The organism is Anabaenopsis sp. FSS-46 (assembly GCF_029891665.1).
GTDB classification, from domain to species: domain Bacteria; phylum Cyanobacteriota; class Cyanobacteriia; order Cyanobacteriales; family Nostocaceae; genus Anabaenopsis; species Anabaenopsis arnoldii.
In genome coordinates this window covers 1-51,609 of record NZ_JANQDG010000156.1, presented here as the reverse complement: position 1 = coordinate 51,609, position 51,609 = coordinate 1, and the positions used below count along the sequence as shown (strand labels likewise).

The window sequence follows — 51,609 nt, the reverse complement described above, 5'->3', positions numbered from 1 at the left end:
TCAATGGACAGGGATTTAAACGCAGCAATTAACTTATCGAGGTTGGCTAAACCTTGAAAGCTTACTGAGGGATAACCGCTCCCATGCTCCCATTGAAGTAAGAAATAAATGTCTAGACTTGTCTAGGATTTATATAGCAGTTGAATTACCAGTAACCTCAATGGTTGCGGGAACTTAACCCAGAATGCAGCCAGTGCGTCCAGGAACAGTTAAGGAAAACTGCTCACCACGCCACTCAAATTCCGCCGCACCATATACAACCTGGTTGGGTTGAGTCGGTAACCTGGTAATATCTAATTTGGCTGTTGTCTTTGCTGTCCCAGCGTTAACAGCAATCATGAGTTTGTCTGTGTCTAAAGTCCGGGCAAAAATGTACAGTTCTCCCTGGGCGAAGATAACTTGGTAGTCCCCCGTGCGTAAGGCTGGGTGTTTGTGGCGTAAAGTAATTAATTGGCGGTGAATGTTGAGGATTTGTTGATTCCAATCAGCTTCTAAGGGAAAACCACGTCTTGAGTCAGGGTCAATACCTCCGGGTAAACCCACTTCGTCACCATAATAGATACTAGGCGCACCAGGAAAGGTGAGTAATAGTAAAGTTGCTAATTCCAGAGTAGCTTGGTCGCCGCCTGCAATGGTAATTAATCTGGCTGTATCATGACTACCTAATAAATTAAGTTGGGTGAGTTGAATTTCCCAAGGGTAAAGTTGGAGTAATTCCTGGATTTTGCTCCCGTATTCAGCAGCAAATAAGGGTGGGTAGGGTTGATAGTCGCGGCTTTGCACCTGTTCTAAAACTACGCGATCGCCCGCGGTAAAGGCAATGGTCGGGGCGGCGAATAGGTAATTCATCACGCCATCAAATTGGGTACCATCGAGCCATTCCCGGGAATCTCCCCAAACTTCCCCGACAATATAAGCTTGGGGATTAATGGCTTTGATGCGATGGCGGAATTCTTGCCAAAACCCTGGTGTTTTGATTTCAAATGGTACATCTAAACGCCAACCATCAATGCCGAATCTCAGCCAATATTCGCCAATTTCCATGATGTATTCCCGTACTTCAGGATTATCATGATTAAACTGGGGTAAAGCCCGATTACCTGCCCAACTCTCGTAATTTGCCGGTAAATCTCCTGTATAAGCAGCCAGGGGCCAATCTGTAATTTTGAACCAATCCACCCAAGGGGAATGAGGACCATTTTCTAAAATATCGTGGAAAAAGAAAAACCCCCGACTAGCATGGTTAAACACCCCATCCAGCACAACTTTAATATTCCGTTGATGAGCCGCCTCTAGTAGTTCCTTAAATGCTTGATTACCCCCCAACAATGGATCAACCTGATAATAATCGTGGGTATGATAGCGGTGATTACTGGCTGATTGAAAAATGGGAGTAAAATAAATAGCGTTAATTCCTAAATCCTGGATATAGTCTAACTGCTCAATAATCCCCCATAGGTCACCACCTTTGTAACCCTGGAGTGTGGGGATAGCTTCCCAAGCTTCCCAACGGGGATTATGCAACAGTCCTTTGTGAGACTGTTTGCTTCTGGCGAAGCGGTCTGGAAAGATTTGGTAAAAAACAGCGTGCTTAACCCAGTCTGGTGTTTGAATTTCCATGAATTATTTTTTTATACTTGACGTTTTCTCTCCAATGATAGGTAATGACCAGGCAAAAATTTGATAGTTTGATTGTAGGTTGGATCAAAAATTGCCAGCCCTTTTAAAACTTTGACCAAATACCATGAAACTGTTGTGGGAGCAACTATAGTTACTGGCTTTATTCTGTAATGTAAGATACTTGTATCGCCTCAGCATAAAGAATTTGAATAACTTATAACACTGAATTGAGTGTCAATTGAATGTGTCATAATTTATCAATATTTATCTACGCTGAGAGAAAATAAAACCTTGTTTTTAAGAGTTTTTGAGTATGCAATCAATCACAGCAATATTACCAGGATTAAGTAACAATAGTAATATTGCATACATATATACTAAGTAATTCATTCATTACCAAGAGAATTGTGTCAACTTAACTAATTATGAATCTGTGATCCCCCCTTACCAGCAGTCTCACACAGTCCTAAACTTAAGGTGATATTAAAAAGGCAGTCGGGAGAAACTCTGTGAAAAAAGTATTAGCAATCATTCTCGGTGGTGGTGCGGGGACTCGTCTTTATCCCCTAACGAAACTACGTGCCAAACCAGCAGTACCCGTGGCAGGAAAGTATCGTTTAATAGATATTCCTGTCAGTAATTGTATAAACTCAGAAATCTACAAAATCTATGTGCTGACACAATTTAACTCAACCTCCTTGAATCGCCATATAGCCCGTACCTATAATTTTACTGGCTTCAACGAGGGGTTTGTGGAAGTACTAGCGGCACAGCAAACCCCAGAAAACCCCAACTGGTTCCAAGGTACCGCTGATGCTGTGCGTCAGTACCTATGGCAATTGGAAGAATGGGATGCGGAAGATTATTTGATTCTCTCCGGAGACCATCTATACCGCATGGATTACCGCCAGTTTATCCAGCGCCATAAAGAAACCAATGCTGATATTACCCTTTCAGTTATCCCCATAGATAAAAGCCGGGCTTCGGACTTTGGTTTAATGAAAATCGACCAGTCCGGTAGGGTGATTGACTTTAGCGAAAAGCCCAAGGGCGAAGCATTAGATAAGATGCAGGTCGATACTACAGTGCTGGGATTATCACCAGACCAAGCCGAATTACAACCCTACATCGCCTCCATGGGGATTTATGTCTTTAAAAAAGATGTTCTGATCAAGTTGTTGAAAGAATCTTTGGAAAGGACTGATTTCGGCAAAGAAATTATTCCTGATGCCAGTAAAGATTACAATGTTCAAGCTTACTTATTTGATGATTACTGGGAAGATATTGGTACAATTGATGCTTTTTATCATGCCAATTTAGCATTAACTAAACAACCTTTACCACCGTTTAGCTTCTACGATGAAGAAGCACCAATTTACACTCGCGCTCGTTATTTACCCCCAAGTAAACTGTTAAATTGCACAGTCACAGAGTCGATTATTGGCGAGGGTTGTATTCTCAAAGATTGTCGGATTCAGCATTCAGTTTTAGGAGTGCGATCGCGCATTGAATCTGGCTGTGTAATCGAAGAATCTCTCCTCATGGGGGCAGACTTTTATCAACCTTTTGTAGAACGTCAATGTAACTTAGATAAAGGAAACATTCCCGTAGGTATTGGCACAGACACGATTATTCGCCGTGCTATCGTTGATAAGAATGCCCGTATCGGTCATGATGTAAAAATCATCAATAAAGATAACGTGCAAGAAGCAGAACGGGAAAATCAAGGCTTTTACATCCGCAGTGGCATTATTGTAGTGATGAAAAATGCTGTAATTCCCGACGGAACAATAATTTAGTGATTGGTCATTGGTCATTAGTCATGGGTCATAAATAATTACTCAATACTAATTGACCACTGACAACGGATGCAGAAAAAGTGACACAAATATTTGTACTAATTGGTCTTCCTGGTAGTGGAAAGTCAACTTTAGCGCAACAATTAATGGCACAAAGCCCCCAGATGCAGCTGATCTCAACGGATGCGATTCGGGGGCAACTTTTTGGTTCGGAAGCAACTCAGGGTCCGTGGCCGCTGATTTGGGGAGAAATAGAACGGCAATTCCAACAAGCAGTAACCGCCAATCAGACAACTATCTTCGATGCTACCAACGCTCGAAGACGCCAGCGCGGTGAAATCATCGCTTTAGCCCGGGGGGTCGGTTTTACCCACATTACAGGATTATGGGTGAGAACCCCTGTTTGGCTGTGTTTAGCACGCAATCAAAAGCGTCAGCGTCAAGTTCCCGAAGAAATCATTTTCAGAATGTATCGTCAAATCCGGGATGCGCCCCCTAGTCTAGAAGAAGGAATAGACCGGCTGATTTATTTTCTCTAAAAGCAGAGAGTACGGAAATTGCGCTGCTGGAGTGAGCGTGAACCACACTTGAATTGCCTTAATGTCTGTTAATTTAAAATCAGAGTTTTTTATCTTGGGGATTTTCCCGGGCAAAAAACCAATTTCACACTTTACGACAAAAACATAAAAAAAATACTTTATAGGAGGCTGGTAGATGGCTGCAACCGATTTCAAAGACTATTACGCAATTTTGGGAATCAGTAAAACCGCCAGTCCAGAAGACATTAAACAAGCTTTTCGGAAATTAGCTCGTAAATATCACCCCGATGTCAATCCAGGTAACAAACAAGCAGAGGCCAAGTTTAAAGAAGTCAATGAAGCCTACGAAGTTTTGTCAGATGTTGATAAGCGCAAGAAGTACGACCAATTTGGTCAATACTGGAAACAAGTGGGGGAAGGTTTCCCCAGCGGCGGTCCTGGTGTGGATATGGGTGGTGTTGACTTCAGTCAGTACGGGAGTTTTGATGAATTTGTCAACGAGTTATTAGGCCGTTTTGGTGGACCTAGCCCCCGTGGTGGAAGGCCTGGCTACTCTTATCGTACTTCCACGGGCAGACCCAGCGGTTATGGTGGCTTTAATGATTTTGGTTTTCAAGATGTTGGTAGGGGTGGAGGTCAAGATTCAGAAGCTGCAATTACTTTAACTTTTGCCGAGGCCTTCACTGGTGTGCAGAAACGCTTTAGTTTAGGTAACGAAACTATTGAAGTTCGCATCCCATCGGGTGCTAAAACTGGGACTCGCCTACGGGTGCGGGGTAAAGGTCAATTGAACCCCATGACTCAACAACGGGGCGATTTATATTTAAAGGTTGAACTTCAACCACATTCTTTCTTCCAATTTGAAGGTGATAATCTCCTGTGTGAAGTTCCCATCACCCCTGATGAAGCCACCTTGGGAGCCTCAATAGATGTCCCCACTCCCGATGGTTCTGTAAATGTCAAGTTACCTGCGGGAGTCCGTTCTGGTCAATCCCTGCGGTTGCGGGGGAAAGGTTGGCCTTTAGCTAAGGGGGGACGTGGTGATCAGTTGGTAAAAGTGGCGATTGTTCCTCCCAAGGATCTCAGTTCACAAGAACGAGAATACTATGAGAAAATTCGGGCTATACGTACCTATAATCCCCGGAGTCATCTACAGCAGTTTAAGTTTTGAGCTTTGATAGGTAGGGGCGTTCGGGCGGAACTTCTCCAAGATAGATAGACCCGTCTGAATTACCGAAACAAGACTGGAGCAACTAGTGGACGAATTAGGCATTATATTGGTGGGTAAGGGCGACCCATTCGTTTAATCGTTCACAGTCTATCACTTCAAAGCCGGCTGTATTTAAGGCTTTGGTAACATTTTCTTCATGATCTGTGGTGAACCCCGATGTAATTAGTAGCCCAGCTGGGGTTTCAGTCTGACGTAGCGATCGCCTAAAATCATCTGCAAGGGCAATATGTACCCGTGCGAAAATATTGGCAACTATTAGGTCAAATGTCTGTTTTACTGCAATTGGTGACCCATCATGTACAGTGTTTCCACCCATCCAATGGCCTAGTTGACAGCCACACCCTAGACTACCGGACACTACCTTGACTTGTTGCTCTACTTCATTGAGAATTACTGTTTCCTGAGTTGCTTGTACAGCTATGCTGTCATTGTCTAAAGCTAAGACATTAGCTCCCAGTTTCGCCATAGCTACGCTCAAAATCCCTGAACCTGACCCAAAGTCTAGCACCTGCATTTGAGGGGTTGTGTATCGTTCTAGCAGTCGGAGACTGAGAATGGTTGTGGGATGCAAACCGCTACCGAAGGCGAGGGTTTTCTGTATTTTCAGGGGAATTTTCTCTGGTATCTCAGACTGAGGGGGTGTGTTGGAAGTAACTATGATAAATTTATCGCCTATTTGATGTAGAGGTGCTTGTGGCCCATCTGTGATTTTTTTTTCAACCAAAGTAGTCTCAATGGCTGTGGTCATTCCAGTGCGATACAAAGGGTAAAGCAGATTCTCAATATTTTCTAAACCTACTCGCCCGCTGAAATCGTAGGGTAAATATAAGCGAATTGTCAATCTCCAATGGGAATTAGCCGCAGTTGCTTCGGTATATTCACTAATGTAAATATTATTAATATCAATACTTTCACTTATGAGAGTACAAAACCAATCTACGCCCTCATGGGTTGTATTCACTTTTAATTCTATCCAAGACATTATTTTGAGATGATTTTTTGTTTTCGACTGACCCAGGACGCAAACCCAATACCAGTGACAAACATCAGCAGACTATAAATAGCCGCGGGAATAGCCATTCTGGGGTTATTCAGTAATGTGGGGGAAGAGGCGATCGCGATCGCTAGAGTTCCGCTTTGAATCCCTACTTCCACTGTAATTGCTATAGCGCTTTTTTCACCTAATTGGGTTAAAGTAGCGATGGTAAAACCCAAAGCCATTGTTAGCACATTTAAAACCAGAGTCACCCAACCCACGTCAATCACATAGGAAATAAAATTATTTCTTTCCCGCAACAGCACCCCAGTAATCACCAGGGCCAGGAAAAATAAAGACAGCCACTTTACCGGTTTATCTGCTTTTGTAGCTATTCCGGGTGCATAGCGATTGATTAACATTCCCATTGATATAGGTAAAAGGGTAATGACTGCAATTTGCAAAACAGTATTGATAAAAGGTAACTGTAGCGTTGTCCCCGTTCCCAAAAATGCTTGCATTGAAAAATTCACTACCAGAGGAATAGTAAAAACCGTAATTAAACTACTCATGGCTGTGAGAGTAACGGACAAAGCAACATCTCCCCCGGCCAAGAGTGTAATCATGTTAGAAGTAGGTCCACCGGGGCAAGCTACTAAAATCATTATACCTACGGCTAATGCTGGCTCCAGGGGAAACAGTGAGGCGATGCCAAAACCGACAATTGGTAAAATAATTAACTGTGCAACTAAGCCAATTAGCACTGATTTAGGATAGATAACAACTCGCCGGAAGTCCTCTATGGTCAAAGATAATCCCATGCCCAACATAATAATAAATAAAGCTAGGGGCAGAAAAACAGCAGTGAGAAAATTTTCTTGCATCTGTATTGGTAAGGATCAAACTACGTCCAGATTATACATTGCCCACAGGTGCTTAGATGAGGAAACTTTTCTCGATCAGTTGGCTGGGTGAAGCAAGAATCCCACGTGCTTCTATCCGTGGGAGTGTCAAGAGATGTCTATTGAGTTGATATCGTTAATACCTGGGGCGGTGTAGCATCTGGGGGATAGATCAAGTCTACTTCTACCAATCTGCGATCGCCTGGTGACATATTCAATAATATCAAGGGTTCTCCAGGTTGACCCCGCCTTTGGACTAAATGGGTAAACTGAGTTTTGGCGTGACCTCGGTCATCTGTATAACGTAAACGTACTGACCCCCGGAAGAATACTTGGGGTGCTGTGGTTGTGAAGAAGCGTAAGCCCTGTTTTAGCAAATTCTCTTCTTTGATTGGCGTTTGTAGAGATACAGTAACTGTTTGATGATTTTCAGTATTATTATGCAGGGGAAAATGTAAACTATATTGAATACCATAGTTGCCATGAGCGCGATAGGCGGTATCAGGATAACGCACCAACATGGGGGCTGCTTGAATTTGAGTAGTTCCTAAAGTACCGCCGTGCAAACTACTTATAGGATAGGAAAATGCTTGCCCACTTTTGGGAATTGTCAAATATCTAGCTTCTGCATGATCTAAAACTAAAGATTTCCACTGAGAACCTTGAGCCACTCCGGCGACACGCCCATAAATTTGGGGTTGTTTAGTTGCTTCTAGGGGTGTGGGGACTCTATCCCGTGGGGTTGATAATTCTCCACTTTTTAGTAAATTTTCCCACTCCTTTAAACTAGGCTCACCCTCAGTACCATCCTCATTTTGACGCCCAAATAAAGCCATACTAGCCGCATAAACTGTACCACTACTGTGTAACCGCATTAAGGTAGAGCGGCCATTTAAAGGTGGTGTCAGTTCCTTGACGGGAATAGGGAGATTTAATAACATCTGATTTTTCCCTGGGGGAATGACAATTTGGGGTGGGAAAATTTCTTGCCGCCTTCCTCTTAAGATATCAGATACAGCGCGATCGCCAGGTCCGGCAAAAATATCACCCAATATATTCTGACTGACAGATGGTAACTGAATAAATGGTGCATCCGGTTGACTCAAATAACTTGCTGCTTGCAAAATATTGACTCTTACTGGTTCAGTTCCGGGGTTATGCAACATGATCCCCAGATAGAGCGATCGTAAATCCTCTGGTGGTTCAGCCTTAGCAACATGGTGGGCAAAAACATCAAATCGCCCTTGAAACGGATAATTTAAATGTGCTGCTGGCGTTTTCTTGTCATCTGCGGGAAAAGTAGAAAGTAAAATTCCTTCGTTTAATACCAATTCTGGACTATTGCTGTTAAATACAGGCACAGTATCCAGTTTTCCCGGTAAAGGACGCACTTCTTGAAGCTGTATTGCTTCTGGCGCGGGTGCGGTAGTAGGTGTTGATTGGGCGATTATAGAACTGAGTAAAAAATCAAACATAAAAACCAGAGGAATATTGACCTTAGAGACGCTAACGACTTGATAAAAGTGCCAAATTGTGAATAATTAATAAGAAATCAGCCAATATGACCGGCAAATTATCTGGATTTAACGCTGGAACATGGACAAAAATACATGGTGTTGCCAGTTTATTTTGGCACAAGTAATGTAAAACTGAATAGTAAAGACTCTCACAAACAAATTTACCGCAGTCGTGGCTAATCTCAACTACTGTTGTACCTGCTACTATTTTCTCTAAATTAACAGTTGTCTGCAAAAGACTTTCCCCACAGCTAGCAACCGCTTCCAGACTTAGTTTTGTCCGGCTAGCAGCCATACCACAACAAATAATGTAATTGGGTTGGAGTTGAGAAATTTTTTGCCTGACTTGGGAACTAGCCAGATCTGCATCCACAGGTAAACGCCGTAAAAATTTTAAATCATGAGGAAGGGCGTGAACTTTGATCACTTCCATTAATAAATCATCAGAAGAATTCGACTGTTGCTCACTCAACCAAATCTCAAAAGAAGTTAATAGTATTCTTTTCCGCATAAGAAATATTATTTAGAATAGAAACACCCTCCATAATAAACTTACAAGGAGCAGGTCAATGCCAGTCATTGCAGTCGTAGATTACGATATGGGAAATTTGCACTCAGTCTGCAAAGGTTTAGAAAAAGTAGGAGCAACTCCTCAGATTACTCATGCTGCTAAAGATTTAGAACTGGCGGATGCAGTTGTATTACCGGGGGTGGGAGCATTTGACCCAGCAGTACAACACCTGCGATCGCTCGGCTTAGAACAACCCATTAAAGATACGATCTCGTCTGGTAAACCCTTCTTAGGTATCTGTTTGGGATTGCAAATTTTATTTGAATCCAGTGCGGAAGGAACCCAACCAGGGCTAGGAATCATCCCCGGAAAGGTGCGCCGATTTCAACCCGAACCAGGGATTACTATTCCTCATATGGGATGGAACCAACTAGAGTTCACCCAACCAAACAGTCTTTTGTGGGAGCATTTACCAGCCAGTCCCTGGGTATATTTCGTTCATTCTTACTATGTTGACCCCAGTGACCCCCAAGTACGTGCAGCCACTGTGACTCACGGTTCTCAGACCATCACAGCCGCCATCGCCCATGAAAACCTGACAGCAGTGCAATTCCACCCGGAAAAATCTTCTAATATCGGGTTGCAAATCCTGTCTAATTTTGTTGCACAAGTCCGCGAAAAAATTGCTGCATAATCCAACTGTAACTTTGAGATTTTGTCGTTTGTTGTTTGTCCTTTGTCATGATTTTTCCCTTGACTGTTGACTTATGACTTATGACTTATGAACAATGACTTATGAACAATGACACTGAGAATTTACGGGAATCGCCAAATTAAAACTTTACCAGGGCAAGCTACCAGACCCACGAGTGCGCGGGTCAGGGAGGCAGTATTCAACATTTGGCAAGGGGAAATTGTAGATTGTCGCTGGCTAGATGTGTGTACTGGTAGTGGTTCCATGGGTGCAGAAGCTTTGTGTAGAGGAGCCAGTTTAGTAGTAGGAATTGAAAAATCTAGCCGAGCCTGTGCCATCATTCAGCAAAACTGGCAACAGGTGAGCCGTAGTGAACAAAAATGGCAAGTTTTGCGAGGTGATGTCATTCACCAGTTAAAAAAGTTATCAGGGAAACAATTTGAGAAGATTTACTTTGATCCGCCTTATGCTAGTGGATTATATGAGCCTGTTTTAGCAGCGATCGCTGATGACAATTTATTAGCTGTGAATGGTGAAATAGCTGTAGAACACAATCCCGAAGGTTGGAAGCCTCCAATCATTAGCAATTGGAAAATTTGCCGCCAAAAGGTTTACGGTAATACAGCGCTAACTTTTTATACAAATTTTAAATTTAATGCAATCCTTTAAAATTATATGCTATTTAAATATGTTCCACTATAAAATATAAGTAACTTTATACAAAAATAGAGATGCGATTCCTCGCATCTCTACTGATAAATATTAACCGCCCAACTCGGTGGGGCGCTTGTATTGCCTATAGGCAGCGTAAAATAGCCCGGAAAGGGTGACAAAAATCAGACCAAGGACAATACCTGAGAGCAGGGGTTCAACCACTTTAAATCTCCTGTTAGCGAATGTTTGATATAGGATGCTGCTGTTCATTCTATCAAATTGAGGATGAATCCCGCCCTCGACAATGTTTTTAGTCCATAAATCATCAGGAAAAAATTATATTTAGTGCTTGCAGACACCATCAAGAAATTTTAAGCTATGTGTAGGAAATGTAAAACTTTTAGTAACCTCGACTTCTACGGCAAACTTTTTGGATAACCAAATTACCAAACCCGAAACTCAAATACAGTGGATCGCCTTGTTAGCTCTGGCGATACTACTAGCAGCTCCTTTGGGCATTTTTGGTGTGCAAATGGTTCGAGCTTCCGATCCTTATGTGAAGAATGTCCTTTCCCTCAAAGGAAACCCAGTTCAAGGAAATGCTATCTTTCAGATCAACTGTGCTGGTTGTCATGGAATAGAAGCGGACGGACTAGTAGGACCTAGTTTACAAGGGGTTTCAAAGCGCAAATCACCATCCCAGCTAATTCACCAAGTAATTAGTGGCGAAACACCTCCAATGCCCAAATTTCAACCTAGCGCTCACGAAATGGCAGACCTATTGAATTATTTGGAGAGTCTATAGTCAGATTGCGCGGATAATCCTAGACTTGGCGGCTGTCTTCGTGCTCCCACTGCTTGAAGCTGTGGGATTATTGGTTAAATGAGGTAAAATTAGCTACGATTTCCGGACAATTCGATATAAAATATCAAACTTAAAATCCAAAATCACAATGACAAAGCTAACTCCTAATTCTAGTTTTAGTGTTACCCTCCGGTTGCAAATTCCCAATCGTGTGGGAATGTTAGCATCAATTACCCAGGCCATCGCCATCAGCGGTGGTAATCTGGGACAAATTGATTTAATCCAACAAACACGCCATGAGTCTATACGTGATATTACTGTAGATGCGGCTAGTACCGAACACGCTGAGACTATTGTGCAAGCCGTGAAAGGATTACCAGATATTCAGGTGCTAAGTGTTTACGATCGCACATTTAACCTGCACCGTGGGGGCAAAATTAGCATTACCAGTCGCATTCCCCTGACGAGTGTTTCAGATTTAGCTATGGCCTACACCCCAGGAGTAGGTCGCATTTGTACTGCGATCGCCCAAGCTCCCGAAGAAGTTTACAATTTAACTATCAAACAAAATACTGTAGCTATTGTGACTGATGGTAGTGCAGTTTTGGGTTTGGGAAATCTCGGACCATCTGCGGCTTTACCAGTGATGGAAGGTAAAGCGATGCTGTTTAAAGAATTCGCTGGTCTTGATGCTTTTCCTATCTGTCTTGATACCCAAGATACAGATGAAATTGTGCGGACGGTGAAAAACCTCGCGCCGGTTTTTGGTGGTGTTAATTTAGAGGACATTGCTGCGCCTCGTTGCTTTGAAATTGAACAGAGATTACGAGCAGAATTAGATATCCCGGTGTTTCATGATGACCAACACGGTACAGCCATTGTCACCTTAGCAGCCTTGTTTAACGCTTTAAAACTGGTAAACAAGTCCATTGCACAAATCCGCATTGTGATTAATGGTGCGGGAGCTGCTGGGGTAGCCATCGCTCGGTTACTTCGCAAAGCTGGAGCCGAAAAAATTTGGATGTGCGACTCTAAAGGAATTCTCTCGACTAACCGCACTGATTTGACCCCAGAGAAGCAGGAATTTGCCGTTAAGGCTCAGGGGACTTTAGCAGGTGCAATGCAGGGCGCAGACGTGTTTATCGGTGTGAGCGCCCCGGGAGTATTGACAGTGGAAATGGTGCAAGCAATGGCTAAAGACCCCATTGTTTTTGCTATGGCTAATCCCATTCCCGAAATTCAGCCAGAACTAGTAAGTAAACTTGTCGCTGTGATGGCCACCGGTCGGAGTGACTACCCGAATCAAATTAATAATGTTTTGGCTTTTCCGGGGGTATTTCGTGGTGCTTTAGATTGTCGCGCCCGGTCTATTACTACCAGTATGTATTTAGAAGCAGCTAGTGCGATCGCATCTTTAGTTAAACCCTCAGACTTGCATCGGGAACATATTATCCCCTCAGTCTTTGATAAACGCGTTGCTCCTGCTGTTGCTGCTGCTGTCCAACAAGCAGCCCGTCAAGAAGGAATTGCTCACAGTTAACAGGACTTACAGCACATTGCAGGTAGATAGGTAATCTGACATACTCCCGTAACTGAATTTCTTTGAGAAATTCAGTGTATGCTTCTCATCCAATTGAGCTACTGCTATGGCTACGCCACCCCCGCTATGGGAGGCTTAGACTTTAATAAACCACTGTTGGCGATACATGAGATAACTCACTGCTAACCAAAATAAGAGTGTGACTAGGGCGAATAGCAATGAACCGTTGATCGCACCCGCCCAAGATGCGAAAATGTTTTGGTAAATCCAGTTGTAGGTGCTGATGGTGGTTTCATCTGTGCCGATTTTGGTTCTCACTAAGATTTTAATTAGTAAAATCGATGCTGTGAACAGGGCGATCGCATTTAAGCCCATTATTTCAAAGGGTTTACTCCAGCGTCGAATTAGCCTTACTTCTATCAATTCATAACAACCTGCTAGGAATAGTAAAGCCCAACCAGTGCTAAACATCACATAGGAACTTGTCCATAGTTTTTTATTAATGGGAAAGGTTAAACCCCACACCCCACCAATAATTAAGCAACCAAGCCCAAATAATCCCAATCCTACGCTTGTACGTGTTTTTACTGGTTGATTGCGTATCCATCTACCGGCAAAGTAGCCGCCCAGAAGACTAACGGCTGCGGGAATGGTGCTAAATAGTCCCTCTGGATCTCCCAAGTTATCATACCCGTCACCTGCATATAGGTGATCTGGGGGAATAATTAAGCGGTCAATATAAGCGCCAAAGTTACCGGTGCGAGTCAGTATACCCCTCCCATAATCGGGAACTGGGACATACATCATGATTAGCCAATAGCCGATGAGTAAAACAACTGCTAGTATCCACTGTCCTTTGGCTGGTAGTTTGAGGACAGCAAGGGCAGCGAGCAGGTATGTTAAACTAATGCGCTGTAATACTCCCATGATGCGGATATTACTTAAATCAAAAGTCCAAATCTCCTGATTCCAAAAGCCGTTTAGTAGTAAGCCTAGGAGAAATAGTATGGCAGTACGACGCCAGATGCGCCGGTAAACCCCTGCGGTGTACTTTGACAAGGAAAATGACATTGCTACACCGACAATAAACAAGAAAAAGGGAAATACTAGGTCTGTCGGTGTGCATCCGTGCCAATCAGCATGAGCTAGGGGAGGATATACTTTACCCGCTACTCCTGCCATGTTGACTAAAATCATCGCAGCAATGGTAATACCGCGAAACACATCCAGTGAGAACAGGCGCATAGGGTAGATTTTATATATGAATATTTGATTTTTTACACGCTAGATTAGCAGAAGCTACAAGTAAGTTAAGATGCAGTTAGCTCCGCTATTCCCGTTGTTTTATCGCATTCTCCAACCCAGTTTTCCTAACTGTCTTTGGAGTGGTAATCGTGATTATAAAGCGATCGCTCTGACTTTTGATGATGGACCTCACCCGGAATACACACCCCAAGTATTGGCAGTATTAGACCGCTACAATATCAAGTCCAGCTTTTTTTGCTTGGGTGCTTGTGTTAATCGTTCCCCAGCTATTGTCAAAGCCATATGCGATCGCGGACACTGGATCGGATTACATGGTTATGATCATCGTTCTTTTCCCACCCTCTCCCCAAATCACCTGCAACAAAGTTTAAAAAGAACTCAAGCTGCGATCTACAATGCTTGTGAATTGACACCCGAACAAGTGTGTGATGTTCGACCCCCCAACGGTTTGTTTACACCCCAAACTTTACAATTATTCTTTAAATGGAATTACCGCCCAGTTATGTGGAGTGTTGTACCAGAAGACTGGGTAAGGCCGGGAGGAGCTACTGTAGTCCGACGAGTTCTTAAACAAGTGCAGAACGGTTCACTAATTGTTTTGCATGATGGTGCTTGTGGTGGACAGGATGTTGCTGTCACTATCCAAGCACTAATTCCGCAATTAATAGATCAAGGCTATGAATTTGTGACTATTGATACTCTTTGGGAGCAAAAAAACAACCATGACTTCACAGCCAAGAATTCAGTTTGACACTCTGATGGTCTAAAGACACTGAGATTCTGCTGACAGAGTAACTTTAGGTCTAACCCCACAGTCTTACTCTCGCTACGATGGTCAAACACCGTCTACCCAGTCGGCTAAAGTCTAAGCCTAGCTTACTGGATACTTTTGACCAGAAAAGACCACGGTGGTTAAAACCACCAAGTCGCTTCCATCTCAGGGCTAAAGCCGCTGATTCCCCCGCTTACCTCGATATTTTTATGAACTTAGGATACAAAGCCAACTATTTCCAATTGGTTGCTTCCTCTTCACTAAAAGGATAAGAAGGGTATGCTGAGTCTTCAGTACCCAGGAGATTATGGATGTCACGTAATGAATTTGGTTGATGTGTAAAATTGTGAGGTGAATCACTCCCACGTTCAATCAGGTCTTCAACTTGGCAATTCAAAGCTTTGCAAAACCTAATAATTCTTTCAATATGCTCTATCCCAGTTCTACCGCTTTCCCAGTTCTGAATCGTGCTTTCAGTTACGCCTACAAGACGAGAGAGTTCAAGTTGAGTTAGCCCTGCTTTTTCACGGAGCGAAGCTATCCTTGGTTTTGGCTTCTTTTTCACAGCTACAGCACTTTTATTTTATCTATATCAGTCGTATATTCTATCACCAAAAGAAAATAAAGCCTAGAAAATTAGTAATTTTTTTTCTTTACACTATATATACTTAATTGTTTTTGCTGAGACTATCTATAAAAGGTTTAATAAAATATACACAACCATAGTTCCCCATAAATTTCAGCGGTAATGGATCAGTAAAATCAACACTTTTGCGCCTATGAGAGCCGCAAACCCACTCCTTATAGGCGTGGGACAAATGCACAGATTTAATTACTGCTTCTCTCAACTGGAAAAGTTATCTACCCTGACATCCTTCCAAATATCGGAAACTTGCCAACCTGAGTTACCAAGAGATTGGACTATGGGATGAGTACGTACAGGAATGTAGTTAATCTGTCCATTCTCTATATATTCGGGATATTCCTCAACCACAGCTTCTGAGACATTAACAGTGTCTGCTGGAAAACCTTGTTCTTCTGCTTCCTCCATCAACTTGATTTTATCGAGGAGAAGCTTTTCAGATTTTTTGATGAGTTTCATATTAAGTTCAAGAATTGCAAACCTGGACAATAAAAAAACGAAAATCTTGATATTGATTTTGAAACGGACTATTGCAGCCTTTCAAAAATCTTTAGAGAGATCCGCAAAAAGTTATTATTAACTTTGGGGTAAAAAAATTACTTGACAATTACTGATCTAAGCAATTGCAGTTAAAACCAATCTCCCGCGCATTAATCACGGGAGATTGTGGGTTAAATCAATAATCACAGGCAGTACTCCTGCTACATTGCCTCACCCACTGGACAACGCCTTACCCAAAAAAGGCATTTTAGCATTAATGAACTGATCAATTCAACCATCTGCTGATATCTGTCGGCTATAAATCACTTGCTGATTGAGGTTACCGGATGCGGTTGACTTAGAGACAACACCAGAGGCTGATGTTTCCACAGCATTAACTGAACCCGATTGAAAATTATTCCACCGTCACGCTCTTAGCGAGATTACGAGGTTGATCCACATCCAAACCACGACGGGCGGCAATATGATAAGCTAACAATTGCAAAGGAATCACTGTCAGAATAGGCGACAATAACTCATCTACCTCAGAAACGGGAAGCAAATCGTTAAAAATCTCCCCAGCTTCCCCATCATGGATGGGAGTTACACCAATTAAGCGGGAATCTCTGGCTTTGGCTTCTTGGGCATTAGAAAGCACCTTTTCATAAACACTACCGGGAACAGCGATCGCTACCACAGGAACTTTCGCTTCCAATAAAGCAATCGGTCCATGTTTCATTTCCCCCGCTGGGTAACCTTCAGCATGAATATAGCTGATTTCCTTTAATTTTAAAGCTCCTTCTAAAGCAACAGGAAAGTTGATCCCCCTCCCCAAAAAGATAAAATCCTTGGTTTCAGCAAAGTCATGTGCTAAGTGTTCGGTTAAAGTTTCCTGACTTGTCAAAGTCCCCTCAATTTGTTGAGGAATTTGCTGCAACCCGTGAATAATTTCTGCTAGCCTCTCTGGCGAAACTGTCTGAAGACGGGCTGCTAAATCTAAGGCTAAAGCATAAAATGCCATCAGTTGGGCGACAAAGGTTTTTGTTGCCGCCACCCCAATTTCAATTCCTGCTAAGGTATTGATAATATGGGGAACCATTAACCCCAGGCTGCTTTCCGGACGATTGGTAATACCTAAAAGTCGGGCTTGATATTTGTCTTCTTTCCCTTGGCGACGCTCTTTTTCCATACCTAATGCTGCCAGTGTATCCGCAGTTTCACCTGATTGGGTAACACCAATAATTAACGTATTCGCTGTTAATGGTGAAGGTGCATAGCGATACTCAGAAGCATAATGTACTTGAGTAGAAATCCCTGCCAGTTGTTCAATTAAATATTTGCCGATTAATCCTGCGTGCCAACTCGTACCACAGGCAACAATATTAATTTGTTCTAGGTCTGTGTAAAATTCATCAGGTAAGTTGAGGTTAATTGGTGACCTTGATTCAGTCAAATTAGTACCAGTATGAAAGTAAGCAGATAAACTAGCTCTAACTACCCCCGGTTGCTCATGGATTTCTTTGAGCATAAAGTGTTTGAATCCCTGCTTTTCTACCATCGTGGGATTCAAATTCAGCAACCGGGGTTGTTTTCTCAACCTATACCCGGCAAAGTTATAAATTTCTACCCCTAATGGTGTCATTCTAGCGATTTCGCCATTTTCTAGCGGTAAAATGGCACGGGTATGAGCCACAATTGCTGGAGTGTCAGAGGCGCAAAAGAACTCACCTTGACCAAAGCCAATCACTAAGGGGGCTTGTTGACGCACTACAATCAACTCATCTGGGTGGTCAGCAGAAATAACTGCGATGGCAAATGCACCCTGAAGATAGTTAACGGCTTGGCGAATTGCTTCTAATAAAGGAGATGGGGAGGTAGGGAGATGGGGCGTTGGGGGATGCTTTAGAAATTCGGCTATGAGATGGGGAATTACTTCGGTGTCAGTTTCGGAAACAAACAGGTGTCCTTTTTGTTTAAGTTCTTCGCGCAATTCCCGGTAGTTTTCGACAATGCCATTTTGTACCACCGCCACACGCATGTTATTGTCCATATGGGGATGGGCGTTGTGTTCTTCCGGTTTACCATGAGTCGCCCAGCGGGTGTGACCGATACCAATTTGGGCAGGAGTTGCTATTTGTTCGAGTTTAGAACGCAGGTTGTGTAGTTTTCCTTTGGCGCGAACACATTTTACCTCATCTTCCCATACGGTGGCTATACCGGCGGAGTCGTATCCCCGATATTCTAGTTTTTCTAGCCCTGCCAGTAAGATATCTGTTGCTGATTGAGTGCCTATATACCCAACGATTCCACACATGACTGACACCACCTGGTTTCAATATACTGCAATCTAGTCTAGTTGCCAGCAGAACAGCGGCATTCTCTCCCAAAAAAAAGGAGCAATTAGCTCCCTATGCTACCAGCTATGGTAATGGTTTTTTACTTTTCCTAAAAAAATAAAAATGTCGTAGGGTGAACATATCCACCCTACAATCGTAAATCGTCAACCAAATCAGGAATTTAAAGTCAATTCCTTAATAAGCTAGACCCATACTGCGAGTTGTTTCAGCCCCTAAGTAGACTCGAATGCTTAAAAAGTCAGTAGGGCAAGCTGTTTCACAACGCTTACATCCCACGCAGTCTTCGGTGCGCGGTGAAGAGGCAATTTGAGCGGCTTTACAGCCTTCCCAGGGCACCATCTCCAACACGTCTGTAGGACAAGCGCGGACGCACTGGGTGCAGCCAATGCAGGTATCGTAGATTTTTACGGTATGAGACATTGAAAAAAGGCTCCTTTCCAGTGTTCTTCTCTGCAAAAGAATCATATATCAAAGCATAGTTTACAGCAGTAGCTTATCGTCCGTAATCAAAAGGCTACATAACTTTAAACAATGTAATAGCCACTGGGGAAATTTTATATTTGCTAAATCTCTCTATTGCCTATATATCAATGAGAATCAATGGGTCTATTTACTTTTATGCCGGCTCAAAGCCCTGCTATTTGTAAACTTATATGAAGTGAAAGTAAACACAAATCAAGTCAATCTAGGATTTCTCCATAGTAATTATAGACTATTACAGCAAAGCAAATAGTGCTCGGCGATCACCAGCGATCGCGGTGATTTGGTCAGCTAGAGTAGTTTACTGCGATAAGATTTGTATAATGTAAATCACATCACATAAATTTATTTATGGAGCCAGAGTCTTTAGCAACTGAGGTGATTCTGACACATGGTCACCAGTCACTCGGTAGAGTCCAACTTGATTGGACACCCCAACCAGGAAACTATGTAGATTTTGAAGGTAAAACTTATGCGGTATTAGAACGCCGCCACAGATACCAATTTAAATCGGGACGTTACCACTTGCGGAATATAGCCCTTTACGTACAGTCAGCCAAAAGACCAACGGAGAAAACCTTAGTCAAGGGACGTTGGGTAATAGGTGATGCTACCTGTATCTATAATGCACAGTCAGAAATCATCCGCTGTGCTGTCAACCCGGACGGACCGTGTGAGTCTTGTCGTTTCTACGAACAAATAGAAGTGAGAAGTTAGGTGTCAACAATTCCCTAATACTTCGCCCACAATTAAACGGTTACCATTGACAAAATCCCATCCCGACTGGGGACGTTTACCGGCTAACTGAACCTCTCGTAAAAGTAGCAACCCCTGACCAGTTTGGGCAATAGGGCCAATTCCCTTGGCGATGCTTACCACTTCTCCTATACTCCCTGATCTGGTTGATAAATCAGGTAATTTTTCGTATATTTCTTTTATTTCAGTTGTCGAATCGTCACAGTAAGCATCCCCAATGGGAATAGAGGCAATAATTTTTATTCCTTGATCACGAAAGGTGGTTGTACAATTGGGGTAAAAGCCTCTAATTTGGTTGTGTAATTGAATAGCAGTCTTTGACCAGTCTAATGTGTAGTTGTGCTTTGTAATCAAAGGCGCGTAAGTCGCTTCTGAGTCATCTTGAGGAACAGGTTCAATTTCTTGATTTTGCCAATGGAATAAAGTTTCTACTAATAAATCTCCACCCATTACAGATAGCCTCTGAGCTAAATCCTGGGAATTATCTAGCAATGCAATCGGTGTGCTTGCCTTCAATAACATAGCTCCGGTATCCATTCCTACATCCATTAACATTGTGGTGATTCCCGTTTCCTTTTCACCGTTATAGAGACACCACTGAATTGGTGCTGCACCACGATACTTAGGTAAAATCGAGCCATGGACGTTAATACAACCTAACCTGGGTATCTCCAATATTTCTGCTGACAAAATCTGTCCATAGGCCACCACCACAAAGACATCTGCATCAGACTGTTGAAGTTGGGTTAAAGTCTCAGTATCCTTTTTAATCCGTGGTGGTTGCCATACAGGCAAGTTATGGTCAATAGCAACGGTTTTGATGGGGGAATGGATTAATTTATTTCCCCGTTCACGGCGTTTATCAGGTTGGGTGACAACTGCTAAAATCTCAAACTCTGGTTGATTTAATAATTTTTCTAGGGTAGGAACGGCGAAGTGAGGTGTTCCAAAAAATACTATTTTCATTAGTTATTACTTGTTACGTAGGTCATCTGAAATGATTTGTCTTTCCCCCAGGACAAAATACAAATAAAGTCCTGACTCAAAACCAATTTAGATAATTCTATAGGATTTTCGCCCACTGATGTACTTAGTAGTAGTTGCGTACTAAATCAAAACACGGATAAATAATCTGGCGTTACATATCCTGATAAATCACCCCGTTCCCGACGGTACGGTGTCCATGAACCAAGCTTATTAGCAGTAACACTGCAAAATGAATTTTTTTGATGTTAAAGTGGTTTCATATTGGCGAAAATCAAGTTTCCTTGATAGACTATATATAGTGGGTTAAGCAGCTAATCAGTTGGTGTGAACTCTCGGCAGTATTAGTCTTCCTATTTGGCTATGTTTCACAACCAGTCATTTTAGGCTGACTGAATCAATCTGTGTGATGGGTTTAACCCCTATTTGGTTAAGAGTTTAGTTGTGTTTATCGAACTCATGAGATGGCGATGCCTCAATTTTTCCAGAAATATTAGTTTCTATCTTAGGGTAGATGGTCAAGCTGTTTTCTTAGTTTTATTGAGTTGTGCATCATCCTTCTCAACTTTTGAACTAACGCCTGAATTTTACCTTGATCAGGCTCTGCTTTCTTGTAGCAGGAATCAATAGGGTAAGGAAATGTACCATATTGTATGTAGCTAATAACTATAGAGTTACTCTGCATGACTTTTTGATGGCAAACCTCCAGGAACACAATTACAATCTCTCTGTAAACAGGTGCAAATCATTATGATACTAAACTTTTGTCAAGTTCTGCAAAGTTTCAACAAATTATCCAGTTTAAATCGTTAAATGTAGAAATTTGTAGTTATATCTTTAATTATCTAATTATCGTCTGCTTCCTTGCTGCCTAGGTATTGCTCTTCACACAGCACGCCCTCCTCCCTAGAGAGTCCACATATGCTCAAACCCTTCTTGCTATCAGGATGGTTCCGCCTCCAACCATTTCTCAATTATTTTGTTCTGGTGATGCTGATCACCCCCTTAGTTGCTGTATCGGTTCACTCTACCTCAGCAAAACAATCAAAAGCAGTCACAAATATGGCCAATGCACGGTCAGAGTTTGACTCTGATCCTTTGACAGTGGCTAGTATAAATGAACCTTATTTAGTTGAAGCATTAACAACATCTCCCATCATCTCTTTGACGGCAAAATCTCCCACTATGCCATTGTTAATGGCTTCTCTTGGGGAACAGTCAAGATTACAAAACGGGGCTTACTCTTTGCTAACAGATATTGAGGACCGTCATGTTTCAGCATTCACAGGAGGAGAACTAGTAGTAATTCCAGAAACTCCTGTGAGTAAATTTAATTTAGGGCAACAATTCCCACAGTCTGGGAATAGCCTTCATGCACAGTTCCCTAATGAATTGCTGATGGCTAAATCATTGAGAAAAACTCCTCAACAATTGCCAGAAATTTTCAGGCGAGAAACACCTGTGATTGAAGAACTGGATGAAGCGCAAGTAGCAGTCATTGATCCCATAGGAAGCCCCCATCCCATTCCTTGGAAATGGATTCTCGCTACCCATGAGGCGATTAGTGCTAACGGTGGTTCGGGGGTTCGCTATTACCGCAGTGTGCCTGTGAGTTCTCCAGATGGTAGATATATTGTTTACAGTAGGGTGCAGCTAGAAGTAAAACCAGAAATGTATAACAGCAAAGTTACCAGTGTAATGTTTCTGGAAGATACGCAAGCTAAAACCTTGCGGGTGATGCTTTCAACTGATCCTCTGAGGGATCCTTTGTTGAACACAAAGGACTCATCAGTGGTAGCAGATACTGGTATGAGTGGTCAAATTGGGGTTTTAGTTCCTGTTAGCTGGTCAGAAAAAGGCGATCGCTTTTTAGCACGTAAATTTAAAGGTAAGTTCAACACAGGCGATTCTACAGACCATGCAGTCATTTGGGACATGCAAAAAAATTACATTAATACTGTTGCTCCTGCTCGTGAGGCACATGAGCATGAGAAGATAGCCGTATTATTGGGTTGGAGTAAAAACAAACCTGATCATGCACTTTTCCGTTCAGGAGAAATGGGAGAAGAAAACTGGCCTTTGGTGCAAGTTACTACCGATGGTCAGACTTTAGATACAACCGATGCAGATCAGCCTATTACTTTTGGTCAAAAAATTACAGAAGTTTGGCCAGGTCCACAATTTGCTTCTCGATAGCTTCTAAATGGTCAGCCTTACTCCCGTTGTCATATAATCACAACGGGATTTTTTTTACAACAATTAAAGCTATAGAATAAATTTTTCTATTTAGTGATTTACCTAACTACTACTATTCTAACTTTTCACTGTTTTCTAATTGATTCAGGGTTTGTTTGACGCGACGGATAGGTAAATTAGCAATCAAGGCTGTGGTGCGTTGGTTGCTTTCTAAAGAAAACTCTAGTCCCTCTGCCTCAATTTCCACATAGCGACAAACTATCTCTAGAATTTCCTGTCGCATTTTTTCTAACTTTTGCGGGTCTAAATCAACGCGGTCGTGGGCAATCACCAGTTGCAAGCGACGTTTCACTTGTGTGCGACTGCTGTCAGGACTACGTAAAAATAATCGTTCTATAAGTTCGAGAATCATTGCCAATAGGTTTGCGGAGACTGGAACATGAATTAAACAATCTTTGTCCATAACAACCTTCGCAGACGGGCGAAGAGGCTGTCGTGGGGTGAGTCCAGATCAAGAAAATCGACCTTTTCTCCTTCCAATCTACGGGCAATATTATCAAAGGCTATGGCAGCTAAAGAGGGGGTTTCCCCTAATACTAAAGGTTCGCCGCGATTGGTAGAGACAATAACACGGTCATCATCCGGTATCACCCCGATGAGGGGTATTGCCAGAAGTTCCTGAACGTCTTGCACAGACATCATATCATTTGCTCGCACCATTGCTGGTCTGATGCGGTTAATGATTAAATGAGCACGCTTAATTCCTTGTGCTTCTAATAACCCCACTACTCTGTCAGCATCGCGAACTGCGGAAATTTCAGGAGTAGTGACAATTAGGGCTTCTTTTGCCGGGGCGATGGCATTTTTAAACCCATTTTCAATACCAGCCGGACTGTCAATAATCACGTACTGAAACTTTTGGGCTAGTGCATTCACTAGCAATTTCATTTGTTCCGGAGTGACTGCGTCTTTAGAACGATTTTGCGCTGCTGGTAGTAATACAAGATTGGGCTGTCGCTTATCTTTAACCAAGGCCTGTTCTAATCGACACTCCCTAGCCAGAACTTCCACCGCAGTATAAACTATGCGGTTTTCTAGTCCCAGTAACAAATCCAAATTTCTCAGACCAAAATCCGCATCAACTAAAGCTACTTGACGCCCCATTTTGGCTAAAGTCATGCCTAAATTTGCTGAAACTGTGGTTTTACCCACTCCTCCTTTACCGGAGGTAATGACAATAATCCGAGTCATGATAGAGTTGCGCCCGATGAGGGTTCAGGAAATATAGTAAATACTTATAGCACCTGATTTAACCTATTTAATTGGTTTCTGGAAAAATCATTAGCCCTGGCGATGCGAATTCCTTCGGAGGTAATGTGAGCCACTTCTGGAAAAGTCGGCATTGGTGATTTCTCTGGAGACCTAGCTACAGCATCCGCGATCCGCAACTGGGTTGGTTCCATTTGCAAGGCCATAATCAGACACTGACGATTGCCTCCGGCACCCGCATGAGCAATTCCACGTAATCTTCCCCATACTACAATATCTCCTTGTGCAACTACGATACCACCTGGATTTAAATCTCCTAAAATAACTACTGTGCCAGGATGACGAATTTCAGTCCCGGAGCGTACTGTCATTTCTAGATATAGGGCATCTGCTGAGGTGGGTATAGCAGTTTTAGACTGGGAATTGAGAGAACTTTCTGGTGCAATCTGTTCGACTGAATAACCAGAGGTGACAGCGGCGATCGCCGTTTGCCGACGACTGGTGGCTACAGATTTCAAATCCAGTTGCGCCTCACCCAAAGCCTCAGCGAATTCTTGTAGTTGTCGTCCATCTAACAACCGGTCTTTAGCGATTAAATGTACTGGTCTGCTAGATCTGCGAAAGCGTTCGCTGGCATTTAAGCGCAACTTTAATTGTTGCCAAATCTCAGACCAGGCGAGTTCTGAAGCTGGTATTTGAGATTCATCTGGCAAAACTACCAACAGTCTTTCTCCCTCACTTTTTAACTGCACTTGGATATGGTTTTTTAAACTATTCTCTGCTGTTAATGACTCAGGAGGGTCACTATCCAAATCTATATCATCCAACTGAGACAGAGAATCTACATCAGTAGGAATAGAGTTTGAATCTAGATCATCCGATTCAGAATTTGACTGTAAGTAAAGGATAACAGAATTTAGTTCTGCATCCGGGATAATATTATCAGAAGGAGTCTCAATATTACCGGACTTCAACGACCCAACCTCTGCAAAGCTAGGATTTACCTCTAAATCCGGAACATGAGACGTTAATCCTGCATCAGGGAGTGCAGAATTTGACTCTAAATTGGGGATATGAGAATCAGAAGTCATGCAGCACCAACCAAAAGATACACCGAGTAATTATCAATATTAAGTCAGTTGTAAAATCCAAAAATTTTTTTACCTATGGCTTTCTAGTTAATCTTCTGTAAATTGTCGCCAAGGCATCAGCATCGCCGACATTACCAGGAAACAGCACCACTGGTAAATTGGGAAACCGAGGGTGTTCCGCAGTGGTGATCACCATTGAACAACCAGCTAAAATTTGTCCCAGTAACCGGGCTGAATTTAAACACAGTCCGGTACTTAAGACATCGTTGGAAGTTATCCCACCCTTGCTGATTAAAAATCCGATATCAGATGGTAAACCCCGGACAATATCCATCAATAAACCCGAAACTTTCAGCCCAAATTCTAACCTACTGTTGATATCCTGAAAAGTTAGTTCCTGACGACTGGTATAAACTACTGGTGTTTTCCCACCATTATGTACCGCTTTTGTAGTTTTCACAATCTCGGTTAGCAGTTTAGCCGATTCATTCACCCCATTATCCAGTAATCGTGCTACATCTACTTCAATTCCCACCGTCCCCTCCACTTGCAATAACGACTGCAACTGCTGAGTGGTCTTTTTCACGTGGGAACCGACAATTACTGCACCCGGTTTTCCGTCCCGCACATATTCCGCCATGTTTTCAGCGGCAATGGGTTGAGGAGGTAAGCCCGCCAAAGCTGTTAGAATACTGGCAGCACTGCGAAACAAAAAGCGTTTTCCTTGACTTGCTGCCGTTAGCACATCTACCGCAAAGGAGTTGAGATCCGCTTGTGTCTCACCATCTACCACGGCGCACTGATTATTACTCAGTCCCAATAAGCGTTCTAAACTACCACTGCGAATATCCTCCAGTAAAAATCGGGTTACAGATTCCGCACTAATACGCCCCTGAGTCTTTTCATCTACATATTTGGGTAAGTAACTGTGATGGTAGCTGAATACGGAATCACGGGCAAATTCTGTTTCATGTACTGGGGTCGGTATACCATCAATCATCAGGTAGTGTACGCTGTCGCGGGTGATGCGACCACCTTCAAAAAATGCCGGGACAAGAAAATGAGCGTCAAACGGTCCGAGTTCTTGGGCGATCGCATCCGTTTCTATGGGATAATGTCCTCGCAGTGTTGAGTCGGAACGGCTAACAACTAAAAAGTCAGTTATATTTTCCTCTCTTAACGCCTGTTTTAACTTTTGACAGACTTCTCTAGTCACGGCAGCTGCTGACTCCGGCGGTAAGGATCTCGTATTTGTCAGGACAAAGAATATTGGTGAATCATCTCGCAAGCCGAGGCGTAAAGTATCTACATCCCACTGCATCAACAGTAAGCAACTGTGGACAGTTTGCGAGCCTGTGGGGTCATCATCTAAAACAATAATTTTGGGTCTATTATTCATAAATGTGTTTTATTTACAAGTATTTTTTTATTATCCCGCAAAATGCGTTGGCAGTAACTTTTACTGATAGAAGATTTTTTATTTAACCACAGATCATCAACACAAATGAACACAGATACCCCATGTTACATTATAGAGCGGTACTCTTAGAGGATGTTTGTCAAGTTATGATTACTGTATCAAATATTGTTTTACCCCTCCCTAACCCTCCCCTTGTAAGGGAAGGGGACTGGATTTTATTGTTTTTTGTGTGTTCGGTGTGTTCCGCAATCCTTCCCATTCCCCATTCCCCATTCCATGTTCGGTGTGTTCGGTGTTTTCCTGTGTTCCCTAAGATAAAAATTACCTGTTTAAAACTTATCAAACAACCTTTAAGAATCTTATAACTTTTGTCGGCACTATTGTACCTGACTTAAATAAAAGTTGCTGTGATAGTACGGAATTTGGATATTTACTATTAAACTTGTTTTATTTGCTGGTATTTTTTTGATATTCGAGATTTCTTGACACACATATAATAATACAGCATTTATCAGTTTTATGAAGGATAAAAAATTAATTTTATCACATTTATGGTTTACGTAGCTTAGTAGTTTGTACATACCTTGATCTGAAAGATTTTTTTAATCTTCTGAAAATATTTGCATATCCGACTCAGGCTAATACATAATTTTATGATTGAATGATTTCTTATATAAGTGTTTGTTAATGAATTAAAAGATTTTGAATATCTTCTGTGCTATGTAATTTCTGGTTTCGGTTTTTTAGTCATAATTTTAGCTAAAAATCAATGTATTTCGTTAGTATTTTTAACACGATTATCATATGATATTGCTAATAAATTGTTTTGTGCCAATATTGCTCATGCAACTAGAAATAAAACCATTTACTGTCAATAAAAGGTTTCCCTTGACTATTAGTCGCGGAACAACATCCCAAACAACAAACCTATGGGTAAAGATTTTACACGATGGCATTGAGGGTTGGGGGGAAGCATCGCCATTTGGTGTAGGTAATCATGCCCAATCTACTGTTCTGATTAAACAGCATTTGCAGGAACTAGCACCAATATTAAAAACATTTAGCCCGTTACAACGACAGCAAATTGAGGTAATTTTAACACAACGGCAGGCTCCCTCATCGGTGAGGGCAGCGCTGGATATGGCTCTATGTGACTGGCTAGGTAAGCTTGTGGAATTACCTCTGTGGCAAATTTGGGGATTTGACCCTAATGTTATAGTTCCAACTTCTGTCACAATTGGAATTAATTCACCGGACGCAGCCAGGGCGAGGACGCGGAACTGGTTAGAATTTATGGATGTTCGCCTTTTCAAAGTAAAATTAGGTAATCCTGATGGTATCGAGGCTGATCGGAAAATGCTGTTAGCAGTGCAACAAGAAGCACTAAATTTAGAATTATTCGTAGATGCAAACGGGGGTTGGAGTTTAGAAGATGCCATTTATATGTGTAATTGGCTAGCTGATTTGGGTATAAAATATGTAGAACAACCATTACCACGAGGGCAAGAAACAAGTTTAGCCTCACTCAAAGAAAAATCCCCTTTACCAATATTTGTGGATGAAAGTTGCTTTACCAACAGCGATATTCCTGATTTAGCAAACTATGTGGATGGTATAAATATCAAACTCATGAAATCAGGGGGACTCACAGAGGCTATGCGTATGGTACATACAGCCCGAGCTTATGGGTTACAAGTGATGTTCGGTTGCTATTCTGACAGTACACTAGCAAATACAGCCGCAGCACAGTTAGCACCATTAGCTGATTATTTAGATTTAGACAGTCACCTTAACTTAATTGATGACCCCTTTACCGGTGCATTGCTGCAAGAGGGGAGAGTTTTACCAAACGATTTACCTGGCTTGGGGGTACAATACAGTGCGTTTGCTGCTTAATCAAAAAATAGCAATTCTGCTACATGAAGGAATTACGGGAACTCAGGGTAAAACCGGGCTATCACTTTTACGCTACTGTCAAGCCCCCATCGTTGCCTTAATTGATCGCCAATGTGCGGGCAAATCTTTGTTAGAATTAACTGGGATCAAGAACAATGTGCCAATTGTATCATCATTAACCGCAGCACTCAAGTACAAACCGGAAGTACTAGTAATTGGTATTGCTCCTAAAGGTGGGGCCTTACCGGATGATTACTGGGAAGACATTAAAAATGCCTTACAAGCCGGGATGTCTTTGGTAAATGGTTTACACACACCATTGGCAAATATACCAGAGTTAAATGCTCTGCTCAAACCGGGACAATTAATTTGGGATGTACGTCAAGAACCGGCTAATTTAGGCGTTGGTAGCGGTTTGGCTAGTACTCTTCCCTGTCGGCGGGTGCTGACTGTGGGAACTGATATGGCAATTGGTAAAATGTCCACTAGCCTAGAATTACATTGGGAGTCACAGCGACGGGGGTGGCGTTCTAAATTTTTAGCTACAGGTCAAGCCGGGGTGATGTTAGCAGGGGAGGGGATACCCTTAGATGCTGTGCGGGTAGATTTTGCGGCCGGTGCTGTGGAACAAATGGTGATGGGTTGTGGTAACGACTACGACATTCTCTATATTGAGGGACAAGGTTCATTGCTGCATCCTGGTTCTACTGCTACTTTGCCTTTAATTCGTGGCTCCCAACCAACACAATTAATTTTGGCACATCGGGCGGGACAGGCTCAAGTGCGTAATCATCCCCATGTTGTGATTCCCTCTTTATCCAAGGTAATTCGCTTGTATGAAAGTGTCGCTAGTGCAGCAGGTGCTTTTGGGGATGTTCCTGTGGTGGGTATAGCTTTGAATACGGCTCATTTAGACGACTTGACAGCTCAAGATGCGATCGCGCAAACCACAGCCGAAACTGGTTTACCTTGCAGTGACCCTGTGCGTTTTGGGGCTGGGATTTTGTTAGATGCGATTATGAATAATTAAGGAACTCGAAATTTAAATATTAAAAACAATTTTATGCCTAGTAGCACCTGGAATCGTCATCACGTTCTTTCCCTGGCTGACTTCACAACCAATGAATACGATACAGTTTTACAAACTGCTGCTAGTTTTCAAGAGGTGCTGTCACGGCGGACAAAAAAAGTACCAAGTCTACAAGGACAGGTGGTGGCGAATTTATTTTTTGAACCCTCCACACGCACCCGCAGCAGTTTTGAACTGGCCGCTAAACGCCTGAGTGCAGATACCCTTAACTTCACCGCCGCCAGTTCTTCCATGACTAAGGGAGAAACAATTCTTGACACAGCCAAAACCTATTTGGCTATGGGAACTGATATTATGGTCATCCGTCATCGAGAAGCAGGAGTACCCAATGCGATCGCGCAAGAAATGGATCGTCTGGGAGTAAGAGTTAACGTGCTCAATGCTGGTGATGGTCAACATGAGCATCCTTCCCAAGCACTGCTAGATTTATTTACGATCTGTACATTGATTGACCCCAGTCATCCCCGACTAGAACTCTTAAAAGATAAAAAAATTGCCATCGTTGGAGACATTTTACATTCCCGCGTAGCCCGATCCAATATCTGGAGTTTAACAGCCAGTGGCGCTCAAGTCCATCTAGCATCACCGCCCACCCTTCTACCTCAGTTATTCCAAGACTTTGTTTTAGAAAGCGGTCAAACTGACTCATCCCCAAAACTTAACCGTCAACTATTTTTACATTGGGAATTAGAACCAGCCTTAAAAGATGCAGATTTAGTCATGACCTTGCGCCTGCAAAAGGAACGCATGACAGCTCACCTACTCCCAAGTTTACGAGAATATCATCAGACCTTTGGCATTACACGCAAAAAACTACAACTGTGCCAGCCTCATGTTAAAGTCTTACATCCAGGGCCAGTCAACCGTGGTGTAGAAATTAGCTCAGATTTGATGGATGATCCAGAATTTAGCCTAATTCAGTCCCAAGTTACCAGTGGTATCGCTATTCGTATGGCACTGTTGTATTTATTAGGTAGTGGTAAAGATTCAGCTTAGTAGTGGGGGACTTAAGTCCCCCACTGACCGCAAAGCAATATACTACAACCGAAGAGAAGAGGCTGATCAACAACCCATAACTTCCCTTAACTGTTACTCTCCAGTAATAGAAAGTCCGTCAACCCAAATTTTGGGACAAACTCCACCAGGGGTAAGCTCGACTTCTTTTTCTACATAAACTATCGACTTCAGGAGTTCCAAGAAATCACCCGCAACAGTGGCTGATTCAATACTAGTTCTCACACCATTATTAACTAACCAGCCATCAAAAGGCAGAGAAAACGAACCTTGTAAAGATTTAACCCCTGCATGGAGAGCTTGTAAATCATCAATCAAAACCACATTTTCCGCAGTTTCTAAGCTCAACTCCTGTGCGGGTGATGTAGCTGCAAAAACATGATAGAAGTTAGGACTAACGCTGACTTTTGCCCCAATACTAGCATTACCAGTCGGCTGGGTATTCATTCTTTTCGCAGTACCCGCACTGTGAAGAAAACTTTTTAAAACGCCATTTTCAATCAGGGACACCTGGCGAGTCGGAGTTCCTTCACCATCAAAACTTTCCGCACCCACGTTAGCAGGGTGTAGTGCATCATCATAAACTGAAAGCAAAGGTGAAGCAATTTGCTTACCTAAATCATCGGCATTAGACAAGCTTTGATTATCCAGAATACTTTGAGCATTGAACAGGTTAGAAAAAGCACCCAATAAACTTAAAAAAGCATCAGGAGAGAAAACAACTAGATATTTACCAGACTGGATTTTTTCATAGTTCAGGTGACTAATAGTTTTCTGGGCTGTTTCCTGGACACAACCATTAATGTCGAGACTATTTAAACTCCGCTCAACTCTAAAAGCGCTACCACTGCGTGGTTTTTTGCCATCTTCCTCAGTTTTGCTGTAAAGATAAATCGATGCTAAAGAATGAGATTCAGTTCTAGTAGCACCGTCACTATTGACATAGAACCTATCAATATCTCTTTGAGCTAAACCATTATAAGGAACACCCTTAATTGCCCCATGAGCCGCTAAAAGTTCCTTTTCAGCCGCCAGTAGACTGTTAATCAACTCAGCCACAGGTGCTTGGGGCGCTTTATCATGAGGTGTATAGGCAATAGGAACAGTGGACTCTGGACTAAAATCCGGGACATTTTCCTTCACACCAAAAAAACTTGCCTCGTAGGCAGTTTTTAAAGCTAATTCTAGCCCTTTGGGATCTACATCCGTGGTGCTGGTAACACCCATTGTATTCTCATCATTCCAGACGCGAACAGTTACCCCAGAACGATTTGAGGCTTTTACTTGTTTCGGCTCACCTTGGTCTACTTGGACGCTAGTTTCATCTATTGTTGAGCCGTAAATGTCAAATTTTTTAATACCAAGTTTACTAGCTTTTTCCTTGGCGTTATTCGCAATTTCTGTAATATTCGGCATAGTCAAAGGATTTCGTATTTGAGATTGTGTTGCGCCAAAAGTTTGGTTTGTGATTTTGTGCCTTGGTGGTGTATTCCATGTTGTATTAAACACGAAAACACCAAGACACGCAGGAATTTCTATCTGCCGCCAACAGTGATAGAATCAACCTTAATGTGGGGTTGTCCAACCGTGGTGTAGATACTGCCACTAACAGAACCGCAGAAGCCGGGAGCTAGTTCCAAATCTTGAGAACACATGGAAATCTTATTCATAATTTCCTTGGCTTCACCAATGAGAATGGCTCCTTTTAGTGGTTTAGTGATTTTGCCATTTTCGATTAAATAAGCTTCATCTACACTAAAGTTAAATTGACCTGTAGCGCCAACGCTACCGCCCCCCATCTTTTTACAGTAAATACCTTGATCAACAGAGTTAAATAAATCTTCAGTGGTGTAGTCCCCAGGAGCAATATAAGTATTACGCATCCGACTAGCAGCAGCAAAAGTATAACCTTGGCGGCGACCGCTTCCGGTTCTAGGGTGTCCAGTGCGAGAGGAGCCTGTTCTATCTGCTAAGAAGTTTTTCAGGACACCTTTTTCAATTAATAGGGTTCTTTGAGCTGGCATACCTTCATCATCCATGTCAATGGTACCAAAGGCATTTTCTGCCCGTCCCTCGTCCCAAGCTGTGAGACTTTCGTGGGCAATTTTTTCACCTTTTTTGTCGGCGAATGGGGTTGTTTTGCGTTCAATTTGGGTAGTTTCTAGCAGATGTCCACAGGCTTCGTGGAAAATTACCCCACCGAAGTGATTCGCCATGATAATGGGGTAAGTACCTGAATCTACATAGTCTGCATAGAGCATTTTACCGGCAGATTCTGCTATTTGTTCGGCTGCTTGTTGATAATCCCAAGTTCTCAAGAAATTAGCATCACTGGTGTTACCAGCGCGTTCCCCAATGGAGGCGCGATTAGCACCGTCAGCGCACAATAGGTTAAACCCCACCGATTGCGTGAGGCGAATGTCACGAGCAAATGTGCCATCACTAGCAGCAACTAAGACTTCTTGCCAATCTCGGAAATAGGAAGCCCGGCGAGATTGTACATGACTAGCTTTTCGCTGCAGTTGAGCAGTACCATCTAAAAGTACTTCTCCCATTTCTCGGATGGAACTACACAGGGGTAACCAACCATCTTTGCCTCTTTTGGTGGCGTAGTCTCTGAGTAACTCTAGGTTAATTTCTGGGATAAAAGCATTATGAATAGGTAATTGTAGTCCCAGAATAGAAAGACCTTTTTCTAAGGCTGCTTTTAAACCCCCAAAGGATAGGTCATTGGTGCTAACGTAGCAGTCGGCTGTACCGCGAAATACCCTCACTCCTGCACCTGTGACTAAACTGGGTGAAATGCTGGTAATAGCGTCGTCTTCTGCTAGACAACTAATGTAGTTACGACGTTCTAAAAAGAATTCGATCAGGTCAGCACCGGCGGCGCGTCCTAATCCTAGGAGGGTCGCCAGAGGGGCTTCCCAGGTGTCATCGAATCGCTCTGGAGTTGAGGAGTATTGTAGTGTGGGAATTTGGTTGGAGAGAAGTAGTGTACTTGTAAGCATAGATAGCCTCGTCTGCTGGCGTTATCAGAGATTTGACTGAAAAACCTCTGGTGCCTTAACTCTAGCAAAATTCTGGGATTGGGGAGATGATGCTGCGGGGTTGTTAAACTCCTGTGAACACCTAGACAAAATTCGGATTTTCCGTGGGTAGTTATTGCTCTGAGTGTAAACTGGAGTTACTCAGGGGTACATATTTAATTATGCTCAGGATTTACTTATGATTTTCTCGTCAGCTAGATTATATTTTTACCAGGAAATTCAGGAGCATGAGGAGGCTATTGACTTAGCCAAGGCAGCTTTGTATATAGCCCAGGAAGAATATCCTCACCTGGATATTGCGGAATACCTCAATACCCTGGATATAATGGCTGGCGAAGTTCAAGAACGCTTACCCGCTTCACAATATCCTCTGCGAATTATCCAAACTATTAATCAGTATCTCTACGTTGATTTAGGATTTGCTGGTAATCAAAAGGAGTACTATGACCCCCGCAACAGCTTTTTCAATGATGTCATTGACCGTCGTTTGGGGATCCCCATTACTTTGGCGTTGGTTTATCTAGAAATTGCTCGTAGGATTGATTTTCCTATGGTAGGTGTGGGAATGCCAGGACATTTTCTGATTCGCCCTGATATTCCAGATATGGAAATTTTTGTGGATGCGTTTAATGGCGGTGAGGTGATGTTTGTAGAAGATTGTGAAAAACGATTATCTCAAGTGTTTCAGCAACCTGTGAGTTTACAGCCTGAGTTTTTAGAACCGGTAAGTAATCGGCAATTTTTGATGCGGATGCTCACTAATTTGAAATATATTTACCTCAAACAACAAAATTTAGCAAAAAGCTTGGCGGCTATAGAACGAATTTTGTTCCTGTTTCCTGGGATGATTTTAGAAGTGCGCGATCGCGGTTTGCTCTATTATCAACTTGGTGAATATGCCCAAGCTGCTGATGATTTGCAAACTTATTTGGATAAGGTTCCTCATGCTCAGGATGCGGTGGTAATTCGCAGCTTACTGGCTGAGTTGGACAAGGATTAGCTAATCACTAATGACTCTGCTACTTGTTTGAGGCGACTTAGTTGGGCTTGCATATCTTTTTGAGTCCAAGATGCGGCAAAGTTATTGAACCCCCAACTGACCAAAGGATTAGGAATATTGAACTCAAAGCGGTTGACAAGAAGTGTTCCTTGTGGTAATGGTTGACATTCCCAGCGATCGCGTCCTTGAAAGAATCCCTGAAATTCCCAAACCACTAAACCTGGTTCTCGTTCCACAACAACGCTGTATAAGCTGGGCTTAAGTAGGGGAACTTGAATAATAAAGCGACTTTGACTACCCACATCAGTACTCCAAACTGCCCCCACAGGTTCACAACACAGAGCAGGATTGAGCCAACGGTGCATGAGTGTTAAATCAGTAATGCAGCGTTCCACTACTGAAGCTGTGGCATTAATTTGAATAGATTGTTCAAAAGCTCGGGACATTCTACATTTCTCATCCTGTAGCTGTACTTAGAATATCGCAAAACTAGACATAGCTGATTTAAGGTTTGAGTTTCACCTTTTGTTGTAATTCCTCCTTAATGCGGTTGAGGATAGATTGCTGGTCTAAGTTGGCCAAAATCCGACTAATAACTGCTTTTGGTCCTTCATCTCCCCAAGTAGCGCCATTGGCTAAATAAACCTTAGTAACTTGTCCAATACCATAGGAAGAAACCCCAGCCACCCCAGCTTGGGTAAGTGCTACTGAAATGTAAGGCGCAAAGGTGGCGCCAGCGGTAGCTGATGCAGAAATACCCAGCAGAGTTTTTAAGCCACTTAAGCCTAAATTTGCGAGTAACTCACTCAAACCAATACCGCCCATACTCAGGGCAATTTTTTGGAGCAATTGTACAGCACCACTTTCGCTCATAGGGATGCCATAGAGTTTAGACAAACCCAAAATCAAAGAAATATCAATTACTATACTACTAAGTATATCCACAACAGTAACCGGATTGAGAGCGATCGCTATTGCCTTAGTCATCACAGCCTTCCAAATCAACTGATTAGCATTTTGCTCCCTAATCATTAGTTTTCGCTCTACCAACTGCTCATTGACATTATCCGCATAAAGCATAGTATTGAGAGCCACCAAAGCCTTACCCTCACGCTGTAAAATCTCCAGAATTTTTAGTTTCAGTTCTTCAACCCGGCCTGTACTGCTACGTAACTGCACCCCCCTACTACCATCAGGGCGAATAATCGCCGTCCTCACCAGTGGTGATGCTGCTGTCATGACAATTTCCAGGGGAGTGAGTAACTCCCTGACCCGTTCATCTCGGATTTTGCGATAAATTGCCATGCGGTCGGATTCGGGATATTGGTCTACCTTGTTAAATACCAGAATTATAGGTTTACCGGCTTCCCGCAACTGAGAAAGGGCTTGATGTTCTATTTTTGTCATGTCCCCGGCAATCACAAACAAAATTAAATCTGCTTGCTTTGCTACCTGTTCAGCTAATGCAGCACGAGTATCACCATCTACTTCATCTAACCCAGGAGTATCAATTAGTTCCACCTGACATTGACCTTCCCCAGACAAAGTTACCCGTAAAGTAGGTTCATTGTCCCCGATTTTTTCTTCACTAATAGTCCAGTCAACTCTTTGGGTATTACGGGTGACTCCATGGAGAGGTCCAGTTTCAAACACGGTTTGTCCCACTAAGGCATTGAGTAGGGAGGACTTACCGCGTCCCACCATGCCAAAAGCAGCAATTTGTACTACCATACTGTCCAACTTACCCAGCATACTTTCCAAATCAGCCAGTTCAACTTCCAAACCGCGTTTTTCCTGGGGGGTCAGGTCAAGATTGGTAACTAAGTTTCGCAGTGCTGTTTGTGCTTGTTTATAGTTGAGTGACCTTTGAATATCCTCAAAACTGAAAATGGCACTATCAAGTTCTGCCTCCCAGTTAGGCGAGTCGCTGTGATGAGGTTCAGGCAAAGGCAATGTAGAAGTCATATCAATTTTAAATTGGCGATTTGGGATTTTATCCCGATATTCTTATCCTAGTTATTTTTAGCAGGAGATTGGGTGAACCAGTAGGGGGGCGCAGGAGAAGTTTTTCCCAATTACTAATGAGCAATGAGCAATGACTAACAAAACGTCCTAAACTGAAAAATGCATCTATTAGCGTTAGAATCTTGACTAAATCACCTGTGCGGAAAATAGTTATAGCCGGTAACTGGAAAATGTTCAAAACCCAGGCAGAAACCCAAGATTTTTTACAGGGATTTCTACCTCACTTGGAGGAAATACCCCAAGGGCGGGAAGTGGTATTGTGTCCTCCTTTCACTAACCTAAACCTGTTATCCAAGAGTTTGCATGGTAGCCTCATCCAGTTGGGGGCGCAAAATGTTCACTGGGAAGAAAATGGAGCCTATACGGGCGAAATTTCTGGACCTATGTTGACGGAACTTGGTGTACGTTTTGTAATTGTCGGTCATAGCGAAAGACGACAATACTTTGGAGAAACAGATGCAACGGTCAATTTACGCCTCAAAGCGGCTCAAAAGCACGGTCTGACACCGATTTTATGTGTAGGCGAAACTAAAGAACAACGAGATGCTGGGGAAACTGAATCAATAATTACCGCCCAGCTAGATAAAGACCTCATAGATGTCGATCAGGATAATTTGGTGATTGCTTACGAGCCTATTTGGGCAATTGGTACTGGTGATACTTGTGAATCCACTGAAGCTAATCGGGTCATTGGTTTAATTCGTAGTCAGTTGAGTAATCCTCATGTTTCGATTCAATACGGTGGTTCAGTGAAGCCGAATAATATTGATGAGATTATGGCTCAACCGGAAATTGATGGCGCTCTTGTGGGGGGAGCCAGTTTGGAACCCGCAAGTTTTGCTCGCATTGTCAACTACAAGTAATTTTATCTATAACGCTTTTTCCCTGGCCGGTCCGGGGAATGCGTGTATTGAGTTTATTCTTAATGTTTGTTTTTTAACTGAAAATGTCTATATGTCCAGCCAGTTAATAATTCGCGATCGCTGTTTTGTGTGGGGACAGCGAACTTATTTGATGGGTGTTTTAAATGTTACCACTGATAGCTTTAGCGATGGTGGTCTGTTTAATCATAGGGTTGGGGCTTTAGCACAAGCACGAGCCATGGTAGCTGCTGGCGCTGACATCATCGATGTGGGTGGTCAGTCAACTCGACCGGGAGCGGAGCAAGTCAGTCTTGTAGAGGAACTAGATCGGGTACTACCCATCTTGGAGGCTATCCGACCAGAAATTAGTGTGCCTATCTCTGTAGATACAACTAGAGCAGATGTAGCCACGGCTTCTATAGAAGCTGGAGCGGATATAATTAATGATATTTCCGGTGGTACATTTGATTTAGAGATGCTACCTACAGTTGCTAGTTTAGATGTGCCGATTGTCTTGATGCACATCCGGGGAACGCCCCAGACAATGCAACAAATGACTGATTATGAGGATTTGATGGGAGAAATTTCTGGTTTCTTAGCAAAACAAATTCTAGCAGCAACTAGAGCAGGGGTTGACCTCGAAAAAATCATCATTGATCCCGGGATTGGTTTTGCTAAAAATCATGAGCAGAACTTAGAAATTTTGCGCCGACTGAGTGCATTCAAAGCTCTAAATTCCCCTATTTTAGTAGGAGCATCCCGGAAAAGTTTTATTGGACACATCTTAAACCAACCAGACCCCAAAGCACGGGTCTGGGGAACAGCAGCAGCTTGTTGTGCAGCTATTTCTCATGGTGCTGATATCTTGCGAGTTCACGATGTTCAGGAAATGCGAGATGTGTCACTGGTAGCTGATTTACTATGGCGATAAAAATGGTAATTGTGGTTTCTCCTTATGCAAACTGCTGTCATCACCTAGCTGTTACTTTGTTGGTGAGTTATTGCTACTACCTTCTTGAGCTATGGAGTCGGCAATCAACTGGTTATAGACTTCATTAGTTTTACTGGGGTCTATGAAGACAATTTTAGCATTATTACTCTCACCAAGTTTTTGGCTAGCCACGACATAATCTTGAGCAACAAGATATCTAAGAATTTCCCGGCTTTCAGGATGAGAACGTAAAGCTTCAGAAATTATCTGCATTGAGGTTTGAGTTCCCTGGGCTCTCTTAATAGCAGCGTCCCGTTCCCCTTCGGCTTCAAAAGCCAGGGCCCGTTTTTTAATTTCTGCTGCTCGCTCTTCTTCCATTGACTTTCGCACACTTTCAGGCGGTGTAATGCTTTGAATATCCAAGCGCAGAATCTCGACTCCCCAATTTTGTGTTGTTTGATTTAACTGATTTAAAATGGCTGTGTCCATTTCTGCACGGGAGACATTGGTTTCTTCCACAGTGTTTTGGGCGATGATCTCCCGGAGTGTAGTTGTCGCCAGTTGTCTGAGAGACCCTTGAAGATCATCGATTTCGTAGAAACTTTTCACTATATCTCTAATGCGCCAAAACAGGACAGCATCAACTTCTAGGTAAATGTTATCTCTGGTGATCACATTTTGAGGTTTGATGTCTATAAACTGCTCCCGTATGGTATCCTCCATCACAATCTGATCTACCAAAGGAACAATAAAATTGAGTCCAGACCCAAGCTTGCGGTGATATCGCCCCAAGCGTTCTACTAGGGCTTCGTTACCTTGATTAATCAATTTTGCAGATCCTAAAGCATAGGCTATGAGCGCTAAGACTATGGCAATAATTGGCTCCATATGTTCTCCTATTCAGCCTTTGGGTAAATTTAGTGTAAATGATATGGTACTACCTTAGCCTGACATTTGAGTTTTCATGTTGGGTATGTAATTTTATTAACAGGAATTATGTGATTTAATTGACATTAATAGGGTGAGGGTGATTATTTGGTGAGCGAACTTAGCCAAGGTTTGATATTTTCTGGTAAATCAGAATTCAAACGGAGGGGGAGTGCTACTGTGGAAAGAGATTGGGCGTAAGCTGGTGTGAGAAATGGTTGGTAAATTTGGGCTTGTGGTGTGTGTTGTTTGATAAATGCTAAGGTGACACCGCGAATCAACTGACGTAATGAGTGGGTTTCTTCCCCTCGCTTTTCTCTCACGATCGCAGTGGCCCCACTCATGGGATATGCGGGGTCATGAATACTCAAGTGAGTACCACCAATGGCTGTTAACAGGTACTTAGAACCCTGGAGTTGGTTAAAGGGTATGATTTGATGGGTTAAGGCCGGGGTAAGTACATCTTCAGTTCCCGCTAAGATTAATACAGGGTTGGCAATTTTAGTCAGGCCGTTTGTACCGAAGAGTCTACCAACCAGGGGATTGAGTGCGATCGCGCTTTGAACTCGCCGATCTTGTAAATCTAGTTTATTCTCTTTTAAACTAGCTGCTGCACACTGTAACCAATCACCCGGTGATTCGCCAAAGGAAAGAGAAGTTGTGCAGAACTGTTGTAATTCTTTGAGGTTGACTTCTCCACCAACTAAGGCTAAAGCAGTGTACCCCCCTAAAGAGTGACCAATGACAGTTACTTGGTTTGTATTCAGTTTTCCTTGAAGTTGTCCCGATTGAGTATTAAGTTTTTCTAATTCGTTGAGCAAAAAGCTGACATCTTTGGGGCGCTCAATAAATTCAGTAGCTGGTAGTAGTTGAGCCAAATTCATGTAATTTTCAGGCCGACTGATGGCTACAGAGTTACTACCAGGATGCTCAATTGCCGCAACGGTAATTCCATGAGAAGCTAGATGATGTGCTAAATAGCTCAAGAATTGACGGTTGGCTCCAAATCCGTGGGAAATGACAACCAGTGGCGCTGCGGTGTAACTTTGACTCGAATAAATGTCTACAGGAATGCTGCGATTTCGTTCTCTGTCTTGTAGGGTCAGGGTTTGCTGCTCAACTGCATTTTTTCCTTTACTAGCGGGGTCAAAGGTTGGTTGAAAAAGCGGATGATTTTTTACTAATAATTGTCGTTCTAAGAAAAGCCCTAGGACTTGACTTTGTAATTTGTTAGCGTTTAGTTCTAATGCAATTTGCAGTGCTGAAGTTGCATCAACAGTAATATTTTTTTGTGGATAGGCTCGCAAAAAACCAATTGCACTCAAACCGTTGACTTGACGTACAGACAGATAGAGGGCTGATTGAATTGTTTCTATGGTGCTATCTGGTATTGCTGTTCTCAAAGAAGTAATTAACTGTCTACCTTGTGGCGATCGCAATAGCTCCTCAACAAATTTATCTGCAAAAGCTGGATCTAATTCCAACCTTCTCTCCAGTAATTTACCTACTTCTGGCGTTAACACAAAGCTATATAGCTGTAAGTGTTCTGGTAGTTTCCCAGATTTAGCAAATTTCTCTAAGTCTGCGATCGCTAGTGACTGTTGAAAGACACCTAAACGGATAGTAACGGTTTCTGCGGCTGTGGCCAAGGGAATACTCACACCCCAACCCAGAGCGAGAGTGAAACTGCATAGTAACCCATTAAGGAAGGATATTGGAGGTGGATGTTTCCTGAACCACGAGGACATAAGATAATCCCATTCAAAAAGTAGTTCAACTAGTTGACTACTAATATCGGGTTAAAGTTGCGCCCCAGGACATAAAGCCCTGGGGAACACCACCCAATTGGCTTAAAACAAACCGAATATAGCCCTGAAGATTCCCAACAAACCACCTAAAGGATTGATTACCGCACCAACACTGTCCCCAGTTCGAGCCAAACCAGAACGGTTGACGATGACAACATCATTATTGCGGAGTATGGGATTAGTTTCCTCATTAATTCCCGCAGACAAATCAACGTTGACTTCCCGCTTAGTCACAGAACCATTAGGATTAAGGCGAACTAAATCTACCGTATTGGTTCTAGCTCTAGCATCATTAAATCCACCTGCAGCCAACAAGGCCTGATTCAAGGAGCTATTAGGCTGAATCTCTACTGCTCCGGGTCTTTTCACTTCCCCGACCACACCAACTTGAATTGTTGCGGGAGATAAAGTACTGGTAGCCAATTGAGTAGCTTCTGCAGCGTTTATCTCAGTGGCAGTAGGAATAAAAATTGTATCTCCGTCCTGGACAATAATGTCCTGATTAACATCACCACTCCGCAATAATTTCCAGAGGTCGATATCTATATTTTGTTCTGAGCCTGTCCTTGTCGGTCGCCGCAGCTTAAGATTACGAACATCAGCTTCTGATGTAATTCCCCCGGCCAATTGCAGCGCTCTCATCACAGTAGGTACTGCACCGTCTCCTTCTGCACCTGATCCAACTACATATGAACCGGGACGATTGACAGCACCAATGATGGCTACAGTCCTTGGTGTAGTAGGGCTGGCGGCAAAGTTCGCTGCAAACAGATTACGTGCTTCTGCGATGTTAAAATTGGTTGCAGTTGGCACAACAATAGTATCGCCATCCCTGAGAGTAATGTCCTGATCTATCCGACCTGTCTGGATTAGTTGCTGTAAATTTAGGTTGACAACTTGCTCAGAAGAACGTCCTCTTTTACGTATTAATTGCACTTGAGTAACATCTGCTGCCAAGGTTACACCCTGAGCTGTGGTCAGTGCAGCTAAGACAGTGGGGTATTGTACACCGGGATTATTGCCAGCGCCTCCTTGTAAATTCAGGGTATAAGCTCCTGGCCTTGTCACTTCTCCGGCGACCAAAATGTTGATTGGACGAGGTGATAAGAGATTAACTGAAATGAGGGGACGCTTGAGAAAGCGAGAATACCTCCGTGCTATTTCATCAGCAGCCTGTTCGGTTGTTAGACCGAGAACAGGTACACTGCCAATTAAAGGTAGGTTGATTGAACCTCCGGGTGGTACTTGATATTCGCCAGTATATTCTGGTACTTCAAATACGTTGACGCGAATTAGATCGCCGCCGCCTAGAGTATAATTGGTGTCTATTGGTATAGATGGTGATACTTGCTGTGCCGTGGGAATTATTCGTTCTTTATCCGCTGTTCCTGATTGTACCGAAGGAAAGATTGGTTGTGTTGTTTGTGATACTATTTGTCCCTGAGCTAGGCTCGCACTCGGCGCAGCAACATTGACAGTGGTTAATAAAGCCACACCTAACAATGGCTGGGTGAGGAATTTCAGCAAACCTTTGTTCATCATATTCACCTGAGACTCTGAGACTATAATTGCCATAGTACTGTCTAAATATTTCAATCTTGACTATAGTTAATTATTGAATGTCCTCAATTTAATTGCCTTAACATTCTCATTTTCCTAGAAGAGTGTACTTTTCCGGAGGCAGATTATTTTTTATCGTTAAATTTTCGGTTAAGTTAACATAAATTATTTGGAGAGGCAACTCTCCAAATAGTCTAGAATATCTTGAGTTTAAGGTGTTTTGAGTAGTTGCTGCTCTAATCTGAGCAATTCTTCAACTCGTGCTTCTGTAGCAGGGTGACTAGAGAATAAGTTACCCAGAAACTGACCGGAAATTGGATTAATAATTAATAACGGCTCAAAAGAGGGGTTAGCATTTAAAGGTAACTGTCTGGCTATAGATTCTAACCTTTGTAGCGCCCGAGCTAAAGCGCGGGGATTACGAGTCAATCTGGCTGCACCTGCATCGGCAGAAAACTCTCGTGTACGCGAAATTGCTAGCTGTATGATTGTAGCCGCTATGGGGGCAAGTAATACCGTTAACAAAATACCTAAAGGATTTCCACCTCTGTTATTGTCTCGTGAACCAGCACCACCAAACCATAAACTATAACTCAACATTTGTGCCAGAAACGATATGGCCCCGGCAATTGTGGCTGCAACTGCTTGTGTGAGGGTGTCACGGTTAACAATATGAGTCAATTCGTGAGCAATCACACCTTCAAGTTCGTCATCTGGTAACATATTCAAAATACCTTCGGTCACAGCCACGGCGGCGTGTTCTGGATCTCTTCCGGTGGCGAAAGCGTTGGGAGTTGGGCTAGGAACAACGTAAATTCCCGGCATGGGAATGTTGGCGCGATCGCTCAATTTCCGTACCATACCATAAAGTCCCGGTGCTTGAGCCTCAGTTACGGGCTGGGCGCGGTAGACTCGCAGAGCAATCTGGTCTGATTGATACCAGGAAAACAGGTTTGTTGCTGCTGCTAACCCAATTCCGATCATTAAGCCGCCAGTACCGCCAATTATCCAGTAGCTAATGGCAATCAATAAACCACTCAGAACAGCCAGCAAAGCAACGGTTTTTAATTGATTGTTCATAATTCTGCTCTCCCGCTCATGGTACATGAGTTTCTTTTAGACCACAGCATGACTTAGGTCGCACTTTAATTGTATCTAGCTCAAATGAGATTTTGATGCTGAAAACCCCTCAAGTAAGTAAGGTTTTACCGAACACAGGGGTAAGATATCCTTTGCTTATCCTTACTTAATTTAATAAGTGCATAAGTGCAGAATAATATTCACCACCATCTTGTTAAGAATACATATTGTTTGGGTTCTATGTGGTTAAAAATCACGTGATTCTGTTCATTGGTTTTAAAATATAAAATAGCTAATAAATATAAATGATAAACTTAAGTAATTATGGCGATAGGTCTAGCTTAAACTGCGTTTTATAAGGCCTAGACCTCCTACTATTCCGACTTTTTGCCGGAAGCGATGGCTTGATTTTAACTTAATGTCTACTTGCACCTTAAGAAGTCATGGCAATTTTAGCCAATGTATTGTGGATTTTGATCATGGGCTTTTTTGTCGGTCAACTGGCCCGGCGTTTGGGTGCGCCCCCTTTAATTGGGATGATGTTAGTGGGGATAATTCTCAGCCGCCAAGTGCTAAATGTTATTAGTCCAGAGATGCTGAATGCTGCTCCTGTTTTCAGAACTTTAGCAGTGATGATTATCTTGATGAAAGCAGGACTGGGGTTAGACCGCGACAAATTAGCTCAACAGGGAACAGTGGCGCTGCGGTTAGGTTTTCTACCAGCTACAACTGAGGCGATCGCCATTGCTCTTGCTGCTATGGTAATCTTTAACTTCGACTTTCTCACTGGGTTACTCTTGGGTTGTATCATTGGTGCAGAATCTCCAGCTGTCATCGTTCCGGGAATGCTGAGGCTAAAAAGTTTAGGACGGGGCGTTACTAAAGGCATACCCGATGCGATTTTAACTGGTAGTGCTTTATCTGATGTGCTATTATTGCTAGTTTTTAGTCTATTGCTGAGTTTCTTGGGCGAGGGGGGCGTAATCGAGGTTCTTCCTGGGGGCTTTACCCTCACTCCCCTGCAACTGCTTCCACTGCAAATGATCATGCAAATATTACTGGGAATACTATTCGGTTATTTAGCAGCGCGGTTATTAGTTGTGGTGTTAGTCAAGCAGAATTGGACTCAAAACGCCGTTCAAGATACGATGATTACTGCCAGTATTGCCTTATTTCTAGTAATTGCTGCTGAGGTATTACCTTACTTTTCTGGTTATTTAGCAGCCATGAGTATGGGTTTCTTTTTAATAGAACTGGATGCACCCTTGGCTAGAAACTTACGGGGTGGTTTTGACAGCTTATGGATAGTAGCGGAAATTTTTCTGTTTGTTTTATTGGGTGCAACTATTCAACTCCAAGTATTAGAAAAAATTCTTCTCCCTGGGATATTAATTTTAATTATTGGTTTACTTCTCGGTCGGTCGTTAGGCTGGTATCTTTCCACACTGGGTAGTGATTGGAATTGGCGGGAACGACTGTTTTTATTACCTGCAAACTCACCCAAAGCCACAGTACAAGCAGCCATTGGGGCAATTCCCCTAACTCAAGGGGTTTCAGGAGGTGAGATAATTTTAGCGATCGCAGCCTTATCAATTTTAGTGACAGCACCTTTAGGCGCTTGGGCAACCATGACCTTTGCACCTAAGTTATTACAAAGGGGAGAAGTTGATCCCACAAAAGTGACAATTGCCACACCAACCTTACTATTAGCAGCCGTTGATACATCAAGTTTAGCTACAGCAGTTTTAAGCAAAGTAGCAGATTTAGCACGAAGGACTAACGGTGAAGTCATCGTTCTGCATATAGTTAATCTCCCCAATCAACAAGAAATCATAGAACTAGAGGTAAAAACTAAACAATTATTATTGGATATCAGACATAAGTTTATAAATGTGACGGGAACAGTTCCAGAGGAAATTATTCGCATTGCCCAAGAGTATAATACTACTGCAATTATCATGGGAAAACGAGGACATCAACCATGGGAAAAAGTTATTATTGGCTCAGTATCACAAACAGTATTAGAAACCAGTCACATACCTGTAATTTTGGTAGAAAATATTAAAACTTAGTAATATAGACAACGTATCAATCACCAATGAATGTATCTGCTCAATTATGGGAAGCAAATCAAGATTTAGCACAAGCTTGTCTAAATCATCCTTTTATCGAAGGTATCGCCAATGGTACTCTGGAAAAAGCCAAATTTGCTGGTTATGTTGGACAAGATGCTTTTTTCTTAAAAGCTTTTGCCCGTGCCTACAGTATAGCCGCGGTCAGAGCCGAGGAATGGGAAGACTTTACCACATTTCATGCTTTAGCTGATGGAGTTTTGGCAGAACTCAAGCTACATAAGAGCTATGCTACTAAGTGGGGAGTAGATTTAAGTACGACACAACCTGGAAATGCTACTCGTCGCTATACTGATTTTTTACTAGCTACAGCCTGGAGTACTGATATAGGTGTGATAGCTGCAGCTATGTCACCTTGTATGCGTCTTTATAGTTTTTTGGGACAACAGTTAGGAGCTAATGGTATTCCTGATCATCAATACGCTGATTGGATTTCAACTTATAGTAATGCTGAATTTGAAGCACTGACACAACAATTAGAAAGTTTGGTAGAAAAATATGCTGCTGGTAATACTTCACTCTATCCGACTTACCGTTACGCCATGTTTTGCGAGTTAGACTTTTTTGAAGCCGTTTGGGCAAAATAACTGCTAAACATTTATCAAATATGCTATGTATACATGGGAAAATTAGGTAATACAATCGCAATACCAGCGATAATGGCACGGAAGGAAAAATATGTCAGATAATTTAAGAAGCCAAGTTGTCACTCAAGGGGTGCAGCGATCGCCTAATCGCGCTATGCTACGTGCGGTTGGTTTTCAAGATGAAGATTTTAATAAAGCCATTGTGGGGATCGCTAATGGCTACAGTACCATCACTCCCTGCAATATGGGAATTAATAAACTGGCGCAAAGGGCAGAAATTGGCGTAAAAAACGCCGGCGCTATGCCCCAAATCTTCGGTACAATTACCATTAGCGATGGGATCTCTATGGGAACTGAGGGGATGAAATATTCTCTGGTATCCCGGGAAGTTATCGCTGACTCCATTGAAACCGCCTGTACTGGGCAAAGTATGGATGGTGTCTTAGCTATTGGTGGTTGTGATAAAAATATGCCTGGGGCTATGCTAGCCATGGCCCGCATGAATATTCCTGCTATTTTTGTTTACGGTGGCACAATTAAACCTGGTCACTACAATGGTAAAGATTTAACCGTTGTCAGTTCCTTTGAAGCAGTAGGGGAATACAGCGCCGGTAAAATTGATGATGATGAACTGTTAGCAGTAGAACGTCAGGCCTGTCCCGGTGCTGGTTCCTGCGGTGGGATGTTTACAGCTAATACTATGTCCTCGGCCTTTGAAGCTATGGGTATGAGCTTACCTTATTCTTCCACAATGGCAGCCGAAGACGCCGAAAAAGCCGACAGTACCGAAAGATCAGCTTTTGCTCTCGTGGAGGCTATACGTAAGCAAATATTACCCCGGCAAATTATCACCCGTAAATCTATAGAAAACGCCATTTCAGTAATTATGGCGGTGGGTGGTTCCACAAATGCGGTTTTGCACTTTTTAGCGATCGCTCGCGCAGCTGGTGTAGAACTAACTCTAGATGACTTTGAAACTATCCGTGGACGTGTCCCTGTTATCTGTGATTTAAAACCTAGTGGTAGATATGTAGCCACAGACCTACACAAAGCTGGTGGAATTCCTCAAGTCATGAAAATGTTACTAGTGCATGACTTACTCCACGGTGACTGCTTAACTATCACAGGTAAAACCGTCGCCGAATTATTGGCAGATATTCCAGCAGAACCACGCAGTGACCAGGATGTGATCCGTCCTTGGGATAATCCTATGTATGCTCAAGGACATTTAGCCATCCTCAAAGGTAATCTGGCTACAGAAGGGTCTGTAGCTAAAATTACCGGAGTCAAAAAGCCCATCATTACCGGTCCAGCACGGGTATTTGAGTCAGAGGAATCCTGTTTAGATGCCATCCTCGCCGGAAAGATTCAGGCGGGTGATGTTCTGGTGATTCGTTACGAAGGTCCTAAGGGTGGCCCTGGTATGCGAGAAATGTTGGCTCCTACATCCGCGATTATTGGTGCTGGATTGGGTGATTCTGTGGGTTTAATTACTGATGGGCGTTTTTCTGGTGGTACTTACGGGATGGTAGTTGGCCATGTAGCGCCAGAGGCTGCGGTTGGTGGTGCGATCGCTCTTGTGGAAGAAGGTGATAGTATCACTATTGATGCTTCCCAACGCCTATTGCAGTTAAACGTACCAGATGAAGAACTAGCCCGGCGACGTGCTAACTGGCAACCCTTACCCCCCCGTTATACTAAAGGTGTACTGGCTAAATATGCCAAGTTGGTATCTTCTAGCAGTGTAGGCGCAGTGACGGATTTAGATTTGTTTCATGATTAGTGATTAGTTACAGTCAGATGAGAAAACAATTCAGATTGTTTTCTCATCTAATAACTGTTCTGTGCATTCTGCCCATATTTGTTGACTAAACTAGATAATGAAAGACACTGTAAATCCTCCCGGAAGTTTTGGTTTACCGGTCATAGGCGAGACATTTTCCTTCATTCTTGACCCCGCCAATTTTGTCACCCAGCGCTACCGCAAACATGGGTCTATATTTAAAACTCATCTTTTGGGTAAACCGACTGTGGTGATGGTAGGGCCAGAAGCAATTGAGTTTCTCTTATCGAGTCACAGGGAATATTTTTCCTGGCGTGAAGGCTGGCCTGATAATTTCAAGACCTTGTTAGGTGAATCACTTTTTCTCCAAGATGGAGAAGAACACCAAAGAAATCGTCGCCTCATGATGCCAGCGCTACATGGTGTAGCCCTCACTAATTATGTGAGTACTATGGAGAGTATAACATATAATTATTTGAAAAAATGGGAAAATCAAGGGGAATTTACCTGGTTTACAGAATTTAAAAAGCTGACCTTTGATATTGCTAGCCAGCTATTATTAGGTACTGATTCTGTTTCCCAAAATAGTCGATTCAGTCATTTATTTACAGAACTAACCAATGGTTTATTTGCCATTAATCCACTCATTTTACCATTTACTAAATTGGGAAAAGCTGTAGCAGCCCGCGATCAAATTCTACAGCATTTGGCGCAAGTTGTTAAAGCACGTCAGCAACATCCTGGCAAAGACGCTATTAGTTTGTTAGTTCACTCAAAAGATGAGGATGGTAATAGTTTAAGTGAAACAGAACTTATTGCCCAAGCAGTACTGCTACTGTTTGCCGGACATGAAACTACCACCTCAATGCTAACTTGGTTATGTGTAGAATTAGCTCGTCATCCAGAAATATTACAACGCGCCAGAGAAGAACAATTCCAACTTTTAAGTAAAGGTGCTTTGAATTTAGAAGAACTTGGGAAAATGCCATATTTAGATCAGATTTTATCGGAGGTTGAAAGAGTTCATCCGCCAGTTGGTGGTGGCTTTCGTCGTGTTGTCAAGGATTATGAGTTTAATGGATTTCATGTTCCTGCAGGTTGGCAAGCTTTATATTCTATATTTGCAACTCATCACCTCGAAGCAATTTACCCCAACCCAGAACGGTTTGACCCAGACCGCTTTAGTCCCCAACGCCAAGAACACAAACAATATCCTTATAGTTTAATTGGTTTCGGTGGTGGTCCACGGGTTTGTATTGGCATCGCCTTTGCCAAAATGGAAATGAAAATAGTTGCTTCTCATCTTCTGCGTAGCTATGATTGGGAAATATTACCTAATCAAAGTTTGGATGTGGTGAGAATTCCTACCAATCGTCCCCAAGATGGATTACGGGTTCGGTTCTGTCCCTTGTAGAAGAGCCACTAACCCAGCATTCCTAACGCCCAGGGGACAACTGAGTAATAATTTTATCTTTTTTACCAGCCACAAAATCGGCAAAGCGCCGCGCTAAAGGCGGTATAATTACCAATGGGTTACTAAAACCAGAAAAAACATGAATACCCTCAAATCCTGGAATAGCACCAACTAAGGGTAGGCGATCGCCACTAAAAGCCACTAAGCAATGATGCCAAGTTCCTGGTAAGTTGGCTAATGGAGGTAGTACTTGCTGAATACTGGTTCTTAGCCAGTTTTCGCTTTCCTGTGCATTTATTTGGGCAAAAGGGTCTGTGAGGGATCGGCTAATTTGACCCAGGCGCAAACTACCATCTTGAAATTGAATTGCACCTACATCTAAAATTGGCGGCACTGGTTCTTTGGTTGTGTCTTGCCACAATGCTTCTATTTTACTAGATTCTGCTTCTAAGTCAAACCTTTGTAAATTTGCGGGCATTACTAAGGTGTTTAATTTCAAGTCAACAGGTGGTGTTTGAATTACTTCTGCATGGGTAAAATACAGCTTGATGGGGATACCTGCTAATTTTAGCAGTTGTCGGGTGAAGCCCCCGGCACAAATTACCACGTTGTCACAGTGGTAAGTTTCAATGGTTGTGCGAACACCTGTCAACTTAATTCCGGTGTCAGCAGATGAGACGGTCTGGAAATCAATCACCTGGGCAATTTCCATTTCACCCCCAGCACGGAGGAAGGCTTGAATATAAGCTTGGGTTGTTTTGTGGGGGTTAATGTGACCATGTTTCACAGTTAGAGCACCAGCGATGGAGTGTGGGTTAAGTACTGGTTCTAACTCGCAAGCCTGTTTGATATCGAGTAACTGAGGGGGAATAGCAACATGACTATAGGATGCAGCGGTTGCTTTTGGGTCTTGATCGGCGGCGATGGTTAGTAATAAATCTATTTCCCGCAACTCGGTTTGAGCTTCTAATTCCTGGTTCAAATTCTGGTAGACGGCGATGGACTCTTGACATAGTTGGCGCGTTAGGGGTGTAGTCCCAGACCAATAAGCCAACCCACCATAACTATAGCGAGTGGCATTCTGGGCTGTTTGGTGTTGCTCTAACAAAAGCACGCTCCAGCCTATTTTACGCAGTTCGTAGGCGATCGCCGCCCCCGTAATTCCCCCCCCGACCACAATCCAGTCATAGTTATTCATGGATTTAAACCTGATTTTGATTGTCAGTCATATATATAGTCATCCTATTTGACTTGAGAAATTATCAGTGAGGAAAGGGAACACCGGAACACCGGAACACCGGAACACCGGAACAGAAATTGTTCATGAATCATTTAGGATTGCTATATATACAATATCTGGCATTGAGGACTGAAAATAGGAATAACTCAGGTAAAGCCCCAGGGAAAGAGGCCACAAAAAACCAGGTGTTGAGATTTGAGATTCACACAGAACGGGCAAAAAGCCCTCGGAGCAAGGGAAAGAAGCCGGAGTATGTGACCTAAAAAAAAAGTTTGTCAAACCCCTTGACGAAAGCAAATAGAATAGATATATTAAATAAGTGCCAAGGCGAGAGCCGAAAACACCTGAACCGAGAAAACAAAATACTTTGAAAGTTAAAGAATAACCAATCCTCGTCAAGAAGATTTAGTTTGGGTAGAGAAACCCAAGGTTAATCAAAAATTATAACAGGAATCCGCAATAAGAAGTTATTCGGAGACCAAACTCTAAGGAAAACAAAACGGAGAGTTTGATCCTGGCTCAGGATGAACGCTGGCGGTATGCTTAACACATGCAAGTCGAACGGTCTTTTCGGAGATAGTGGCGGACGGGTGAGTAACGCGTGAGAATCTAGCTTCAGGTCGGGGACAACCACTGGAAACGGTGGCTAATACCGGATATGCCGAGAGGTGAAAGGCTAGCTGCCTGAAGATGAGCTCGCGTCTGATTAG

At 42.8% G+C, this 51,609-nt stretch carries 45 protein-coding genes and 1 rRNA gene; 21 read left to right on the top strand and 25 right to left on the bottom strand.

Features of this window, described 5'->3' with window-relative positions; translation table 11 throughout:
* Positions 1–174: 174 nt before the first annotated feature.
* Complete coding sequence (locus NWP21_RS19050; RefSeq protein WP_280793912.1) at positions 175–1,620, bottom strand: glycoside hydrolase family 13 protein; 1,446 nt, start codon at positions 1,618–1,620, stop codon at positions 175–177.
* Positions 1,621–2,129: 509 nt separating this feature from the next.
* Here NWP21_RS19050 and NWP21_RS19045 point away from each other — a divergent pair.
* The 3 genes from NWP21_RS19045 (at position 2,130) to NWP21_RS19035 (ending at position 5,129) form a co-directional block, all read left to right on the top strand.
* The gene (locus tag NWP21_RS19045) at positions 2,130–3,419 is read left to right on the top strand and encodes a glucose-1-phosphate adenylyltransferase (RefSeq protein ID WP_280793910.1); all 1,290 of its coding nucleotides are present in this window, start codon (positions 2,130–2,132) and stop codon (positions 3,417–3,419) included.
* Positions 3,420–3,499: 80 nt separating this feature from the next.
* Complete coding sequence (locus NWP21_RS19040) at positions 3,500–3,958, top strand: AAA family ATPase (protein WP_280793909.1); 459 nt, start codon at positions 3,500–3,502, stop codon at positions 3,956–3,958.
* 175 nt (positions 3,959–4,133) lie between these two features.
* Positions 4,134–5,129 carry a DnaJ C-terminal domain-containing protein gene (locus NWP21_RS19035; RefSeq protein WP_280793908.1) on the top strand — a complete coding sequence of 332 codons (996 nt, stop codon included), beginning with the start codon at positions 4,134–4,136 and terminating at the stop codon, positions 5,127–5,129.
* 94 nt (positions 5,130–5,223) lie between these two features.
* Here NWP21_RS19035 and NWP21_RS19030 read toward each other — a convergent pair whose 3' ends face one another.
* The 4 genes from NWP21_RS19030 to NWP21_RS19015 form a co-directional block, all read right to left on the bottom strand.
* Positions 5,224–6,171 (bottom strand): 50S ribosomal protein L11 methyltransferase, encoded by a 948-nt coding sequence (locus tag NWP21_RS19030; RefSeq protein ID WP_271734987.1) that lies wholly within the window; start codon positions 6,169–6,171, stop codon positions 5,224–5,226.
* Positions 6,171–7,049 (bottom strand): bile acid:sodium symporter family protein, encoded by an 879-nt coding sequence (locus tag NWP21_RS19025; RefSeq protein ID WP_280793906.1) that lies wholly within the window; start codon positions 7,047–7,049, stop codon positions 6,171–6,173. The genes NWP21_RS19030 and NWP21_RS19025 overlap by 1 nt, the downstream gene beginning before the upstream one ends.
* Positions 7,050–7,186: 137 nt before the next feature.
* Positions 7,187–8,542: a DUF3370 domain-containing protein gene (locus NWP21_RS19020; protein ID WP_280793904.1), complete on the bottom strand. Its 1,356-nt coding sequence runs from the start codon at positions 8,540–8,542 to the stop codon at positions 7,187–7,189.
* Between the two features lie 31 nt (positions 8,543–8,573).
* Positions 8,574–9,095, bottom strand: a complete 522-nt coding sequence (locus tag NWP21_RS19015) for a peptidase C15 (RefSeq protein WP_280793903.1) — start codon at positions 9,093–9,095, stop codon at positions 8,574–8,576.
* 58 nt (positions 9,096–9,153) lie between these two features.
* Here NWP21_RS19015 and hisH point away from each other — a divergent pair, with 58 nt between their 5' ends.
* Complete coding sequence (gene hisH / locus NWP21_RS19010) at positions 9,154–9,789, top strand: imidazole glycerol phosphate synthase subunit HisH (protein WP_271734992.1); 636 nt, start codon at positions 9,154–9,156, stop codon at positions 9,787–9,789.
* 108 nt (positions 9,790–9,897) lie between these two features.
* Positions 9,898–10,458: a 16S rRNA (guanine(966)-N(2))-methyltransferase RsmD gene (gene rsmD / locus NWP21_RS19005; RefSeq protein WP_280793902.1), complete on the top strand. Its 561-nt coding sequence runs from the start codon at positions 9,898–9,900 to the stop codon at positions 10,456–10,458.
* Positions 10,459–10,551: 93 nt separating this feature from the next.
* Here the strand turns inward: rsmD and petG are convergent, their stop codons facing one another.
* Positions 10,552–10,665, bottom strand: coding sequence for a cytochrome b6-f complex subunit V (petG, locus tag NWP21_RS19000; RefSeq protein ID WP_200320785.1), 114 nt, complete (start codon positions 10,663–10,665; stop codon positions 10,552–10,554).
* A gap of 208 nt (positions 10,666–10,873) precedes the next feature.
* On the opposite strand from petG, the gene NWP21_RS18995 reads away from it, so the two are divergent.
* The gene (locus NWP21_RS18995) at positions 10,874–11,248 is read left to right on the top strand and encodes a cytochrome c (protein WP_271734997.1); all 375 of its coding nucleotides are present in this window, start codon (positions 10,874–10,876) and stop codon (positions 11,246–11,248) included.
* Positions 11,249–11,396: 148 nt separating this feature from the next.
* Positions 11,397–12,788 (top strand): malic enzyme-like NAD(P)-binding protein, encoded by a 1,392-nt coding sequence (locus tag NWP21_RS18990; protein WP_280793901.1) that lies wholly within the window; start codon positions 11,397–11,399, stop codon positions 12,786–12,788.
* A gap of 135 nt (positions 12,789–12,923) precedes the next feature.
* On the opposite strand, the gene NWP21_RS18985 is transcribed toward NWP21_RS18990, so the two are convergent.
* A complete protein-coding gene (locus tag NWP21_RS18985; protein WP_280793900.1) occupies positions 12,924–14,033 on the bottom strand; it encodes a heparan-alpha-glucosaminide N-acetyltransferase domain-containing protein in 1,110 nt (369 codons plus the stop codon).
* A gap of 70 nt (positions 14,034–14,103) precedes the next feature.
* Between NWP21_RS18985 and NWP21_RS18980 the strand changes: the two genes are divergently transcribed.
* Positions 14,104–14,805 carry a polysaccharide deacetylase family protein gene (locus tag NWP21_RS18980; RefSeq protein ID WP_280793899.1) on the top strand — a complete coding sequence of 234 codons (702 nt, stop codon included), beginning with the start codon at positions 14,104–14,106 and terminating at the stop codon, positions 14,803–14,805.
* Positions 14,806–15,058: 253 nt separating this feature from the next.
* Here the strand turns inward: NWP21_RS18980 and NWP21_RS18975 are convergent, their stop codons facing one another.
* From NWP21_RS18975 to psaC, 4 genes are all read right to left on the bottom strand, one after another.
* The gene (locus tag NWP21_RS18975) at positions 15,059–15,391 is read right to left on the bottom strand and encodes a helix-turn-helix transcriptional regulator (RefSeq protein WP_280793897.1); all 333 of its coding nucleotides are present in this window, start codon (positions 15,389–15,391) and stop codon (positions 15,059–15,061) included.
* A 279-nt stretch (positions 15,392–15,670) separates the two neighbouring features.
* On the bottom strand, positions 15,671–15,928 hold the full coding sequence (locus NWP21_RS18970; RefSeq protein WP_271735002.1) for a hypothetical protein: 258 nt from the start codon (positions 15,926–15,928) through the stop codon (positions 15,671–15,673).
* A 436-nt stretch (positions 15,929–16,364) separates the two neighbouring features.
* The gene (glmS, locus tag NWP21_RS18965) at positions 16,365–18,263 is read right to left on the bottom strand and encodes a glutamine--fructose-6-phosphate transaminase (isomerizing) (protein WP_280793896.1); all 1,899 of its coding nucleotides are present in this window, start codon (positions 18,261–18,263) and stop codon (positions 16,365–16,367) included.
* Positions 18,264–18,480: 217 nt separating this feature from the next.
* Positions 18,481–18,726, bottom strand: a complete 246-nt coding sequence (psaC, locus tag NWP21_RS18960; RefSeq protein ID WP_271735004.1) for a photosystem I iron-sulfur center protein PsaC — start codon at positions 18,724–18,726, stop codon at positions 18,481–18,483.
* Positions 18,727–19,137: 411 nt separating this feature from the next.
* Between psaC and NWP21_RS18955 the strand changes: the two genes are divergently transcribed.
* A complete protein-coding gene (locus NWP21_RS18955) occupies positions 19,138–19,503 on the top strand; it encodes a DUF6464 family protein (protein WP_280793895.1) in 366 nt (121 codons plus the stop codon).
* Positions 19,504–19,506: 3 nt separating this feature from the next.
* Here the strand turns inward: NWP21_RS18955 and fmt are convergent, their stop codons facing one another.
* Positions 19,507–20,508 (bottom strand): methionyl-tRNA formyltransferase, encoded by a 1,002-nt coding sequence (fmt, locus tag NWP21_RS18950; RefSeq protein ID WP_280793894.1) that lies wholly within the window; start codon positions 20,506–20,508, stop codon positions 19,507–19,509.
* A 939-nt stretch (positions 20,509–21,447) separates the two neighbouring features.
* Here fmt and NWP21_RS18945 point away from each other — a divergent pair.
* Positions 21,448–22,722 (top strand): hypothetical protein, encoded by a 1,275-nt coding sequence (locus NWP21_RS18945; protein ID WP_280793892.1) that lies wholly within the window; start codon positions 21,448–21,450, stop codon positions 22,720–22,722.
* A gap of 112 nt (positions 22,723–22,834) precedes the next feature.
* On the opposite strand, the gene minE is transcribed toward NWP21_RS18945, so the two are convergent.
* The 4 genes from minE to NWP21_RS18925 all read right to left on the bottom strand — a co-directional run bounded on the left by minE (position 22,835) and on the right by NWP21_RS18925 (position 26,481).
* Positions 22,835–23,134, bottom strand: coding sequence for a cell division topological specificity factor MinE (gene minE, locus NWP21_RS18940; protein ID WP_271735033.1), 300 nt, complete (start codon positions 23,132–23,134; stop codon positions 22,835–22,837).
* 32 nt (positions 23,135–23,166) lie between these two features.
* On the bottom strand, positions 23,167–23,973 hold the full coding sequence (gene minD / locus NWP21_RS18935) for a septum site-determining protein MinD (protein WP_271735008.1): 807 nt from the start codon (positions 23,971–23,973) through the stop codon (positions 23,167–23,169).
* A gap of 44 nt (positions 23,974–24,017) precedes the next feature.
* Positions 24,018–25,082: a septum site-determining protein MinC gene (minC, locus tag NWP21_RS18930; RefSeq protein WP_280793891.1), complete on the bottom strand. Its 1,065-nt coding sequence runs from the start codon at positions 25,080–25,082 to the stop codon at positions 24,018–24,020.
* A gap of 73 nt (positions 25,083–25,155) precedes the next feature.
* Positions 25,156–26,481, bottom strand: a complete 1,326-nt coding sequence (locus NWP21_RS18925; RefSeq protein ID WP_280793890.1) for a four-carbon acid sugar kinase family protein — start codon at positions 26,479–26,481, stop codon at positions 25,156–25,158.
* 864 nt (positions 26,482–27,345) lie between these two features.
* Between NWP21_RS18925 and NWP21_RS18920 the strand changes: the two genes are divergently transcribed.
* The 3 genes from NWP21_RS18920 to NWP21_RS18910 are packed head-to-tail and all read left to right on the top strand — an operon-like array spanning position 27,346 to position 30,484.
* Positions 27,346–28,398, top strand: a complete 1,053-nt coding sequence (locus tag NWP21_RS18920) for a dipeptide epimerase (protein ID WP_280793888.1) — start codon at positions 27,346–27,348, stop codon at positions 28,396–28,398.
* Entirely contained in the window at positions 28,382–29,428 is a 1,047-nt protein-coding gene (locus NWP21_RS18915; RefSeq protein ID WP_271735014.1) for a DUF1611 domain-containing protein, read from the top strand. The genes NWP21_RS18920 and NWP21_RS18915 overlap by 17 nt, the downstream gene beginning before the upstream one ends.
* Positions 29,429–29,461: 33 nt before the next feature.
* Complete coding sequence (locus tag NWP21_RS18910) at positions 29,462–30,484, top strand: aspartate carbamoyltransferase catalytic subunit (protein ID WP_280793887.1); 1,023 nt, start codon at positions 29,462–29,464, stop codon at positions 30,482–30,484.
* Between the two features lie 93 nt (positions 30,485–30,577).
* Here the strand turns inward: NWP21_RS18910 and NWP21_RS18905 are convergent, their stop codons facing one another.
* Both NWP21_RS18905 and NWP21_RS18900 read right to left on the bottom strand, forming a co-directional pair.
* Positions 30,578–31,918, bottom strand: a complete 1,341-nt coding sequence (locus NWP21_RS18905; RefSeq protein WP_271735018.1) for a TldD/PmbA family protein — start codon at positions 31,916–31,918, stop codon at positions 30,578–30,580.
* 119 nt (positions 31,919–32,037) lie between these two features.
* Positions 32,038–33,510 (bottom strand): TldD/PmbA family protein, encoded by a 1,473-nt coding sequence (locus tag NWP21_RS18900; protein ID WP_280793886.1) that lies wholly within the window; start codon positions 33,508–33,510, stop codon positions 32,038–32,040.
* 217 nt (positions 33,511–33,727) lie between these two features.
* Between NWP21_RS18900 and NWP21_RS18895 the strand changes: the two genes are divergently transcribed.
* Positions 33,728–34,549: a SirB1 family protein gene (locus NWP21_RS18895; protein ID WP_280793885.1), complete on the top strand. Its 822-nt coding sequence runs from the start codon at positions 33,728–33,730 to the stop codon at positions 34,547–34,549.
* Here NWP21_RS18895 and NWP21_RS18890 read toward each other — a convergent pair.
* A complete protein-coding gene (locus NWP21_RS18890; protein WP_280793884.1) occupies positions 34,546–34,995 on the bottom strand; it encodes an SRPBCC family protein in 450 nt (149 codons plus the stop codon). The two genes, NWP21_RS18895 and NWP21_RS18890, sit on opposite strands and share 4 nt — an antisense overlap.
* Before the next feature lie 58 nt (positions 34,996–35,053).
* Positions 35,054–36,514, bottom strand: coding sequence for a GTP-binding protein (locus tag NWP21_RS18885; RefSeq protein WP_280793883.1), 1,461 nt, complete (start codon positions 36,512–36,514; stop codon positions 35,054–35,056).
* A gap of 197 nt (positions 36,515–36,711) precedes the next feature.
* On the opposite strand from NWP21_RS18885, the gene tpiA reads away from it, so the two are divergent.
* Together tpiA and folP are read left to right on the top strand one after the other, a co-directional pair.
* On the top strand, positions 36,712–37,437 hold the full coding sequence (gene tpiA, locus NWP21_RS18880) for a triose-phosphate isomerase (RefSeq protein ID WP_280793915.1): 726 nt from the start codon (positions 36,712–36,714) through the stop codon (positions 37,435–37,437).
* 91 nt (positions 37,438–37,528) lie between these two features.
* On the top strand, positions 37,529–38,368 hold the full coding sequence (gene folP, locus NWP21_RS18875) for a dihydropteroate synthase (protein WP_280793882.1): 840 nt from the start codon (positions 37,529–37,531) through the stop codon (positions 38,366–38,368).
* Positions 38,369–38,419: 51 nt separating this feature from the next.
* Here the strand turns inward: folP and NWP21_RS18870 are convergent, their stop codons facing one another.
* From NWP21_RS18870 to NWP21_RS18855, 4 genes are all read right to left on the bottom strand, one after another.
* Complete coding sequence (locus NWP21_RS18870) at positions 38,420–39,256, bottom strand: SPFH domain-containing protein (RefSeq protein WP_271764341.1); 837 nt, start codon at positions 39,254–39,256, stop codon at positions 38,420–38,422.
* 143 nt (positions 39,257–39,399) lie between these two features.
* Complete coding sequence (locus NWP21_RS18865; protein WP_280793880.1) at positions 39,400–41,043, bottom strand: alpha/beta hydrolase; 1,644 nt, start codon at positions 41,041–41,043, stop codon at positions 39,400–39,402.
* Positions 41,044–41,145: 102 nt separating this feature from the next.
* Positions 41,146–42,645 (bottom strand): polysaccharide biosynthesis/export family protein, encoded by a 1,500-nt coding sequence (locus tag NWP21_RS18860; RefSeq protein WP_280793914.1) that lies wholly within the window; start codon positions 42,643–42,645, stop codon positions 41,146–41,148.
* A gap of 228 nt (positions 42,646–42,873) precedes the next feature.
* Complete coding sequence (locus tag NWP21_RS18855) at positions 42,874–43,743, bottom strand: zinc metalloprotease HtpX (RefSeq protein WP_280793879.1); 870 nt, start codon at positions 43,741–43,743, stop codon at positions 42,874–42,876.
* A gap of 449 nt (positions 43,744–44,192) precedes the next feature.
* On the opposite strand from NWP21_RS18855, the gene NWP21_RS18850 reads away from it, so the two are divergent.
* The 4 genes from NWP21_RS18850 to NWP21_RS18835 all read left to right on the top strand — a co-directional run bounded on the left by NWP21_RS18850 (position 44,193) and on the right by NWP21_RS18835 (position 49,659).
* Positions 44,193–45,815, top strand: coding sequence for a cation:proton antiporter (locus tag NWP21_RS18850; RefSeq protein ID WP_280793913.1), 1,623 nt, complete (start codon positions 44,193–44,195; stop codon positions 45,813–45,815).
* 26 nt (positions 45,816–45,841) lie between these two features.
* A complete protein-coding gene (locus NWP21_RS18845) occupies positions 45,842–46,462 on the top strand; it encodes a TenA family protein (protein ID WP_280793878.1) in 621 nt (206 codons plus the stop codon).
* Between the two features lie 91 nt (positions 46,463–46,553).
* Positions 46,554–48,245 (top strand): dihydroxy-acid dehydratase, encoded by a 1,692-nt coding sequence (ilvD, locus tag NWP21_RS18840; protein WP_271735029.1) that lies wholly within the window; start codon positions 46,554–46,556, stop codon positions 48,243–48,245.
* A gap of 97 nt (positions 48,246–48,342) precedes the next feature.
* Positions 48,343–49,659 carry a cytochrome P450 gene (locus tag NWP21_RS18835; RefSeq protein ID WP_280793877.1) on the top strand — a complete coding sequence of 439 codons (1,317 nt, stop codon included), beginning with the start codon at positions 48,343–48,345 and terminating at the stop codon, positions 49,657–49,659.
* A 22-nt stretch (positions 49,660–49,681) separates the two neighbouring features.
* Here the strand turns inward: NWP21_RS18835 and NWP21_RS18830 are convergent, their stop codons facing one another.
* Positions 49,682–50,857 carry an FAD-binding oxidoreductase gene (locus tag NWP21_RS18830; RefSeq protein ID WP_280793875.1) on the bottom strand — a complete coding sequence of 392 codons (1,176 nt, stop codon included), beginning with the start codon at positions 50,855–50,857 and terminating at the stop codon, positions 49,682–49,684.
* Positions 50,858–51,395: 538 nt separating this feature from the next.
* Between NWP21_RS18830 and NWP21_RS18825 the strand changes: the two genes are divergently transcribed.
* A 16S ribosomal RNA gene (locus tag NWP21_RS18825) occupies positions 51,396–51,609 on the top strand; the annotation flags it as partial.

Excerpts from the sequence above, each read along its gene's own strand:
- NWP21_RS19050 (WP_280793912.1), bottom strand. The coding sequence starts at position 1,620 with ATGGAAATTCAAACACCAGACTGGGTTAAGCACGCTGTTTTTTACCAA.
- NWP21_RS19035 (WP_280793908.1), top strand. The coding sequence starts at position 4,134 with ATGGCTGCAACCGATTTCAAAGACTATTACGCAATTTTGGGAATCAGT.
- NWP21_RS19030 (WP_271734987.1), bottom strand. The coding sequence starts at position 6,171 with ATGTCTTGGATAGAATTAAAAGTGAATACAACCCATGAGGGCGTAGAT.
- NWP21_RS19025 (WP_280793906.1), bottom strand. The coding sequence starts at position 7,049 with ATGCAAGAAAATTTTCTCACTGCTGTTTTTCTGCCCCTAGCTTTATTT.
- NWP21_RS19020 (WP_280793904.1), bottom strand. The coding sequence starts at position 8,542 with ATGTTTGATTTTTTACTCAGTTCTATAATCGCCCAATCAACACCTACT.
- NWP21_RS19015 (WP_280793903.1), bottom strand. The coding sequence starts at position 9,095 with ATGCGGAAAAGAATACTATTAACTTCTTTTGAGATTTGGTTGAGTGAG.
- hisH (WP_271734992.1), top strand. The coding sequence starts at position 9,154 with ATGCCAGTCATTGCAGTCGTAGATTACGATATGGGAAATTTGCACTCA.
- rsmD (WP_280793902.1), top strand. The coding sequence starts at position 9,898 with ATGACACTGAGAATTTACGGGAATCGCCAAATTAAAACTTTACCAGGG.
- NWP21_RS18990 (WP_280793901.1), top strand. The coding sequence starts at position 11,397 with ATGACAAAGCTAACTCCTAATTCTAGTTTTAGTGTTACCCTCCGGTTG.
- NWP21_RS18985 (WP_280793900.1), bottom strand. The coding sequence starts at position 14,033 with ATGCGCCTGTTCTCACTGGATGTGTTTCGCGGTATTACCATTGCTGCG.
- NWP21_RS18980 (WP_280793899.1), top strand. The coding sequence starts at position 14,104 with ATGCAGTTAGCTCCGCTATTCCCGTTGTTTTATCGCATTCTCCAACCC.
- NWP21_RS18970 (WP_271735002.1), bottom strand. The coding sequence starts at position 15,928 with ATGAAACTCATCAAAAAATCTGAAAAGCTTCTCCTCGATAAAATCAAG.
- glmS (WP_280793896.1), bottom strand. The coding sequence starts at position 18,263 with ATGTGTGGAATCGTTGGGTATATAGGCACTCAATCAGCAACAGATATC.
- psaC (WP_271735004.1), bottom strand. The coding sequence starts at position 18,726 with ATGTCTCATACCGTAAAAATCTACGATACCTGCATTGGCTGCACCCAG.
- NWP21_RS18955 (WP_280793895.1), top strand. The coding sequence starts at position 19,138 with ATGGAGCCAGAGTCTTTAGCAACTGAGGTGATTCTGACACATGGTCAC.
- fmt (WP_280793894.1), bottom strand. The coding sequence starts at position 20,508 with ATGAAAATAGTATTTTTTGGAACACCTCACTTCGCCGTTCCTACCCTA.
- NWP21_RS18945 (WP_280793892.1), top strand. The coding sequence starts at position 21,448 with ATGCTCAAACCCTTCTTGCTATCAGGATGGTTCCGCCTCCAACCATTT.
- minE (WP_271735033.1), bottom strand. The coding sequence starts at position 23,134 with ATGATTCTCGAACTTATAGAACGATTATTTTTACGTAGTCCTGACAGC.
- minD (WP_271735008.1), bottom strand. The coding sequence starts at position 23,973 with ATGACTCGGATTATTGTCATTACCTCCGGTAAAGGAGGAGTGGGTAAA.
- minC (WP_280793891.1), bottom strand. The coding sequence starts at position 25,082 with ATGACTTCTGATTCTCATATCCCCAATTTAGAGTCAAATTCTGCACTC.
- NWP21_RS18925 (WP_280793890.1), bottom strand. The coding sequence starts at position 26,481 with ATGAATAATAGACCCAAAATTATTGTTTTAGATGATGACCCCACAGGC.
- NWP21_RS18920 (WP_280793888.1), top strand. The coding sequence starts at position 27,346 with ATGCAACTAGAAATAAAACCATTTACTGTCAATAAAAGGTTTCCCTTG.
- NWP21_RS18910 (WP_280793887.1), top strand. The coding sequence starts at position 29,462 with ATGCCTAGTAGCACCTGGAATCGTCATCACGTTCTTTCCCTGGCTGAC.
- NWP21_RS18905 (WP_271735018.1), bottom strand. The coding sequence starts at position 31,918 with ATGCCGAATATTACAGAAATTGCGAATAACGCCAAGGAAAAAGCTAGT.
- NWP21_RS18900 (WP_280793886.1), bottom strand. The coding sequence starts at position 33,510 with ATGCTTACAAGTACACTACTTCTCTCCAACCAAATTCCCACACTACAA.
- NWP21_RS18895 (WP_280793885.1), top strand. The coding sequence starts at position 33,728 with ATGATTTTCTCGTCAGCTAGATTATATTTTTACCAGGAAATTCAGGAG.
- NWP21_RS18890 (WP_280793884.1), bottom strand. The coding sequence starts at position 34,995 with ATGTCCCGAGCTTTTGAACAATCTATTCAAATTAATGCCACAGCTTCA.
- NWP21_RS18885 (WP_280793883.1), bottom strand. The coding sequence starts at position 36,514 with ATGACTTCTACATTGCCTTTGCCTGAACCTCATCACAGCGACTCGCCT.
- folP (WP_280793882.1), top strand. The coding sequence starts at position 37,529 with ATGTCCAGCCAGTTAATAATTCGCGATCGCTGTTTTGTGTGGGGACAG.
- NWP21_RS18870 (WP_271764341.1), bottom strand. The coding sequence starts at position 39,256 with ATGGAGCCAATTATTGCCATAGTCTTAGCGCTCATAGCCTATGCTTTA.
- NWP21_RS18865 (WP_280793880.1), bottom strand. The coding sequence starts at position 41,043 with ATGTCCTCGTGGTTCAGGAAACATCCACCTCCAATATCCTTCCTTAAT.
- NWP21_RS18860 (WP_280793914.1), bottom strand. The coding sequence starts at position 42,645 with ATGATGAACAAAGGTTTGCTGAAATTCCTCACCCAGCCATTGTTAGGT.
- NWP21_RS18855 (WP_280793879.1), bottom strand. The coding sequence starts at position 43,743 with ATGAACAATCAATTAAAAACCGTTGCTTTGCTGGCTGTTCTGAGTGGT.
- NWP21_RS18845 (WP_280793878.1), top strand. The coding sequence starts at position 45,842 with ATGAATGTATCTGCTCAATTATGGGAAGCAAATCAAGATTTAGCACAA.
- ilvD (WP_271735029.1), top strand. The coding sequence starts at position 46,554 with ATGTCAGATAATTTAAGAAGCCAAGTTGTCACTCAAGGGGTGCAGCGA.
- NWP21_RS18835 (WP_280793877.1), top strand. The coding sequence starts at position 48,343 with ATGAAAGACACTGTAAATCCTCCCGGAAGTTTTGGTTTACCGGTCATA.
- NWP21_RS18830 (WP_280793875.1), bottom strand. The coding sequence starts at position 50,857 with ATGAATAACTATGACTGGATTGTGGTCGGGGGGGGAATTACGGGGGCG.